We start from the raw sequence: 52,002 nt of genomic DNA, 5'->3' as shown, positions 1-52,002 counted from the left end.
CCCGGAGAGTGCTCTCCGGGTGGGCCGCCGCCGTGTGAGGAGCGGGTGGCTCAGGTGCTGGTGCCGCTCAGGTGCTGGTGCCTCCGGTGCCACCGGTGGCGCCGCCGGGGAGCCCGCCGCCCGGGAGGGACGGCAGCTTGCCCTTGAAGTCGGCGATGCCATTGACGATGGTGTCCATCAGGCCGACGTCCGGCGCCTTGTCGGCGATGTCGAAACCGAAGTGCACGGAGATCAGCGACTTGCCGTCGGTGGACGGGAAGACCACCGTCTGCACGTAGCCGTTGTTGCCCTTGGGCGCGTCGACCTTCCAGCGGACCAGGTAGCCGTCCTGGCCGTTGACCTTGACCGCCTCGGACTTCAGCTCCTGGTGCCCGGTGATGGCGCCGTACGAGTCCTTGGCCGCCTTCTCGATGTCGGCCTTGGCGGCCGCCTGGGCGTCGGTGCCGCCGCCGTCGATCCGGCCGGTGGTCACCCCGCCGAGGCTGCACAAGCCGTTGCCGTCCGGACACTGGTACGAGCCGACGACGACCGAGGCGTAGCCGTCGTTGGTGTAGCCGCCCTGCCAGCCGGAGGGGACGGGCAGGGTGAGCCCGTTCACCAGGTCGATCGCGTTGCCGGCGCCGGGCCTGGCCTTGCCGCTGCCGCCGTTCCCGTTCCCGCCGCTCCCGCCGTTTCCACCGGGCCCGCCGTTGCCACCGGTCCCGTTGCTGCCGTCGCCGCTACCGCCGTTGTTGTTCCCGCCGTTACCGTTGTTGCCGTTCCCGTTCCCGCCGTTCCCGTTCCCGCCGTTCCCGCTGCCGCCGTTCCCGTTGCCGCCGAGGCCCGGGAAGCCGTTCCAGGGGCCGTTCTCGCCGTTCGGCACGGCCTGCCGGGCGCTGCGCTGCGGGCGGTTGTCGCTCTGGCCGTCCATCGCCAGGAAGGTGATCCCGGAGCCGGTGCCCAGGCCGAGCAGCGCCGCGACGGTGGCGGCGATCATCATCGGGGACGGCCGGCGCCGGGGCTTGCGCGGCGGCGGTGCCTCGGAGCCGTAGGCGGTGCCGAAGGGCGGCGGCTCCGGGTAGCGGACGGTCGGCCCGCTGTCCAGCACCTCGCCCTGCAGCACCGTGGGGTCGCCGGCCGGCCCCGGCCCCGGAGCCCCGGTCGCCGGGGGCACCGGCTCCGGGGCGTCCGAGGGTGCGGGCCGGGTGCTGGCCGTCCAACCCCTGCCGTCCCACCAGCGCTGCGGCCTCGGGTCGCCGCCGGTGTCCTTCGGGTCCGGGTACCACCCGGCGGGAATCTGCTCGCTCACAACAGAGAATCTAAAGGCACGCGGATAAGCGCGAAATCAGCGCGGCCTCGAATTCCGGTGGTTTTCGATGAGATTACGGTGAGAAGGGGCGCGACGGGCACTCTCAGGACCGTCGGGCACGCCCAGGGCTACAGCGGGGTCACGTAGGCGCCCGAGATGCCGCCGTCCACCAGGAACTCGCTCGCCGTGATGAAGGACGAGTCGTCGCTCGCCAGGAAGGCCACCGCGGCGGCGATCTCCTCGGCCCGGGCGAACCGGCCCAGCGGGATGTGCACCAGTCGGCGGGCCGCCCGCTCCGGGTCCGTGGCGAACAGCTCCCGCAGCAGCGGGGTGTCCACCGGCCCCGGCGACAGCGCGTTCACCCGGATCCCCTCCCGGGCGAACTGCACGCCCAGTTCCCGGGACATCGCCAGCACCCCGCCCTTGGAGGCGGTGTACGAGATCTGCGAGGTGGCCGCGCCCATCCGGGCCACGAAGCTGGCCGTGTTGATGATCGAGCCCCGCCCGTGCCGCCGCATGTACGGCAGCGCGGCCTTGCAGCACAGGTACACCGAGGTCAGGTTGACCTCCTGGACCTTGCGCCAGGCGTCCAGGCCGGTGGTCAGGATCGAGTCGTCCTCCGGCGGCGAGATGCCCGCGTTGTTGAACGCGACGTCCACGCTCCCGTACGTCTCGTACGCCTCGTCGAACAGCGCCTCGACCATGTACGGGTCGGTGACGTCGGTGTGCACGAACAGGCCGCCGACCTCCTTGGCGGCCGCCCGCCCGGACTGCTCGTCCAGGTCCGCGCAGACCACCTTCGCGCCCTCCGAGGCGAGCCGGCGGGCGGCCGCCAGGCCGATCCCGCTGCCGGCCCCGGTGATCACGGCGATGCGGCCGACCAGGCGGCGGCACACCGGGGCGTCGTTCTCCGTCATCGGCTGCTACTCCTCGCTGTGGATGAAGACGTTCTTGGTCTCGGTGAAGTGGCGCAGCGCGTCCGGCCCCAGCTCCCGGCCGACCCCGGACTCGCCGTAGCCGCCGAACGGCGTCCAGTACCGCACCGAGGAGTGCGAGTTGACCGACAGGTTGCCCGCCGCGACGCCGCGGGCCAGCCGCAGCGCCCGGCCGAGGTCCCTGGTCCAGATCGAGCCGGACAGGCCGTAGCGGGTGCCGTTGGCCAGCCGCAGCGCGTCCGCCTCGTCGGTGAACGGCAGGACGGCGGCGACCGGGCCGAAGATCTCCTCGGTGACGGCCGGCACCTCCGGGTCGGCCGGCGCGATCACCGTCGGCGGGTACCAGTAGCCGGGCCCGTCCGGCACCGCGCCGCGGGCCAGCACCGGCAGGTCCGGGGTGACGTAGGAGGCGACCCGGCGCACCTGGGCGGCCGAGATCAGCGGGCCCAGCCGGGTCTCCGGGTCCGCCGGGTCGCCGGTGCGCAGCGCCTCGACGGCGGGCAGCAGCAGCGCCAGGAAGTCGTCGTACGCCTCGCGTTGGACCAGGATCCGGCTGCGGGCGCAGCAGTCCTGGCCGCTGTTGTCGGCGAAGGACATCGGGTCCGCGGCGCGGGCCAGGTCGGCGTCGGCGAAGACGATGCTGGGGCTCTTGCCGCCCAGCTCCAGGGTGACCCGCTTGGCCCGGGCCGCGCAGCGGGCGGACACCTCCTTGCCGACCACGGTCGAGCCGGTGAAGACGATCTTGCGGACCGCCGGGTGGTCCACCAGGGCCCGGCCGGTCGTCGTGCCCGGGCCCGGCAGCACCTGGAACAGGCCCTCCGGCAGCCCTGCCGCCAGGGCGAGTTCGGCCAGCCGCAGCGCGGTGAGCGGGGTCGCCTCGGCGGGCTTGAGCAGGACGGCGTTGCCCGCCGCCAGGGCCGGCGCGAAGCCCCAGGCGGCGATCGGCATCGGGAAGTTCCACGGCGCGATCACCCCGACCACGCCGACCGGCTCGTGGAAGGTCACGTCCAGGCCGCCGGCCACCGGGATCTGGCGGCCGGTCAGGCGTTCCACTCCCCCGGCCGCGTACTCCAGCAGGTCCCGGACGTTGCCGGCCTCCCAGCGGGCGTTGCCCACGGTGTGGCCGGCCTCGCGCACCTCCAGTGCGGCCAGTTCCGGAACGTGCACCTCGACCTGGTCGGCGAACCGGCGCAGCAGCCGGGCCCGTTCGCCCGGTGCCAGCGCCGCCCAGGCCGGCTGGGCCTTCGACGCGCGCTGGACCGCCGCGTCCACCTGCCCCGCGGTGGTGTCCGGGACGGTGGCGAGCACCTCGCCGGTGGCGGGATTGCGGACGGTGCTGACGGTGGGGTCGGTGGGGTCGGTCATCGGCCTCACATCCGTTCGAAGGATCGGTAGCGCTCCCAGTCGGTGACGGTGCCGTCGAAGGCGCACTGCTCCACCCGGGCCATGTTCAGGTAGTGCTCGACCACGTCGTCGCCGAAGGCCACCCGGGCCAGCTCGCTGTCGCCCCACAACTCCGCGGCCTCGCGCAGCGAACCGGGCACCCGGGCGTACTCCTCGACGGCGTAGGCGTTGCCCAGGCACGGCGCCGGCAGCTCCAGTTTCCGCTGCAGCCCGTGCAGGCCGGCCGCGATCATCCCGGCCACCGCCAGGTACGGGTTGACGTCCCCGCCCGGCACCCGGTTCTCCATCCGCAGGCCCTGGCCGTGGCCGACCACCCGGTAGGCGCAGGTCCGGTTGTCCCGGCCCCAGGCCACCGCCGTCGGGGCGAACGAGCCCTGGCGGTAGCGCTTGTAGGAGTTGATGTTCGGCGCGTACAGCAGGCTGAACTCGCGCAGCGCCGTCAGCTGGCCGGCCAGGAAGTGCCGCATGGTGTCGGTCATCCGGCCGTCCCGGTCGGCGAAGGCCGGCGCGCCCACCGCGTCCCGCAGCGACAGGTGGATGTGGCAGCTGTTGCCCTCGCGCTCGTTGTACTTGGCCATGAAGGTCAGCGCGCACCCCTGCTGCGCGGCGATCTCCTTCGCGCCCGTCTTGTAGACGCTGTGCTGGTCGCAGGTGGTCAGCGCGTCCGCGTAGCGGAAGGCGATCTCGTGCTGGCCGAGGTTGCACTCGCCCTTGGCCGACTCCACCACCAGCCCGGCGCCCGCCATCTCGTTGCGGATCCGGGACAGCAGCGGCTCGACCCGGGCGGTGCCCAGCATCGAGTAGTCCACGTTGTACAGGTTCGCCGGCGTCAGGCCGCGGTAACCGCCCAGCCAGGCCTGCTCGTAGGTGTCCCGGAACACCAGGAACTCCAGCTCGGTCCCGATGTCGGCCGCCAGCCCGTACTCCGCCAGGCGCGCGATCTGGCGGCGCAGCAGTTGGCGGGGGGCCGCGTCCACCGGGTGGCCGCCGTGCCGGGCCAGGTCCGCGGTCACCTGCGCGGTGCCCGGCTGCCAGGGGGTCAGCCGCAGGGTGCCGAGGTCGGGGCGCATCGCGAAGTCGCCGTAGCCGGTGGCCCAGGAGGAGAAGGCGTAGCCGTCGACGGTGTTCAGGTCGACGTCCACGGCGAGCAGGTAGTCGCAGGCCTCGGCGCCGTGCTCGACCACCTCGTCCAGGAAGAAGCGGGCGGCGAAGCGCTTGCCCTGCAGGCGCCCCTGCATGTCCGTGAACGCCAGCGCCACGGTGTGGACCTCGCCGGTGTCCACCAGCGTGCGCAGTTCGTCCAGGGTCAGCGGCGCCCGGGGCGGCACGCCCGCGGCGGCGTTCTCGGGCATGACGGAACCCTCCACGATCACTCTTCGAGTTCAAGCGGTCACAGCGAACCGTACGGCCTGCGGCGGACGGCGCGGAAGAGGGCGGACAGGTGTGGCGCGCCGACATGCGTGGTTGACGGGGGATCAGGCGGTGCGGGGGGAGAATGCCCGCCATGGATCGCAGGCCTTTCATCGGCGTCAGCACCTACCTGGTCGACGCGAGTTGGAGCAACTGGCAGGGCCGCCGGGTGGCCCTGGTGCCCGAGCGGTACACCGCATACGTCCAGGAGTCCGGCGGGATCGCGGTGCTGCTCCCGCCCGACTCCCCCGACCGCGCACCCGAGGTGCTCGCCCGGCTCGACGCCCTCGTCATCGCGGGCGGGCCCGACATCGACCCCGCCTACTACGGTCAGCCCGCCCACCCGCGCACCGAGGTCGACTCCCCCGAACGGGACCGGTGGGAGTCGGCCCTGCTGCGGGCGGCCCTGGCGGCCGGGATGCCGCTGCTGGGGATCTGCCGGGGCATGCAGGTGCTCAACGTCGTCTGCGGCGGGACCCTCGTCCAGCACCTGCCGGACGTCGTGCCGGTGGACGTCCACGGCGGCGCGGACGGCGGCTACGGGACACACCTGGTGCGGCCGGTGCCGGGGACGCTGCTCGGCGGGCTGCTCCCGGAGAGCGAGGTGGAGGTGCCGACCTTCCACCACCAGGCCGTCGACCGGGTCGGGGCGGGCCTGCGGGTCTCGGCCCACGCGCCGGACGGGACGGTCGAGGCGGTCGAGGGCCCGGGGTTCGCCCTGGGCGTGCAGTGGCACCCGGAGCAGGGGGAGGACCTGCGGGTGATGCGGGCCCTGGTGCGGGCGGCCACCGCGGCGCAGTTGGACACCGCGCTGATCGGGTAGCCGGGGCCCGCCCGCCCGGGCGGAACGGACCGCTCAACGGCAACGACAACGGTCACCAGTACAGCCTTTGGATCTTTGTCCGTTCTGCGGTTCACTTCGGGTGCAGGGCGATCGCGCCCCTCCCCTCCCCACCCGTGCGTCCAGAGAGGACTTCGATGGCCGGGCACGAGCATTCCCACACTGATCATGCGCATGACCACAAGCACGCGCACGACCACGGCGGACACCGGCACGGCGGACTCGGCGGCCACGGCGGCCACTCGCACGGTGTCGCCGCCGACGCCGACCGCCGCTGGCTGCTCAGCGCCCTCACACTCATCGTCGTCTTCATGGCCGGCGAGGTCGTCGTCGGCTTCGCCGCGAAGTCACTGGCCCTGATCTCCGACGCGGCGCACATGCTCACCGACGCCGCCTCGATCGTCCTCGCGCTGGTCGCGATGCGCCTCGCCGCCCGCCCGGCCCGCGGCGGCTACACGTACGGCCTCAAGCGCGCCGAGATCCTGTCCGCCCAGGCCAACGGCGTCACCCTGCTGGTGCTGTCCGCCTGGCTGGGCTACGAGGCCGTCACCCGGCTGTTCGAACCGCCGGAGGTCGCCGGCTCGCTGGTGCTGGTCACCGCGCTGATCGGGATCGTCGTCAACCTGGCCGCCGCCTGGTGCATGTCGAAGGCCAACCGCAGCTCGCTCAACGTCGAGGGCGCCTTCCAGCACGTGCTCACCGACCTGTACGCGTTCATCGCCACCGCCGTCGCCGGCGCCGTCATGCTGACCACCGGCTTCGTCCGGGCCGACGCGATCGCCTCGCTGGTCGTGGTCGCGCTGATGCTCAAGGCCGGCATCGGCCTGGTCCGCGACTCCGGGCGGATCTTCCTGGAGGCCGCCCCGGCCGGCATCGACCCGGACGCGGTGGCCGACCGGATGGTCGCCCAGCCGCTGGTCGAGGAGATCCACGACCTGCACATCTGGGAGATCACCTCCAACCAGCCCGCCCTGTCCGCACACATCCTCGTCACCCCCGGCGGCGACTGCCACGCCGTCCGGCGCGAGCTCCAGCGCGGACTGGCCGACGAGTACGGCATCACCCACAGCACGCTCCAGGTCGACCACGTCGGCGAAGACGCGGCCGGCGCCCTGCTCCAGATCGCCGCCCCCGGCGAACAGTCCACCGAACACTGCGCCGACGCGCACGGCCCGGTCCACCGCGCCGGCCCGCACGAGCACTGAAGCCGCCCTCCTGTCGTCGCGGTGCGGCATGATCTGACACGTGACCGCACCGCGACTGATGCTCCTCGACTCCGCCAGCCTGTACTTCCGGGCCTACTACGGCGTGCCGGACACCCTGCGCTCCCCGCAGGGCGAACCGGTCAACGCCGTCCGCGGCCTGCTGGACTTCATCGCCCGGCTGGTCCACGACCACCGCCCCGACCAGCTCGTCGCCTGCATGGACGCCGACTGGCGCCCGCAGTGGCGGGTGGACCTCCTCCCCTCGTACAAGACCCACCGGGTCGCCGAGGCGGCCCAGGACGGCGAGGAGGAGGTGCCGGACACGCTGGCCCCGCAGGTCCCGGTGATCGAACAGGTGCTGGACGCGCTCGGCATCGCCCGCGTCGGCTCCCCCGGCTACGAGGCCGACGACGTGATCGGCACCCTCACCGCCCGCGCCCAGGGGCCCGTACAGATCGTCACCGGCGACCGCGACCTGTTCCAACTGGTCGACGACGCCCGCGAGATCACCGTGCTCTACCCGGTCAAGGGCATGGGCAACCTGCAGATCACCGACGACGCGCTGCTCCTGGAGAAGTACGGCGTGCGCGGCGCCCAGTACGCCGACATGGCCGCCCTGCGCGGGGACCCGAGCGACGGCCTGCCCGGCGTCAAGGGCATCGGCGAGAAGACCGCCGCCCAACTCATCAACGAGTACGGCGACCTCACCACCATCCGCGCCGCCGCCCTCGACCTCTCCTCCAAGCTCACCCCCGCCCGCCGCCGCAACCTCGTCGAAGGCGCCGCCTACCTCGACGTCGCCCCCACCGTCGTCCGCGTCGCCCCCGACGCCCCCCTCCCCGCCTTCGACCCGGCCCTCCCCCACGAGCCGCTCGACCCGATGACCCTCGAAGACCTCGCCACCCGCTGGGGCCTCGGCACCTCCCTGGACCGCCTCCTGGAGTCCCTCGCCACCCGCTGAGCACCACACAGTGGGGCCTTTCCGCCGCCCCAGGAGAATATTCGCGAATCGGCACTCCCCTCGGGCCGGTCCCCGGGCATCCTGATTCAGCCTGACCGACGGCGAGGGGAGCGGCTGTGAGCCGACGACTGCGGTACATCGGAAGCACCTCAGGGAGCGACGGATGCCCGACGCTCTACGAGGACGTCGAAACCGGGGAGGTGCTGGTGCAGGGCGATGTCGTGACCGACCCCGACGAGATCACCCAACTCCGCAACATCAAGCCCGGCGAAGGGTTCGTGATCGTGCCCCGCGCGCTGCTCGCCGACTTCGCGCCGCGCGACGTGGACCGGGAACGCGTGCTGATCAGCTACGACAAGTTCGAGAACATGTTCAGGACCCTCCAGCACACGGCCTTCCGGCTGGAGACCCGCCGCCGGTATCGCTCCGACGAGCAGACCGAAACCTACCGCCGGTTCGCTGCCGGGCTGGCGCCCGGATGGGACCTGGACGACCCCTGGTGCCGCTCGCGCCGCGAACAGGCGGCCCTGGGCAAGCGGTTCGAGCGGGTGCGGATCATGGACAACCCGCCCACCCTGGGGCAGCGGTACCTGCTCGACAACGCCGAACGGAACAACGCCGTCGGCGAGGACACCCGGTACCTCTGGCGGGCCGACGCCGAACGCCTGGGTCTTCCGCAGGAGGACGCCTGGCTGTTCGACTCGCGCGTCATCGCCCTGCTGCACTTCGACGCCGACGACGACCTGACCGACATCGAACTGATCACCGACCCGGTGCAGGTGGCCCGCGCCTGCCAGGTACGGGACGCTGCCTGGCACTTCGCCACGCCGAGCCGCGAATTCGGCGCTGAGGTACCGTCCGCCATGTGAGCACCGACTTCCAACAAGCACGAATCGCCCTCGGTCTGCGGCTCCGTGAGCTGCGCACCGAGGGCGGTCTCACAGGCAGGCAACTGGCCGACCGTCTGGGCTGGACGCAATCCAAGGTCAGCAAGCTGGAGACCGGCCGACAGACGGCCACCCACGAGGACCTCAAGGCCTGGGCCGAGGGCGTCGGACAACCCCACACAGCGCCCGAACTGTCGGCCAGGCTACGGGCCTTCGAGTCGGGGACCCGCACCTGGCGACGGCAGTTGGCCGCCGGACACAAACCGGTGCAGGACACGCTGACCGCCGAGCACGAGCGTTCACGCGTCATGCGCGCGTGGCAGAATTCCATGATCGTCGGCATGCTCCAGACGGCCGACTACGCCCGGCACATCTTCAGCGCGTACGTCAGCCTCCACCAGTCGCCGCGCGATGTAGAGGACGCCGTTCGAGCCCGCGTCCAGCGACAGGAAAGCCTGTACCGGCCAGGCAAGCGATACCACATCGTCATGTGGGAATCCGCACTACGCGCCCTGGTGTGCCCACCGGCCGTGCTAGCCGCGCAACTTGACCGACTCAACGGTGTGGTCGGACTGGATACCGTCTCCTTGGGCATCGTGCCGTTCGAAGCCTCACTCGGGTTGCCTCCTGCCAACGGATTTTGGATTCACGACGAACGGCTTGTCATCGTCGAGGACTGGCACGCGGAGCTGTGGTTGGACCAGCCCGACAACGTATCGCTGTACCTGCGTGTGTGGGAGACGCTGGCCGGCGCGGCCGTCTACGGACCGGACGCCCACCGCATCATCACGCGGTGCCGCAGAGCACTCGGTTCTACCTGAGAATTCCCACGCACCCCAGCTGCCGGAGCTGGAATATTCGAGAATCATGCTCCCGCCGGCGAATCTCGGCCGCTTAACGTCCTGCCGATGGCTCCGATCGGCACGGGAGTTGAGCGATGATCACGAACTCGCAGCGGTTGGCGGCTGGTCCACACCTCGGTGTGAGCGTCGATACCGACCAGCAGCACTGGAAGGCGGTCGGCGATGTCCTTGCGTGAAATCGCTCTACGCGAGCCCGGCCGACCCACCGTTGATGCAGACAAGTGCCCGTCCTGCCAGTGGTTCGACGCCATGGAGCGGGAGGCCTGCAAAGCTCCGGAGAGCGTGGACCGCTCCAAGCTGACGAACGCGCGGGTCCTGCGCCTACGGCACGAGGCATCCGGAGAGTGCCTGAACCCGGATGGTGCCGGGTGCTGAGTGACGCCCCGGGAATCGTCGTCAGCGAACGGGGCTGACGGCCCGGGCGTGCGCGACCAACCCCCCGTACCGCTGACGCAGGGCGGGCCCGAGACCCCCACAGCCGGCCGTTCGGAGTCCGGCCGGTTGCGGGTGCACCACCGCGCGGGGACGGATTCCCCGCAAACGTCGAACAGGAAGGCAGCGCCATGAGCGACCTGTACGAGATCGACATCCCGGTCGGATCCGCCACCCACAAAGCCTGCGGTGGGAACCAGGGCGGGGGCGACGACGGCGAGTCGTGCATGACCCTCCGCGAAGTGCCCGGCGTGGCCGGCGGCCTCTGGATCATGGGCGACACCAAGGCCCCCAACCGGGAGCTCCGCTTCACCACGGCGGAGTTGGGCGCGGCGGGCATCGACCCGGCCCGCTTCACCACCACCGCCGCCTGACGCACACCGAACAGGCGGGCCCCGCTCCCAACGCAACTGGGAACGGGGCCCGCTCCTCATCATGGCAGGGCGCTCATGGATCACTGGAACAGGCCCGGCCTGCACTGGCATTGCTACGCCTGGGCAGGCAACAAACGACCGGACGACTCCGAACGACGACCCGCCACAGGGCAGAACGGCGTGAGACCCGAGTGGTCGAGCCCCCTTCCGCCGTTGGAGGTCATGCACTGGCTCGCCAAGTCGACGGCACAGATCAAGCTCACGACGAACGACCCGGCCGAGGCGCTGGAGTGGCTGGGCCAGCAACTCGCCGACTCCCCGGCGCTGGAGACCGACCTTGACCCGACGACCCGGCTGGAACGAGCCCGGACCTCGCTCGACACGTTCCCACACGACGTGGTGTGGACGTACTGGACCCCAGGCCAGCAACTCCGAGCGGTCTCGGCCGTGTCGTGCCCCCGAACCTTCAACCCGACCGACGAGACACCCCCACCGTGCCCGTTGCAGCGCCGCTGACCACAAGAACCCGACTGCCAGCTCCGCAATGGTCGAGCCGATTCCCCCTGCCGAGAGTTCGGGGCGAACGAAATGCGCGACTGGCACATCCCGCACGGCCTACTCCCCGACTCGGTCTGGCGGGTGATGCCGTTCTTCGAGGTCCTCGAAGAACGGCATCGGGCCCTGTGACCTCTGCGTGGGTTTCCGCCGTTGCCGACCCGCTTCAGACAATCGAGGCTGGCGAATTCGACCGCCACGCGCAGTGGGTCCGCCAGGGCGTGAAGCCTTCCGGGAACATCCCGCAGTACCCCGCCGAGGTGCTCACCAGCTGGCTGAACCGGGATGTCGCCCTGGCGACGACGGGGCTCGGGAACGAGCAACCGGACTTGTGTGACTGGGGTTTGGATACGCTGAAGGCCCTGGCGGCTCTCGGACAGATCGACGTTGACGTGGAACGCAGACAGCTCCTCCGCACGCTCACGTACTCGCTCGGGACGCTGAGCATCCCGCCCGACAACTGGTGGGAGCAGATGGCCCGAACGGAGAGTCGCGGCATCACACAACGCCGTGCCGGTCAGGCCGATGTGGATGCCGTCCGGGACGTGGCAAGGCTGTTCTCCCAGCTCGACCAGCGCCGTGGCGGCGGGCACGGGCGCACGGCGGTCGCGCAGTACCTCCTCACAGACGTCGGAGAGTTCCTCCAAGGAACCTTCTCCTCCGACCTGATTCGGCGGGACATGTTCTCCGCAGCATCCGAACTCGCCTACCTGGCCGGGTGGACGGCGTTCGACAACGGCGAGCACCCCGCCGCCCAGCACTACTACACCGTCGCCGTGAAACTGGCGGCCGAGGCCGACGACCCCGCGATGGCCGGGCACATTCTGCGCGCCATGGCTCACCAAGCGGTCGACCTCCGGAAACCGCACCATGCCGTCAGGGTCGCCGAGGCATCGATGGCCGACGACCGGTACCGGCTCGCCGGCCCTCGCGAACGGTCCCTGCTCGGCGTCGTCCACGCACGGGCCCTGGCCTCTGCGAGGCGCACTGCTGAGGCGAACGCCGCGCTGCTCCAGGCCGAACGCGATCTGTCGGCAGCCTCGCCCGGTGACGACGAACCACCCCGGGTGTTCTTCTTCGGCGAGGCTTCCTTGGCGCACGAGACCGCGTCGGTGCTACGCGACCTAGGCGACCTGGAAGGTGCAGCAAGGGAGTTCGAGCGCAGCGTCGCGACCCGTAAGGCTTCCACGTTCACCAGGACCCACGCGGTCACCCTCGGCCACCTGGGCCTCGTGAAGGCCGGGCAGCACTCCATCGAGGAAGCCTGCACCATCTGGTCCCAGTCGCTCGACGCCATGCAGACCGTCCGCTCCGCCCGCACCCGCGAGGTCGCTCTACAAATTCGCAGTGCGCTTTCGCCCTATCGCGGACGGAAGGTGCAGCACATCGACGCCGTCGACAGGCGCGCCGCCGACTATCTGGCAGCCACCATCTGACCCGCCGTTCTGGCGCGGTCCGTTCACAGGAGGGGAAACACGTGGGTGACGTCTTCAGCGTGGAAGCACTCGGTCATGTTGTGGGAGGTCGTACGGAACCGACCGACGACCACTGGGGAGGGACCCGCGCCATCATCCGGCTGGACGGCGACAGGTTTCCGCCCGACGCGACGAAGGGACTGGAGGAGTTCTCCCACCTCGACGTGATCTTCCGGTTCCACAGGACCGACCCGACCGATCTGAACTTCGGTGCCCGCCGCCCCCGGGACAACCCGGACTGGCCCGAGGTCGGCGTGTTCGGCCACCGGAACATGCGGCGCATCAACTGGCTCGGGTCCTCCCGCTGCCGCCTCCTCAAGGTCGACGGCCTGGACCTGCACGTCGAGGACCTGGACGCCATCGACGGCACCCCGGTCCTCGAAGTGAAGCCCTGGTTCGAGGAGTTCGGACCGCGCGGAGAAGTGCGCCAGCCCGCGTGGACCACGGAGATGCTCCGCGACTACTTCGCCCCGGCGCCTGCCGCGCCCTGACCATCGGTATCGCCTCGCCCGTTTCGGCTGCCCCTTCTCCACGAGAAGTCGACCTGATCGACTTCTCGTGCAGCCGCTCACAATTCCGGTGCCGCTCCGGCCCGCCGAGGCCGCACGGGGGTGGGGGGTAGGAAGCCACCGGATACGCCAGGGGCCCGCACGTTCGGGGTGAACGGGCGGGCCCCTGGCGTTCGGCGGTCAGCCCACCGAGGAGTAGGCGATGATGCCGCGGCGCAGGCCGTCGACGGCCTTGCGGGCCGTCCGGCGCAGTTCGGCGTCCTCGCCGGCCGCGTCCTGGATCTGGCCGAGGACGTCGATCAGTTGCTTGGTCCAGCGGACGAAGTCGCCGGCCGGCATGTCGGCGTCGCGCAACACCTGGTCCAGGCTGTGGCCGAGGGCCCAGCGGTGGGCGGCCCAGGCGAAGCCGAGGTCGGGCTCGCGCTGGCCGACGCCCTCGGCGGTGTTGATCCGGTGCTGCTCCTCCAGGGCGTCCAGGTGGCCCCAGATCCGGACCATCTGGCCGAGCGCCTCCTTGGCCCCGCCCTCCGGCACCCGGGGGGCGGTGGCGTCGTCGGACTGGCGCGCCTCGTAGACCAACGCCGAGGCGCAGGCGGCGAGTTCGGCGGCGTCCAGGCCGCTCCAGACGCCTTCGCGGATGCACTCGGAGGCGAGCAGGTCGAGTTCGCCGTAGAGCCGGCCGAGGCGCTTGCCGTCGTCGGTGACGGTGTCGCCGCTCAGGTAGCCGAGGTCGGTGAGCAGCCCGCAGACGCGGTCGAAGGTGCGGGCGATGGTGTGGGTGCGGGAGCGCATCCGGCGTTCCAGCGCCTCGGTGTCGCGGTGCAGGCGGTGGTAGCGCTCGGCCCAGCGGGCGTGGTCCTCGCGCTCGTCGCAGCCGTGGCAGGGGTGCTGGCGCAGTTCGGTGCGCAGCCGGGTGATCTCCTGGTCGTCGGCGGCGGCCGCGCGGCCCCGGCGGAACCGCTCGGGTTCGAGGTGGCCGGCCTTGGTGCGCAGCGCGGAGGCGAGGTCCCGGCGGGACTGCGGGCTGCGCGGGTTGAAGGACTTGGGGATGCGCACCCGCTCGACGGCGGCGACCGGGTACGGGAAGTCGATCATGGCGAGCCGCTTGACCTGCCGCTCGGCGGTGAGCACCACCGGGCGGGGCCCGTCCTGGAAGTCGGGGTGGCGGCCGACCCGGCCGTTGCGGCTGACCGGCGGCAGGCCCGGGTCGAGGACCAGTGCGAGGCCGGCGAACTTGCCGGTGGGGACGTGGATGACGTCACCCGGCTTGAGCTGCTCGATCGACTCGACGGCGGCCGCGCGGCGCTGGCCGCTGCCCTCGCGGGCGAGTTCGTTCTCCCGGTCCTTGAGTCGGCGGCGCAGGTCCATGTACGCATCGAAGTCGCCGAGGTGGCAGGTCATCGACTCGCGGTAGCCCTCCAGCCCCTCTTCGTTGCGCTGGACCTGGCGGGCGATGCCGACCACCGAGCGGTCGGCCTGGAACTGGGCGAAGGAGGTTTCCAGCAGTTCACGCGAGCGGTGCCGGCCGAACTGGGAGACCAGGTTGACGGCCATGTTGTAGGACGGCCGGAACGAGGACTTGAGCGGGTAGGTGCGGGTGCCGGCCAGGCCGGCCAGCGCCTCCGGGTCGAGGCCGCGCTGCCAGAGCACCACGGCGTGGCCCTCGACGTCGATGCCCCGGCGCCCGGCCCGGCCGGTGAGCTGGGTGTACTCGCCGGGGGTGATGTCGGCGTGGGTCTCGCCGTTCCACTTGACCAGCTTCTCCATGACCACCGAGCGGGCGGGCATGTTGATGCCGAGCGCCAGGGTCTCGGTCGCGAAGACGGCCTTGACCAGGCCCTTCACGAACAGCTCCTCGACCACCTCCTTGAACCGCGGCAGCATCCCGGCGTGGTGGGCGGCGATGCCGCGCTCCAGCCCGTCCAGCCACTCGAAGTAGCCGAGGACGTGCAGGTCCTCGTCGGGGATGTCGGCGCAGCGCTCCTCGACGAAGGCCCGGACGACGGCGCGGTCGGCGTCCTTGTTGAGCCGCAGGCCGGAGCTGAGGCACTGCTGGACGGCGGCCTCGCAGCCGGCCCGGCTGAAGATGAAGGTGATCGCGGGCAGCAGGCCCTCGGCGTCGAGCCGGTCGATGACGTCCACCCGGCCCGGCGTCCAGACCCGGCCGGGGCGCCCGTTGGGCATGCTGCGGCCCCGGCCGCGGCCGAACCGGTCGCGCGGGTTGCGGTCCAGCTCGGAGCGGGCGAGCCGGACCAGCTCGGGGTTGACGGCCTTGCCGGGGTTGCGCGGGCCGTCCTTGGGGCGGCCGTCCCGGTCGGGGTTGGCGAACAGGTCGTACATCCGGTTGCCGGCCATCACGTGCTGCCACAGCGGCACGGGCCTGGTCTCGGAGACGATCACCCGGGTGCCGCCGCGCACGGTGTCCAGCCAGTCGCCGAACTCCTCGGCGTTGGAGACGGTCGCGGAGAGCGAGACGAGGGTGACCGACTCGGGGAGGTGGATGATGACCTCCTCCCAGACGGCGCCGCGGAAGCGGTCGGCGAGGTAGTGCACCTCGTCCATGACGACGTAGCCGAGGCCGTCGAGGGTGCTGGAGCCCGCGTAGAGCATGTTGCGCAGCACCTCGGTGGTCATGACCACCACGGGGGCGTCGCCGTTGACGGTGTTGTCGCCGGTGAGCAGGCCGACCTTGGCGGCGCCGTAGCGCTTGACCAGGTCGCCGTACTTCTGGTTGGACAGCGCCTTGATGGGCGTGGTGTAGAAGCACTTGCGGCCGCCCAGGAGGGCCAGGTGCACGGCGAACTCGCCGACGATGGTCTTGCCCGAGCCGGTGGGCGCGGCGACCAGGACGCCCGAGCCGGCCTCCAGCGCCTCGCAGGCCTCCAGCTGGAAGTCGTCCAGCGGGAAGTCGTACAGCTGCTGGAAGCCGTGGAGCGCGGTCGCCTGCTCCTTGGCCCGGCGGCGGCTGGCCGCGTACGCCTCGGCGGGGCTGAGCTCCTGGTCGTCGTGGGGCTGGGGCTCAGGGGTGTTCATCGCCGTCCGGGTGTGGTTGGTGTGATCTCGCATCTCAGCGAGAGGTTACCCGGCGGCACTGACATCGATAGCACCGTTTTTCCGTGCGACTTTCCGTAGGGCTTCCGTACGGCTTTCCCCGCGGCTTCCCTGCGTCGGGATCGGCCGCAGGATCGGCCGCGGGATCATTCCGGGATCGCTTCCCTCTCACATCCATAGTTGCAAACATCTTCAAGTGATCAGAGTCCGACCAGCTTCGGACGTCTCCGGTCATCCTCGGTGGACGGCCGCCGGTCTCCCTACCGTCGTTGCCACGGCGGAGCCACCGCCACCAACTCACGGGAGGACACCGACGATGGCGAACCTGGAGACGTCCCTCAAAGAGGCCATGGGGATCGACGGCGCGATCGGCGTCGCCCTGGTCGACTACGGCAGCGGCATGGCGCTCGGCAGCCTCGGCGACGGCGGCGAACTGGACCTCAACGTCGCCGCCGCCGGGAACACCGACGTGGTCCGCGCCAAGATGCGGGCGATGGAGATGCTCAACCTGCACGACAACGAGATCGAGGACATCCTGATCAGCCTCACCAACCAGTACCACCTGGTCCGACCGATCACCACGCCCACCGGGCGCGGCCTCTTCCTCTTCCTGGCGCTCAACCGCGGCCGCTCCAACCTCGCGATGGCCCGCCACCAGCTCAAGCGGATCGAACTCTCGCTGGAGATCTGAGCGGACCGACCCCAGGGAAGGGGGGACTCGTGGCGGTAGCGCTCTACCAGGCCAAGGCCGAGTTCTTCCGGATGCTCGGCCATCCCGTCCGGATCCGGGTGCTGGAACTGCTCCAGGCCGGACCGACGCCCGTCCGCGGGCTGCTCGCCGAGCTGGAGGTCGAACCCTCCAGCCTCTCCCAGCAGCTCGCGGTACTGCGCCGGTCCGGCATCGTCACCGCCACCCGGGAGGGCAGCACGGTGGTGTACGCGCTGGCCGGCGGCGACGTCGCCGACCTGCTGCGAGCGGCCCGGCGGATCCTCACCGGGCTGCTCGCCGACCAGAACCTGCTGCTCGCCGAGCTGCGGGCCAGCTCCGAACGGGCCGGCTCCGAGCGAGCCGGATCCGACCGAGGCAGCTCCGAGCGGGCCGGCCCGGAGTAGCCGCGTGCGGACCGGGAACCGCCCGGAGCCGGCCCGGAATAACCGCGCGCGCAGGCCGGCCCCCGCGCGCCGGTCAGCCCTTCAGCAGGTCGGCCAGCCCGTCCGCCAGCCGCTCGTACTCCCGCGGCCGGTTGTACAGCTGCGCGCTGACCCGCAGCACCCCGCCGCCGGCCCACGGCCGGATCGCGATCCGGGTGCCGAGCCGCTGCCACACCTCGTCCCGCAGCGGTTTCACGTCCTGCTCCGCCTCGACGCACCCGGCCGGCAGCCGGACGGAGCGCATCCAGACCCCGGGCGTCGCGGGCAGCGGCGACAGGCCGGCCCGCTCGGCGAGCACCCGCTGGCCGTACCCGGCGAGTGCGGCGTTGTGCGCGGTCACCGCCTCGGGGCCGAGCTCGCGCAGCAGCTCGAAGCCGGCCGGGGCGGCGAGCCAGCCCGTGTAGTCGCAGGTGCCGCGCCATTCGACGTTCCACGGGAAGCCCCGGTCGTGCTCCCAGGAGAAGGTCAGCGGGCGCACCCGGTCCACCCACTCCGGGCGGACGGCGAGCACGCCGGTGCCGCGCGGGGCGAAGGCCCACTTGTGCAGGTTGCCGAACCAGAAGTCGGCGTTCGGGTCGGCCGGGGCGGGCAGCATGCCGGGGGCGTGGGCGCCGTCCACGACGGTGGTCACGCCGCGTTCGCGCAGGTCGGCGAGCAGGCCCGGGCCTGCGATCAGGCGGGCGGTGGGCGAGGTGATCTGGTCCAGCACCGCGACGGTGACGCGCTCGTCGACGGCGGCGAGCACCGCCTCCCGGACGGCCTGCTCGTCGGGGGTGTCCAGCGGCAGTTCGACCTCGACCACCTCGGCGCCGGTCTCGGCGGCCCGGCGCTCGGCGGCCCGGGTGACCACGCCGTAACCGTGGTCGGTGACCAGGATCCGGTCGCCGGGCGCGAACGGGATGGTGTCCAGGGCGATCGCGACCGCCTCGGTGACGTTGGAGACCAGGGCGAGCCGGTCCGGGTCGACGGCCAGGTCGGCGGCGATCCTGGTGCGCGCCGCGCCGACCCGGGCAGGCAGGTCGGCGAAGAAGCCGTCCGGGTCCAGCTCGTGTTCGGCGCGCAGCCGCTGCTGCGCGCGCTGCACGGGGACGGGCACCGCGCCGTACGAACCGTGGTTCAGGTGCGCCGCGTCCGGCGAGATGCCGAACAGCCCGTCGGCCGCGGGCAGCGGGGCCGGGGGTTCGACGGTCCACAGGTCCTCGATCACGGCATCCTCCCCATTGTGGTGTGTGACATTTCACATGACAGGGTACTGGTCGGGTGGCGCGCTCCGATACGACGATCGGGCCGTGACCATCACCGACCCCTTCCTGTCGCTCAGCGCCCGCACCGGCCGGTTCACCTTCGGTGCGCCGCGCGCGTTCACCCTCGCCGAGGACGGTACCCGGCTGCTGCTGCTCCGCTCGACCGGTTCCGAGGATCCGGTCGACCGCCTGCACCTGCTCGACGCCGCCACCGGCGAGGAACGACTGGTCGCCGACCCGGCCGTCCTCGCCCCCGGGCGCACCGGCCGCCGCGACGACCTGCCCGCCGTCGAACGACGGCTGCGCGAACGCACCCGCCTGGTCGCCGCCGGCATCGGCACGTACGCGGCCACCGCCGACCTCGCGACCGCCGTCCTCGTCCTCGACGGCCGGCTGTTCCGGATCGACACCGCCACCGGCGCCGGCACCGAACTGCCCGTCGCCGGGCCCGCGTTCGACCCCCGGCCGGACGCCGCCGGCGAACGCGTCGCCTACGTCGCCGACGACGCCCTGTACGCCACCCCCGACCTCGAACCGCTCTCCCCCGCCGACGGCGCCCGCTGGGGCGTCGCCGAGTTCGCCGCCGCCGAGGAGCTCGGCCGCTCCCGCGGCCACTGGTGGCGCCCCGACGGCGGCGCGCTGCTGGCCGCCCGGGTGGACGAATCCGCCCTCCCCCGGCGCTACTTCGCCGACCCCGCCCACCCCGGCGAGCCCGCCGAGGACTTCGCCTACCCGCAGGCCGGCGGCCCCAACGCGGACGTCCAGCTCTGGGTCCTCGGCCTCGACCGCAGCCGGGTACGGCTCCGCTGGGACGCCGCCGCGTTCCCGTACCTCTGCGCCGCCACCTGGGCCTCCGACCAGGAACTGCTGCTCACCGTCGCCGACCGGCTCCAGCAGCACATCCTGCTGCTGACCGCCGACCCGGCCACCGGAGAGACCCGCGAACTCTCCCGCACCACCGACGAGTTCTGGGTCGACGACCTGCCCGGCACCCCCGCCCGGCTGGCCGACGGCCGGCTGCTCACCGCCCACGACACCCCGCAGGCCCGCGGCCTCGCCCTGGACGGCAAGCCGCTGGACACCACCGGGCTCCAGATCCGCCGGGTGGTCGGGCACCTGGACGGCCGGCTGCTCTGCGAGACCGGCCAGGGCGACCCGGCCGACCAGTACGTCCACCTGGTCGACCCGGACGGCGGCACACCCGAACCCGTCACCACCGGCCCCGGCGTGCACTCCGCACTCGCCGCCGGCCGCACCCTGCTGCTCACCACCGCCGACGCCGACGGCATCCGGCGCCGACTGCTGCGCGACGGCTCGCTCGACGCCTCGCCCGACGGCCCCACACTGCCGCTCACCGACCTGAGCGCCGCCCTGCCCTACCGGGTGCGGCCACGGCTCGCCCGGGTCACCGAACTCGGCCTGCCCACCGCCGTGGTGTACCCGCGCAACCACGTCCCCGGCCGCCGGCTGCCGGTGCTGCTGGACGTCTACGGCGGGCCCGGCTTCCAGGCCGTGGCGGCCGAGCCGCGCCGCTGGCAGCTCCGCCAGTGGTGGGCCGACCAGGGCTTCGCCGTCGTCACCACCGACAACCGCGGCACCCCGTTCGTCTCGCCGGAGTTCACCCGGGCGATCTTCCGCCGCTTCTCCCAGGTGGCGCTGGACGACCAGGTGAACGCCCTGCAGGCACTCGCAGGGCAGCACCACGACCTCGACCTCGGCCGGGTCGGCGTGCGCGGCTGGTCGTACGGCGGGTACTTCGCGGCGCTCGCCGTGCTGCGCCGCCCGGACGTCTTCCACGCCGCCTGCGCGGGCGCCCCGCCCACCGACTTCCGGCACTACGACACCGCGTACACCGAGCGCTACCTCGCGCTGCCGCAGGACAACCCGGAGGGCTACGCCGACGACTGCCTGGTCACCGACGCGCCCGGGCTGACCCGGCCGCTGCTGCTGATCCACGGGCTGGCCGACGACAACGTCCACCCCTCGCACACCCTGCTGCTCTCCGAGGCACTCACCAAGGCCGGCCGCCCGCACAGCGTGCTGCCGCTGCCGGGCGTCACCCACATGACCCCGGGCGGGGTGAACGAGCAGGTCACCCAGGCCGAACTCGCCTTCCTGCGGGCGTCCTTGGGCTGAGCCGCCGGATTCGCGGGCAGGGGCGTCGCACCGGTGGTGCGGCGCCCTTCGCCTTGCCCGCACCTCTTCCACGTGACCCGTGACATGTGAAATATTACCTGCGCTTCACCGAACGATTACTCCACCCCCAAACCCCATCCCCCGGAAAGGACCGGTCAGTTGCGCAGACTGTCCGCCGCTCTTGCGGCCGCGCTCACCACGAGCGCGATAGCCGCCACCCTGCTGGGCACCCCCGCCCAGGCCGCTCCCCCTGCCCCCGCCACGATCGCCGCGGCCGAACGCGGCACCGAGGCAGGCGGCGCCGAAGCCCCGCCCGCACCGCTCGCCCCCCAGGAGCGCGAGCGCCAGGCGCTCCGCACCAAGGCCCTGGAACAGCTCAACCAGGGCGCCGTCGCCAAGACCGCCGGCAAGCGGGCCCCCGCCAAGGTGAAGGTCGGCAACGACTACGTCCAACTGGCGCACCAGCGCACGGACAAGGTCTTCGTGATCCTCGCCCAGTTCGGCGACGAGGTCGACAACACCACCCAGTACAACGGCCAGCCCCGCTACGGCGGCACCCCCGGCCCGCGCCACGACCAGATCCCCAAGCCGGGCAAGGGCGACAACCACACGCTGTGGGAGCCGGACTTCAGCCGCGACTACTACCAGAAGATGTTCTTCGACGACACGCCCGGCACCGTGTCCATGCGCAACTACTACCGCACCCAGTCCTCCGGCCGCTACGACGTCCAGGGCACCGTCAGCGACTGGGTCACCGTCCCGTACAACGAGGCCCGCTACGGCAGCAACAAGGGCCCGCAGGGCTCCGGCGCCTGGACCCAGGGCCAGGAGTTCATCCGGGACGCCGTCAAGGCCTGGTACGACGGCGAGATCGCCAAGGGCCGCAGCGTGGCCGACATCAAGGCGCAGCTCGCCCAGTACGACGTCTACGACCGCTACGACCACACCAAGACCGGCGAGTTCAACCAGCCCGACGGCTACCTCGACAACGTCATCGTGGTGCACGCCGGCGTCGACGAGACCTGGGGCGGCGGCGCCCAGGGGGCCGACGCGCTGTGGGCGCACCGCAGTTGGACCTTCCCCGACGCGACCGGCCGGACCGGCCCGGAGGGCAACAAGATCGGCGGCGCGCCGGTCGGCGACACCGGCCTCTACGTCTACGACTACGTCCAGGCCGGCGAGAACAGCGGCGTCGGCCTGTTCGCCCACGAGTACGGCCACAACCTCGGCCTGCCCGACCTGTACAGCACCAACGGCGGCGACAACAGCGTCAACTTCTGGTCGCTGATGTCCTCCGGCTCCTACCTCGGCAAGGGGCCGAACACCACCGGCGGCTACCCCGGCGACCTCGACGCCTGGAGCAAGCTCCAGTTCGGCTGGCTCGACTACGACGAGGCGCAGGCCGCCACCCGCTCCAGCCACGCCCTCGGGGTGAGCGGCTACAACACCGACCAGGCCCAGGCGCTGCTCGTCCACCTGCCGGACAGCACCACCAGCACCGACCTCGCCGACCCGTACGAGGGCGCCAGGCAGTGGTGGAGCGACACCGGCGACAACCTCGACAACTCCCTCAGCCGGGACGTCGACCTGCGCACCGCCACCGGCCCGGCCGCCCTGGACGCCGCCGCCTGGTACGACACCGAGCAGGACTACGACTTCCTCACCGTCGAGGCCTCCACCGACCAGGGCAAGCACTGGACGGCCCTGGGCGGCACCGTCGACGGCGCGCCGATCGGCAACACCAGCGCAAACACTCCGGGGCTCAGCGGCAGTTCGGGCACCTACCGGAAGCTGCACCTCCCGCTGGACGGCTACCTCGGCCAGCAGGTCCGGCTGCGCTTCCACGCCACCTCCGACGGCAACACCCACGGCCGGGGCGTGCTCGTCGACGCCGTGAAGATCACCGCCGGCGGCACCGAGCTCTTCGCCGACGGCGCCGAGAACGGCGCCAACGGCTGGACCGCCACCGGCTTCACCGTCATCACCGGCCGCACCGCCGTCAAGCAGCACCCGCGCGCCTACCTCGCCGAGAACCGCCGCTACACCGGCTACGGCGCGTTCCTGAAGACCGGCCCGTACAACTTCGGGTACAGCGGCGTCGCGGGCAAGGCCGACGTCGTCGACACCTACCCGTACCAGGAGGGCGTCCTGCTCTGGCTGTGGGACACCGCGTACGGCGACAACAACACCAAGGACCACCCCGGCGGCGGGCTGATCCTGCCGATCGACGCCCACCCGGCGGCGGTCCGCTTCGCCGACGGCACCCTGGTCAACGGACGGGCGCAGACCTACGACGCGCCGTTCTCGCTCAGGCCGACCACGGCGTTCACCCTGCACAAGGGCGGCGTCGCGGTGCGGATCCCGTCCGAGCCGGCCGTCCCGGTCTTCAACGACCACACCGGCACGTACACCGACCCGGCCCTCCCGCAGCTCGCGGTGAAGGTGCCGGACACCAACACCAGGATCGAGGTCGTCCGGGAGTCCCAGGGCGGGCGGATCACCACCGTCCGGGTCGGCCCGGCCTCGTAGGAACCCACAGCAAAGGCCCTGGGCCCCCCTCCGACGGAAAGGGGCCCGGGGCCGGCTCATGGGTCTCGCCACACCCGGAGAACGGTTCACGCCGACCTCCGACGAGGCCGTTCGGCACCGACTCCAGTGGGTAACTGTCCTGCTCAGAAAGGGCAGTAACGCTCTGCGCAGCGACTGGTACGACCACGTCCGGTACGCTGGATCTTCAACAGGACTTGAAGTCAAGAAGTCAAGAAGTCGAGGAGTCGAGGAGCAGGCATGGACACCGGACCGGTCGACCTGCTGAGCGTCGGCGAGGTGGCCCGGCGGGCCGGGATCGCCACCTCGGCGGTGCGCTTCTACGAGGACCAGGGGCTGATCTCCTCCGAGCGGTCGCCAGGCAACCAGCGCCGCTACCGGCGGCACGTGCTGCGCCGGATCTCGCTCATCCTGGTCGCCAAACGGCTGGGCATCCCGCTCTCCGAGGTGGCCGAGGTGTTCACCGGGCTCCCCGAGGACCGGATGCCGGGCAAGCACGACTGGGACCGCATCTCGCGGCGCTGGGCCGAACAACTGCGTGCCCGGCGGGCCGAGTTGGAGCGACTGGAGGAGGAGCTGACCGGCTGCATCGGCTGCGGCTGCGTATCACTGCGCCGCTGCCGGGTGCTCAACCCCGGGGACGAACTGGCCGCCGAGGGGCCCGGCCCGCGCCGGCTGCTGCCGGGCACGGCGGGCGAGGCGGGCGGGCCGTCCGGACCGTGAAGACGGCCGGGCCATGAAAACGGCCGGGCCCTGAGAACGACCGAACCGTGAACACGGTCGGACCATGAGAACGGCCTGACCGTGAACACGGTGGAACCCGGTCGGACGCGGCCCTCGTGAGGTTCCCCGCCGCGCCCGACCGGGCGTCTGCGGCGAGGGATCGCGTCCCTCGCCCGTTGGGTGCCGTACCGCCCGGCGTGGGGGCAACTGGGCGGTACGGCGGCTCTGGTCAGCCGGCCTCAGCCGGCTCATGAAGGCCCTCGAAGGCCAGCGAAGGCCCCCGAAGGCCTCCGGGAATCAGGCCTCCGGGAAGTGGCAGGCCGCCTCCCGGCCGCCCGGCCCGGCGATCCGCAGCAGCGGACGGTCCGTGCGACAGATCTCCTGCGCCTTGGGGCAGCGCGGGTGGAAGGTGCAGCCGGACGGCGGGTTCGCCGGGCTCGGCGGGTCGCCGAGCAGCACGATCCGCTCCCGCGCGCGCTCCGCCGCCGGGTCGGGCAGCGGGACGGCGGACAGCAGCGCCCTGGTGTACGGGTGCGCCGGGCTGCCGTACACCTCGGCCTTGTCGCCGATCTCGACGATCCGCCCGAGGTACATCACCGCGACCCGGTCGCAGACCCGCTTGACCACCGAGAGGTCGTGCGCGATGAACACGTACGCCAGGCCGAGCTCCTGCTGGAGCCGCTCCATCAGGTTGACCACCTGGGCCTGGATGGAGACGTCGAGCGCGGAGACCGGCTCGTCGGCGATGACCAGCTTCGGCGAGGTTGCGAGCGAGCGGGCGATGCCGATGCGCTGCGCCTGGCCGCCGGAGAACTCGTGCGGGTAGCGGTCGATCTGCTCGGGGATCAGCCCGACCAGTTCCATCAGCTCGCCGGCCCGCCGGCGCGCGTCGGCCGCGCCGAACCCCTGGAGCAGCAGCGGCTCGGAGATGATCCGGGCCACCGTCTGCCGGGGGTTGAGCGAGGAGTACGGGTCCTGGAAGACCATCTGCAGGTGCCGCCGGTGCGGTCGCAGCCGGGCCTGGGAGAGCCCGCCGATCTCGGTGCCGTCGAAGGTGACGGTGCCGGAGGTCGGGTCGAGCAGGCGGACGATCATCCGCCCGGTGGTGGACTTGCCGCAGCCGGACTCGCCGACCAGGCCGAGCGTCTCGCCCTTGCCGACGTCGAAGCTGACGCCGTCGACGGCCCGGACCGGGGCGCCGGGGCGGCCGGTGCGCCCTCGTCGACCGGGGAAGGTCTTCACCAAGTCCCTCACGGACAGCAGGGTTTCGGTCATGGCCGGGCTCCTTCCGGCACCAGTGGCAGGTGGCAGGCGGCCTGGTGGCCGGGGGCGAGCGGGCCGAGCTCTGGTCGTTCGGCCAGGCAGCGGGCGTGTTCCTCGGCGGTGGCGGCGTCGGTGCGGGCGCAGCGCGGGGCGAAGGAGCAGCCGGGGGCGGGGGCGATCAGCGACGGCGGGCTGCCGGGGATGGCCCGCAGCGGGGCGTCGTCGGTGTCGTCCAGGCGCGGCAGCGAGTCCAGCAGGCCGCGGGTGTACGGGTGCCCGGGGGCGGCGAACAGCCGGTCCACCGAGGCCTGTTCGGCGGCCCGGCCGCCGTACATGACCAGCACCTCGTGGGCGACCCGGGCGACCACGCCGAGGTCGTGGGTGATCATGACGACGCCGAGGCCGCGCTCCTGCTGGATGCGGGCGATCAGGTCGAGGATCTGCGCCTGGACGGTGACGTCGAGGGCCGTGGTGGGTTCGTCGGCGATCAGCAGTTCGGGCTCGCAGGCGAGGGCCATGGCGATCATGACGCGCTGGCGCATGCCGCCGGAGAACTGGTGCGGGTACTCGTCGACCCGCCGGGCCGGCTCCGGGATGCCGACCTCGGCCAGCATTTCGAGCGCCCGCGCGCGGCCCGCCCTGCGGTTGGCCTTGAAGTGCACCCGGTAGTGCTCGGCGATCTGCTCGCCGACGGTGTAGAAGGGGTGCAGGCTGGACAGCGGGTCCTGGAAGATCATCGCGATCCGGCGGCCCCGGACGGCGCCCAACGCCCGTTCACCGAGCCCGTTGAGCTCCATCCCGTCGAGCCGGATCGAGCCGGTGACGGCGGCGCCGCGGTGCAGGCCCATGACGGCGAGCGAGGTGACGGACTTGCCGCTGCCGGACTCGCCGACCAGGCCGAGGGTCCGCCCGGCCTCGACGGCGAAGGAGATGCCGTCCACCGCCCGGACGACGCCCCGGGGCGTGTCGAAGGAGACCCTGAGGTCGTCGACCTCCAACAGAGTCATCAGTACCTCACTCTCGGGTCGACGTACGCGTAGAGCAGGTCGACCAGCAGGTTCGCGGCGACGATGAAGGAGGCCGCGAGCAGGGTGACGCCGAGGATGACGGGCTGGTCGGAGCGGACCAGCGCGTCGTAGAACAGCCGCCCGACGCCGGGCAGGCCGAAGATGGACTCGGTGATGACGGCGCCGGCCAGCAGGCCGCCGAGGTCCATGCCGAAGATGGTGAGGATCGGCGTCATCCCGGAGCGCAGCCCGTGCTTGACGGCGACGGTGCCGGGCGGCAGGCCCTTGGCCCGGGCGGTGCGGATGTACGGCTCGGCCATCGCCTCGATCATCGAGTTGCGGCTCTGCCGGGCGTACATGGCCGCGTACAGCAGGGCCAGGGCGATCCACGGCAGCAGCAGGTTGGAGGCCCAGGCGACCGGGTCGTCGGTGAACGCGTGGTACGCGGGGTACGGCAGCAGGCCGGCCGTCCGGACGACGCCCCAGATCAGCATGATCGAGGTGAAGTAGACCGGCAGCGACGCGGCGCCGACCGACGCCACCATCAGCGTCCGGTCGGTGAGCCCGCCCTTGCGCAGCGCCGAGGTGACGCCGGCGCCCAGGCCGAGGACCAGCCAGAGCACGGCCGCGCCGATGGCGAGCGAGACGGAGACCGGCAGGCGGTCGGTGAGCAGGTCCCAGACCGGCAGCGAGTACTCGTAGGAGTAGCCGAGGCAGGGGAAGCCGCAGTGGGTGGCGCTGGCGCCGCTGCCGTAGTCGCGCCCGGCGACGATGCCGGTGAGGTAGGTGGCGAACTGCTCCCAGACCGGCTTGTCCAGGCCCATCGCCGCCTTGACCTCGGCGACCCGTTCGGGGCTGCAGGTCTTGCCGCAGGCGGCCACCGCCGGGTCGGAGGGCAGCAGGTAGAAGATGGTGAAGGTGATCGCGCAGACGGCCAGCAGGATGCCGGCAGCGGCGAGCAGTCGGCGCCCGAGGTAGAGGATCACGGCCGGCCTCCTCGGGGGTCGGGGGAGAGGATCACGACCGGCCTCCTCGGGGGTCGAGGATGTCGCGCAGCGCGTCGCCGAGCAGGGTGAAGGCGAGCACGGCGAGGAACAGGAAGACCGTCGGGATCAGGAAGTACGTCGGGTCGGTCTCGTAGTGGACGATGCTCTCGGCGATCATCTGGCCCCAGGACGGGGTCGGCGGGCGCACGCCCACGCCGAGGTAGCTGAGCGCGGCCTCGGTGGCGATCATGCCGGGGACGAGCAGCGTGGTGTAGGCGATGATCGGCCCGGAGACGTTCGGCAGGATCTCCCGGGTGAGGATCCGCCAGGAGCGGGCGCCGCCGACCTTGGCCGCGTCGACGTACTCGCGGTGCTTGAGCGAGAGGGTCTGGCCGCGGACCACGCGGGCGATGCCGGGCCAGCCGAACAGGCCGATCACCAGGGTCATCAGCAGGATCCGGTTGACGTCCTTGGCCACCGACATCATCGAGATCATGAAGATCAGGGACGGGAAGGACATGGTGAGGTCCATCAGCCGGGAGAGCACGGCGTCGGTGCGGCCGCCGAAGTAGCCGGCGGCGATGCCGGTCAGGGTGCCGGCGACCACGACCAGCACGGTGGCGGTGAACGCGATCAGCAGCGAGGTCTGGCCGCCGTGCAGGACCCGGGCGAACAGGTCGCGCCCGGTCGCGGGTTCGACGCCCAGCCAGTGCCGGGTGCCGATCCCGCCGAAGTCGCCGATCGGCAGGCCGCCGAGGTAAGGGTCGATCGCGCGTTTGTCGAACTCGTCGGGGGTCCAGCCGCCGAGCGCGCTCAGCGGTCCGGCCAGGGCGGTCAGCAGGATCAGCAGGGCGACCGTGACCAGGCCGAAGCGGGCCGAGCCCCTGGCCCACAGCTGGTCCCAGACCAGCCGCCACGGCCCGCGGCCGGCGGCCTTCGCGGGGCCCGCCGCCGCGACCGGCGCGGCGGCGGGCTCAGTGCGTGTGCTCATCGCGGACGGCCCCTCAGCCCTTGCTCTTCGAGGGGTCCTTGAGGCCGATGGTGGCGAAGTCCCACTGGCCGGTCCAGACCGGGTGGCCGAAGGCGCCGGCCACGTTGGTGCCGGCCAGCAGCGGGCGGCGCAGCCAGAGCAGCGGCACGGTGGGCGCCTTCTTCAGCAGGTCGTCACTGAGCTGCATCCAGGCCTTGTTGGCCTCGGTGACGTCGCCCATCGCGTTGATCTGGTCGATCCGGTCCGAGGTGGCCTGGTCGCGGAACTGCTCGACGTTGCCCTGGTTGCCCTTCTCCTTGATGGTGCGGCCGTCGAAGACCTGGGGCAGGAAGGTGGCACCCGACGGGTAGTCCGGGCACCAGCCGAGGATGGCGAGGTCGGGCGCGTTCTTGGTGTCGCCGATGGTGTCGTAGTAGACCGACGGGTCGGCGGTGGTGATGGTGACCTGGATGCCGACCTTGGCCAGCGACTGCTGGAGCGCCTCGGCCCGGGTCTTGTCACCGGAGGAGACGGTCAGCGAGACCTTGAGGTCGGTCTTGCCGGCGTCCTTGAGCAGTTGCTTGGCCTTCTCCGGGTCGCCGGTCGGGGCGATCTTCAGGGTGTCCTGCTTGGTGCCGCCGGTCAGCGCGGGCGGCAGGTAGGAGGTGGCCACGTCGGCCGTCGCCGGGCCGCCGAACGCCGTGACCTGGGCGTCCCGGTCCACCGCGTACATCAGGGCCTCGCGCACCTTGGGGTCGTCGAACGGCGCCTTGGAGGTGTTGGGGTAGAGCATGTCGGTGCAGCCCTGCTGCTCGGCGATCAGCCGGGATTTCACGTCCGGCTTGGGCAGCACCTTGGAGATGGACTCCGGGCGCAGCGTCGCCCACTCGATCGTGGAGGCGTCCTCGCCCTCGCTCGCGATGATCCGGTCGTCGATCTGACCGGCCTTGAGCCCCTCGACGACGACGATCCTGTCCGGGTAGGCCTTGCGGACGGGGTCGGTGGACTGGTCCCAGTTGGTGTTGCGGACCAGCGTCAGCTGCTTGCCGCGGTCGTAGGTCTCGATCTTGTACGGGCCGGAGGAGAACGGGCGCAGGTCGTACTGGGTGCCCTTGTCCTGGGCTTGCGGCACCGGGGCGAAGGTCGGCAGCGTCGCGGTGGAGGAGAACTCGGCGACCGGGCGCTTCAGGTGGAAGACGACGGTCTTCTCGTCCGGGGTCTCGATGCTGGCCAGGTGCTCGCCGTTCAGCGGGCCCTTGTAGTTCTCGCCGCCGGCCAGGTACTGCTGGGCGTAGTCGGGGCCGCCGGTGAGGTCCGGGGCGAAGGAGCGCTCGACGTTGTACTTGACGTCGGCGGACTTGATCGGCGTCCCGTCCTCGTACTTGACGCCGTCCTTGAGGGTGAAGGTCCAGGTCTTCCCGCCGTCGGAGGAGCGGCCGAGGTCGGTGGCGAGGTCGGGGACGAGCTCGCTGCCGGCGGCGCCCGGCTCGGCCTTGAAGGTGACCAGGGTGCGGTAGAGCAGCCGGATGCCGAAGTCCATGTTCGGCATGGTCCAGTTGCGGGCCGGGTCGAGGTGGGCGAAGTCCTGGTTGGACAGGACGGTGAGGGTGCCGCCCTTGACCGGGGTGCCGCCGACGATCGAACCGGACGCCGCCCCCGGGCCCTTGGTGCTGCCCGCCGCCGCGTCGGCGCCGCTGTCGCTCTTGTCGTTCTTGCAGGCCCCGAGGCCGAGGGTGAGGGTCGCCGCGAGGGCCGCCGCGAGGGCGGCGTGGGTGCGCCTGGTCATGTGCAACTCCGCTGTGGGGGGCCTGCCGTGAAGCCCGTGGTCCGCCCCGGGAGGTGATCCGGGACCCGACCGGGAGGCGACCTTCGAGGTCTGGCCGCTCCGCGGTGTGACCCGTAACATAGTAATGTGAAATTGCACTGCACAAGAGGTGACGCCTCCCGTTACCGAGCTGTGTCCGGGCCACACCACCCCCACCCCTCCTAGGAGTTCACCGGTGACCCACCGCCAGACCGGCCTCAACACCGGGAGCCACGACCTCCCCGTCTCCCCCGCCCTCGACGCCTTCATGGGCACCCGCTGGGCCGCCACCCCCCTCCCCGCCGACCAGCGCGCCCCCGGCCACGACCGCCTCCCCGGCCGCCACGCCCGCCTCTCCGCCGCCTTCCCCGGCGAACGGCTGATCGTCCCCGCCGGCCGGCTCAAGGTCCGCTGCAACGACCTCGACCACCGCTTCCGCCCGCACAGCGCCTACGCCTGGCTCACCGGCCTCACCGGCGAGGACCAGGCCGACCACGTCCTCGTCCTCGAACCGACCGGCCCCCACGGCCACGAGCCGGTCCTGTACCTGCGCCCCCGCTCCCCCCGCGGGGGGCACGCCAACGGCGCCGAGTTCTACCGCGACCGCCGCTACGGCGAGTTCTGGGTCGGCCGCCGCCCCGACCTCGCCGAAGCCGCCGCGCTCACCGGACTGCGCACCGAACACCTCGACGACCTCGACAAACTCCTCACCGGCCCCCAGCCGCCCACCCGCGTCCTCGCCGGCACCGACCCCCTCGTCGACGAAAGCACCGGACGCCCCGGCGCCCACACCGCACGGGACGGCGAACTCGACGCCGTCCTCGCCGAGTTGCGCCTGGTCAAGGACACCTGGGAGATCGACCAGCTACAACTCGCCGTCGACCACACCGTCACCGGCTTCCAGGACGTCGTCCGCGCCCTGCCCACCGCCCTGCGCCACCCCCGCGGCGAACGCTGGATCGAGGGCGTCTTCGACCTGCGCGCCCGCGCCGAGGGCAACGGCACCAGCTACACCACCATCGCCGCCTCCGGCGCCCACGCCTGCGTCCTGCACTGGATCCGCAACGACGGCGCCCTCGACCCGAACTCCCTGCTCCTGCTGGACGCCGGCGTCGAAACCGACACCCTCTACGCCGCCGACATCACCCGCACCCTCCCGCTCAGCGGCACCTTCACCCCCATCCAACGGCAGGCCTACGACCTCGTCCTCGCCGCCCAGAGCGCCGGCATCGCCGCGCTACGACCCGGCGCCCGCTTCCGCGACTTCCACAACGCCGCCATGCGGGTCATCGCCGAAGGCCTCGCCGACTGGGGCGTCCTGCGCATCCCCGCCGAACAGTCCCTCGCCGAGGACAACGGCCTCCACCGCCGCTACACCCTCTGCGGCAGCGGCCACATGCTCGGCCTCGACTACCACGACTGCGCCAGGGCCCGCGCCGACCGCTACCTCGACGGCACCCTGGAAGCCGGCATGGTCCTCACCGTCGAACCCGGCCTCTACCTCCAGCCCGACGACGAAACCCTCCCCCTCGAACTCCGCGGCCTCGGCATCCGCATCGAGGACGACCTCGTCATCACCCCCGACGGCGCCCACCTCATGTCCCACGCCCTCCCCCGCACCGCCCCCGCCATCGAATCCTGGATGGCGAGCCTGCTGGATTGAACCGTGCGAACCGGGCGGACGATCAAGCCACCTTGATCGTCCGCTCCCCCTGCCGAACGGCCACCTCGACCTCCCCGCCGATCGCGGCGGCGTACGCCCGCAGGTTGTCCAGGCTGTCCACCTGCCCGTGCTCGATCTGCGACACCCGCGCCTGGCTCACGCCCATCAGCGCGGCCACCTCCTTCTGCGTCAGCCCGGCCCCCTTCCGCAGCTCAGCCAGCTCGTACCCACGGATCCGCGCCAGCGTCTCCTGCCGGATCCGCGCCCGCTCAGCCTCCGCCTCCGGCGTCGCCAACGCGGGGTTGAGACGCTGCGCCTCGGCCCACACCTCGGTCCAACTACGGCCTTTCATGCGCGCGCTCCCTCGTCCTTCTCGTTGACGTACTGCTCATAGCGGGCCTCTGCCAGCGGGATGTTGACGTCGTACCACCGGGACCACTCCCCGTTCTTGTCGCCGGCGACCAGGATGATCGCCTCCCGCTCGGCGTCGAAGACGAAGAGCATCCGAATCTCGGACTGCCCGGCCGAGCCGGGCCTGAGTTCCTTGAGGTTGTGCAGTTTGCTCCCCTGGATCCTGTCGACCATCGGGCGCCTGAGCAGCGGCCCTCTCCGGGCGAGCAGCGTGACCGCATCAGCAATCTGGTTGGCGGTGTCCGGATCCTTGACGCAGATGTCCAGGAACCAGTCGTTCACCGGACCAACGAGTGTGATCTCCCACATGGGGCAAAATTAAGTTGTCCCTTATACGTTACCGCGCGTTTTCCGGCCTAATCCACCCTTGCGAGGGACGACACGCCCCGACCGCGCGCGCCGGGCGCACTACCCCCGCGCGGAGCGCCACAGCTCCGCGATCAGGTCCGCCGCCGGGCCCGTGCGGGTCTTCCGGTGGGCGGTGCCGGCCCAGAGGTGCATGGACCGGAGGTCGGCGCGGCGGGTCGCGGCGGCGCGCAGCGGCTGGGTGAGGTGATGCACCTCGGGGTAGGCGGGCGGGGCGTACGGGCCGTGGCGGTCGATGAAGGCGTTGCGCAGACCGCGGGCCGGGCGGCCGGTGAAGGCCCTGGTGACGGCCGTCTCCGGGAGTTCGGTGAGCGCCGCCCGGTGCGCGGCCGAGGTGCCGGACTCGTCGGCGCGCAGCAGGGCCGTCCCCAGCTGCACCGCCGCCGCCCCGGCCCGCAGCGCCGCCGCCACCGCCGGTCCGTCGCCCAGCCCGCCGGCCGCGATCAGCGGCAGCGCCGTCACCGCCCGGACGGCGGGCAGCAGCTCCAGCAGCGGGGCGTCGCCGGGCTCGTCCCCGATCCGGTGGGTGGCGCGGTGCCCGCCGGCCTCCGGGCCCTGCACGCACAGCGCGTCCATCCCGACCGCCTCCGCCGCCCGCGCCTCCGCGGGCGTGGTGACGGTGCCGACCTGGAACGACCCGGCCGCGCGGACCGCCGCCGCCTCCTGCGGCGTCGGCAGGCCGAAGGTGTACGAGACCACCGGGACCGGGTCCGCCAGCAGCACGGCGAGCTTGGCCTCCCAGTCGTCCCGGTCCGGCCCGATCTCCTCGGGCAGCACCACGCCCCACCGCTCGGCCTCGGGCCGCAGCCGCTCCCGGTAGGTGGCGACGGCCGCCGGATCGCCGGGCGGGGCCGGGACGAACAGGTTCACGCCGAACGGCCCACCGGTCAACTCCCTGACCAGCGCGACCTGTTCGGCCATCGCGGCGGCGCTCCGGTACCCGGCGGCGAGGAACCCCAGCCCGCCGGCCCGGTTCACCGCCGCCACCAGTTCCGGGGTGGACGCCCCGCCCGCCATCGGCGCGCCGATCACCGGCACGGAAAGTTCATCGAGACGGACGGCCATCGGGGTCCTCCACTCCGGGATACGGTTCGGACCCGGCCCACCCTACGCTCAGCGGATCAGCCCCCGCCCGCGCGCCGCCCGCACCGCCGCCGTCCGCGAGTCCACCGCCAACTTGGTGTAGACGTGCACCAGATGGGACTTCACCGTGGCCTGGCTCAGGTGCAGCCGCTGGCTGATCTGCTGGTTGGTCAGCCCGTCCGCGACCAGCCCCAGCACCTCGGTCTCCCGCACGCTGAGCGCCGCCGACGGCGTCCGCATCCGTTCCAGCAGCCGGTCGGCGACGCTCGGCGCCAGCGCCGAGCGGCCCGCGGCGGCCGCCCGGACGGCCTGGGCCAGTTCCTCCGGCGGGGCGTCCTTGAGCAGGTAGCCGGTGGCGCCGGCCTCCAGCGCGGGCAGGGTGTCGGCGTCGGTTTCGTAGGTGGTGACGACGAGGACCCGGGGCGCGCCCGGCCGGGCGGTGATCGCGGCGGTCGCCTGGGCGCCGTTCATGGCCGAGCCGGGCCCGAACTGGAGGTCCATCAGCACCACGTCGATCCCGCCCGCCGCGGCCAGTTCGACGGCCCGTTCGGCGGTCGCGGCCTCGGCGGCGATGGTGAAGTCCGGCTCGCCCTCCAGGACGGCCCGCAGCCCGGCCCGTACCACCGGGTGGTCGTCCGCCAGCAGCAGCCGGATCACCGCGCCGCTCCCGCGCCCGCCGTCACTGTGCTCGTTCACGCCCCGGCCTCCCTCGTTCCGCCCGTTCACGCCCCGCCCGCCTTCGCCCCGCCCGTCGTCACTCCGCCCGTTCACTCCCCGCCCTCCGTCACCGGCAGCTGCACCGCGAGCGCCGTGCCCCCGCCGGGCGCCGACTCCACCGTGAAGGTGCCGCCGAGCGCCCGCGCCCGGGCCCGCATCGACGGCAGCCCGAACCCGCCGTCCCCTCCGCTGCGCCCGGCGACCGCCACCGGGTCGAATCCGGCCCCGTCGTCGAACACGTCCAGCGCCACCTCGCCCTCCATGTAGCTGAGCGTCACCTCGGCGTGCGAGGCGTGCGCGTGCCGGACGGTGTTGCCGAGCGCGGACTGCGCGATCCGCAGCAGCGCGACCTCCTGCGGCACCGGCAGCCGTACCGGGTCCCCGGAGACGTGCAGTTTCACCGGCAGGCCGCTGTGCGCCGCCGTGGTGGCGCACAGCCGTTCCAGCGCGACCGGCAGCGGGTCGCCGTCGAGCGCGGGCGGGGTGAGCGCGCGGACGAACCGCCGGGCCTCGTCCAGGTTGTCCTGGGCGGCCTGCCGGGCCTGCTCGACGTACCCGGAGGCGGCCTCGGTGCGTTCCGGCAGGGCCCGCTGGGCGGCCCGCAGCAGCAGCTGGATGGAGCTGAGGCTCTGCGCGAGGGTGTCGTGGATCTCCCGGGCGAGGCGCTCGCGTTCGGCGAGCACCCCGGCGGTGTGGTGGGCGGCCGCGGCGTCGGCGCGGGCGGCGGTGAGTTCGTCGATCAGCCGGCGGCGCTCCTCGCTCTCCCGGTACAGCGCCTGGTAGCCGAGCACGGTGGCGGTGGCGACGGCCGCGCCGAGCGCGGGTCCGATCGCGGCGGGCAGGCTGAAGGTGTGCTGGTGCCAGGACCAGGCGGCGATGGCGGTGGCGGCGGTCAGCCCGACAGCGGCGAGGCCGCCGCGCCGCCCGAGCAGGTGCAGTTCCAGGAAGTACAGCGGGAACGCCAGCCACACCCCGTCCTGGGTGGCGATCAGCACGCCCACCCAGGTGACGCCGAGCAGCGCCAGCCACAGCGCGGCGGCCCGGCGCGAGCGGCGGACGGCGGCCAGCCGGGGGCCGACGGCGTACACGGCGGCCATCGCGGTGGCCGCGGCGGCGACGGGCAGCGGGTCGCCGTCCCGGCCGACGGCGGCGCGGGCGACGGCCAGGGCGAGCAGGCCCGCCACGAGCAGGTGCAGGCAGACCTGGAGGACGCGGGCGACGGGGGTGGTGCGGGATCGTTCGGTCGCCATCCGTCCAGCCTAGGTTCCGGACCGGGCCCCGGCATCAATCAAAAGGTTGAACTCCGCTTCTGCCCTTTGATGCCGAGGATGCAATCCGCAGTGCGATGCCCGCGGGACCCCTTCTCCGGGACGGTGGAAGCGTCGGAAGCACTCGTTCAGCAGGAAGGCCCACCGTGTTCGTCGCCTGGAGGGATCTGGGGTTCGCCAAGGGGCGGTTCGCCCTGATGGGGACCGTCATCGTGCTGATCACCGTACTGGTCGGTCTGCTGTCCGGACTGACCGCCGGACTCGGCCGGCAGAACATCTCCGCGATCACCGGCCTGCCCGCCGACCACCTGGTGTTCGGTGAGCCCGCCGACGGACAGAAGCTCTCCTTCACCGACTCCCAGGTCACCCCCGAGCAGTGGCAGGCCTGGTCGGCCGAGCCGGGCGTCACCTCCGCCCAGCCCCTGGGCATCACCACCACCAAGGCCGCCGCCGGCACCCGCACCACCGCGCTGTCCGCCTTCGGCGTCCCGGACGGCTCCGCGCTGGCCCCGCAGGGCGCCCGGATCGCCCCCGGCCAGGCTGTCCTGTCGAAGACCACCGCCAAGAACCTGGGCGACCTCGCCCCCGGCGCCGACCTCACCCTGGCCGGCCACCGCCTCCGGGTCGCGGCCGTCTACGGCGACGCCGCGTACAGCCACACCCCGGTGATCTGGACCAGCCTCACCGACTGGCAGCAGGCCGCCCCCGGCGGCGCCGGCCACGCGACCGTCATCGCGCTCACCACCGCCAAGGGCGCCGACCTGCACGGCGCCGACGCCCGCCACGGCACCGAGACCCGCACCCGCGACGACGCCCTCGCCGCGATCGGCTCCTACACCTCCGAGAACGGCTCGCTCCAACTGATGCGCGGCTTCCTGTTCGCCATCTCGGCCCTGGTGATCGGCGCCTTCTTCACCGTCTGGACGATCCAGCGCAGCGGCGACGTCGCGGTACTCAAGGCCCTCGGCGCCTCCACCCGCTACCTGCTGCGCGACGCCCTCGGCCAGGCCGTCCTGCTGCTGGTGCTCGGCACCGCCGCCGGCACCGCACTCGCCCTGGGCGCCGGCGCGCTGATCGGCTCCGCCGTCCCCTTCGTCCTCGACGCCCCGACCCTGCTGCTGCCCGCCGCCGTCATGATCGCGCTCGGCGCGGTCGGCGCCGCCCTGTCCATCCGCCGGATCACCTCCGTCGACCCGCTGACCGCCCTGGGGAGTGCCCGATGAGCCTGACCCTCGACCACATCACCCTCACCTACCCGGACGGCGACGGCCGGCTCACGGCGCTGGACGACGTGTCGCTGACCGTCCCCAAGGGCTCGATCACGGCCGTCGTCGGCCCGTCCGGCTCCGGCAAGTCCAGCCTGCTGGCGGTCGCCGCCACCCTGATCACCCCGGACACCGGCCAGGTCGTGGTGGACGGCACCGACACCACCGGCCTCGGCCGCGCCGAACTGACCGCGCTGCGCCGCACCCGGATCGGCATCGTCTTCCAGCAGGCCAACCTGCTGCCCTCACTCACCGCCGTCGAACAGCTCCAGGTGATGGCCCACCTGGACGGCCGCTCCCCGCGCACCGCCCTCCCCCGGGCCCTGGACCTGCTGGGCGCCGTCGGCCTGCGCGACCAGGCCGCCCGCCGCCCGCACCAGCTCTCCGGCGGTCAGCGCCAGCGCGTCAACATCGCCCGCGCGCTGATGAACGACCCCACCGTCCTGCTGATCGACGAACCCACCAGCGCCCTCGACCACGAACGCGGCGCCGCCGTCCTCGACCTCATCACCGACCTCACCCACCGCCGCGCCACCGCCACCGTCCTGGTCACCCACGACCGCACCCACCTGACGGCCGTCGACCAGATCGCCGAAGTCCACGACGGCCGCCTGACAGTGCCGGCAGCGGCCTGAGCTACTTCTTCGCCGCCAGCACGTCGTCCACCGACAGCGTCACCGACGCCCCGATCGACTCCGGCAGGGTGAACGACTGCCCCGGATGGTGGACGGCGTGCACGCGGTACTCGCCCTCCTGTGGGTCAGTGAGCACCATGACCCGCTGGTTCGTCCGGTCCACGATCACGTAGACGGGTACTCCAGCGGCGGCATAGACGAAGGGCTTCCGCTTCAGGTCGTCGCTGATGTTGGACGACGTGACCTCCAACACGAGCCGGAAGACCGCCGGGTCGTAACAGTTGTACTCGATCAAGTGGTCATCGATGTCGGCATCGACGATCGCCAGGTCGGGAACGGCGTAGTCCGACGGCCCATCCGGCAGCCAGATGCCAACGCCCTGAATGACGTCGACCTCATCCCCGTCGAGGCCGGCGGCGAACAGCGCACGCATGAGGCGACTCAGCGACTTGCCGTGCGAAGCATTCGGAGGCGGCGTCACGGTGATCTGGCTCCCGACGATCTCGACCCGGTGCCCGGCGAACTGGTTGGAGATCAGCTCGGCGACTTCGAGCAGCGTCGGCTGCTCGATGGGCTCTTCCACTGCTGCGGCGGACATGGATTTCCTCCTGGCTGCCGATGTCGAGAACATCATCGTAGGGCGCGAACACATTCCGCCGCCCGATCCCCAGTCTTCACCCGAACGGGCGGTTTAGCCCCGGCTGCCCCTACCGCGCCCGCAGCTTCAGCGCCGGGCGGGCCTCCTCCGCCGCCTCGTCCTGCCCCGCCCACAGCGAGCGGACGTGGCTGAGGTGGCGGGTCATGCAGGCCTCGGCCGCCTCGGCGTCGCCGGCCAGCATGAGGTCGAGCAGTTCCAGGTGCTCCTCCGCCGAGGAGGTCAGCTCGCCGCGCTCGTCGAGCCGGTTGAGGCCGTACAGCCGCGAGCGCTTCCGCAGGTCGCTGACGACGTCGACCAGCCGGGCGTTGCCGGCCAGCCCCAGCAGGTCCAGGTGGAACTGCCGGTCGGCCTCCAGGTACCCGATGAGGTCGTGCTTGCGCGCGGCCGCGACGATCTCCTCGGCCTGCGGGCGCAGCCGCTCCAGCTGCTCCTTGGTCGCCGTGCGCGTCACCCGGCCGACGGTGGGGACCTCGATCAGGGCGCGGATCTCGGTGTAGTCGTCGAGGTCACGCTCGGTGAGCTCGGTGACCCGGAAGCCCTTGTTGCGGACGGCCTCGACGAGGCCTTCGCGGGCGAGGTCGAGCATGGCCTCGCGGACGGGGGTGGCGGAGACGCCGAAGTCGGCGGCGAGCGCGGGTGCGGAGTAGACGACGCCGGGGCGCAGTTCGCCGGAGATCAGGGCCGCCCGGAGCGCGTGGGCGACCTGGTCGCGAAGCCGCTCCTGTACGGAGATCAGGGTGCGGGGTTTGAGGTCGGCCATGGTGTTCCTCCGGGTGGGTGCAGAACACCAGCGTACAATGTCACGTTACGTTGAGTGCGCAACATTTCGCGATTCGGACACCCACCCGGACAGCCGGCCCCGCCCCCTCGGCGGCTGAGCGCCCCTGGCAGCCGGGAGCGCCCGGCGCCTACCCCCGCCGGTACACCTCCGCCGCGACCGCCAGGTCCTCCCACGCCATGCCGACGCTCTTGAAGAACCGCGGCCGCCCCGCCGGCACCAGCGCGTCGCCGCGCACCAGCTCGGCCAGGTTCCACAGCTGCCGGCCGGCCACCCCCGCCATGATCAGGTCGCCGGCCTCGCGCGCCGCCACCGTCCGCGCCTCCACGTACAGTTCGGCCCGCCCGACCAGCACCTCGTCCACCTCCCGCGCGTCGGGCTCGTGCGAGCCGACGGCCGCGACGGCGGCGTGCTCGGGCACCAGGGCGCCGTCGAACAGCGGCGTGCGCGCGGTGGTGCAGCAGACCACCAGGTCCGCTTCGGCGACGGCCTCCGGCCCGCCGACCCCGGCCGCCAGCCCGAGGCCGCGCCCGTACGCGGCGAGGGCCCCGGCCCGTCCGGCGTCCCGCGCCACCACGGTGAGCCTGGTCAGCGGCCGGACGGCCAGCAGCGCGTCCAGGTGCCCGTACGCCTGCGGCCCGGAGCCGAACAGCACCAGGTGTTCGGCGTCCGGCGCGGCCAGCCGGCGCAGCGCGACGGCGGTGACGGCGGGTGTGCGCAGCGCGGTGAGCGCGGCGCCGTCGAGCAGGGCGAGCGGCTGCAGGGTGGGCCCGTCGAGCAGCAGGTAGCTGCCGGTGATCCGGGGCAGGCCCCGGCCGGGGTTGGCGGGCGCGACCCCGGCGATCTTCACCCCGGCGTACGGGCCGGCGGCGGCCGGCATCATCAGCAGTTCGCCGGCCGGGACGGGGACGGCCGAGCGGGCCGGTGCCGGCTCCGGGTCGAACCCGTCGAGCAGCACCCGCTCGATCGCCGCCACCGCGGCCGCGGGCCCGACCCCGCCAACGCCCGGCACGGCGTACTGGAGCGGCTCAGCCGCCGTACCGGGCGGCACAAGAGGCGGCACATGAGACGACGCATGAGGCGGCGCAGCAGGGTCCGCAGGCGGATTCGCAGGAGCGGTCACAGCAGGAACCCCGCCCCCAGGTCGTCGTCCGGTTCCAGGACGAACGCGTGCTCGCCGGTACGGTGGGCGCTGCCGGTCACCTCGGTGACGACGCCGCCGTCCAGCGGGTCGCCGCCGGGCAGGACGCGGCCGGTGAAGACCGTCCCGATGACGGACTCGTGCCGCAGTTCCTCCCCCGGCGCGAGCCGGCCCTCGGCGGCGAGGACGGCGAGCCGGGCGGAGGTCCCGGAGCCGCAGGGCGAGCGGTCGATCTGCCCGTCCGCGAAGACGGTGACGTTCCGTTGGTTCAACACGCCGTCCTCCGAGACGAGTTCGTCGAACAGGATGACCCCGTACACGCCCGACAGCAGCGGGTCGCTCGGGTGCGCCACCGCCGCCGCGCCGGCCAGCAGCTCCCTGATCTCCCGCCCGGCGGCGGTGAGTTCGGGCAGCTGCGCGGGCTCGACCGCGAGGCCGAGGGCGGCCGCCGGCACGGAGGCGTAGCAGGCGCCCGCGTGCGCCACCGCGACCTCCACGGTGCCCCGCGAAGTGGCCAGCGGCAACTTCAGGGCGGCGACCCGGGTGGGCACGTTGCGGAAGGTGACGCCGGTGGTCCGCCCGCCGGCCCGGTGCACCAGCGCGGTGACCCGGCCGGACGGCACGTCGATCCGCACCCGGGCCACGCCGTCGGCGGGGGCCGCGACCCGCCCGGAGTCCACCGCCCAGGCGCCGAGCGCGATGGTGCCGTGCCCGCAGGCCGTCGAGTAGCCGTCCTTGTGCCAGAACAGCACCCCGAAGTGCGCCTCGTCGTCGTCCGGCGGCACCAGGAACCCGCCGTACATCCCGGCGTGGCCGCGCGGTTCGCGGCTGAGCAGCTGCCGGGCGTCGTCCAGCGCGCTCGGCCGGGGCGCGGTCGCGCTGCCGCCGGCGCCGAGTGCGATGGCCCGCCGTTCGGCGACGCTGTCGCCGGGGATCGCGGGCACGCCGTCCAGCACGATCCGGAACGGCTCACCGGCCGCGTGGTAGTCGACGGTGCGGACGAGCATCAGGCGCCCCCGCCCGGCAGCAGGCTGACCGTGCGGCTGACGGTGTAGAAGTCCAGCGCCGCCTGGCCCTGTTCGCGCTCGCCGTGGGCGGCGCCCTTGGCGCCGCCGAACGGCAGGTGGAAGTCGACGCCGCTGGACGGCGCGTTGACCCGGATCATGCCCGCGTCCAGCCGGTCGGCGGCGGCGAGCGCCACGTCCAGGCTGCGGGTGTGCACGGAGGTGGAGAGGCTGTGCGGGGTGTCGTTGGCGAGCGCGATCGCCTCGTCGAGGTCGGCGGCGGCGTGCAGCAGCGCGATCGGTCCGAAGAACTCCTCGCGGGCCAGCGGGTGTTCGGCCGGCACGTCGGTGAGCAGGGCCGGTTCGAGGTACCAGCCGTCCCGCTCGGGTGCCCGGCCGCCGGTGAGCAGGGTGGCCCCGGCGGCGACGGCCGAGTCGACGGCGGCCGTCAGCCGGTCCCGGGCGGCGGCGTTGATGACCGGCCCGCAGGCCGTGTCGTCGACCAGTTCCAGCGCCTTGACCAGGGCGTCGCGCAGCGGCTCGTACGCGGCGCCGACCGCGATCACCCGGCTGGTGGCGGTGCACTTCTGCCCCGCGTACCCGGCAATGGCGGCGGCGAGGTGGGCGGCGGCCTGCGCGAGGTCGGCGTCCGGCAGCACCAGCGCGGCGTTCAGCCCGCCGAGTTCGGCCTGCACCGGGACGCCGCGCTCGGTGGCGGCCCGCACCACGGCCCGGCCGACGCCGGTCGAGCCGGTGAAGGAGACCACGTCGGCCGTGTCGACCAGCGCCGCGCCTTCCTCGGCGCCGCCCGGCAGCACGGTGAACACGTCCTCCGGCAGCCCGGCCCCGGCGGCCAGTTCGGCCAGCCGCAGCGCGCAGGCGGTCGCCTCGGGCGCCGGCTTGAGCACTGCGGTGTTGCCGACCGCCAGCGCCGGCGCGGCCTTCCAGGTGGGGATCGCCAGCGGGAAGTTCCACGGCGCGATCAGCCCGGCGACGCCGTACGGGCGGCGCCGGGTGAGCAGCAGCCCGGGCCCGGCGGCGGTCTCGTGCACCGCCCCGGACGGCGCGAACGGCGCCTGCGCGTAGTAGCGCCAGATCGCCGCGGTGCGGGCGACTTCGCCGCGTGCCTCGGCGAGCGGCTTGCCGACCTCGCGCACGATCAGCCCGGCCAGTTCGTCCGCGTGCGCCTCGACCGCTTCGGCGATCCGGCCGAGCGCCGCCGACCGGGCGCCCGCGCCGGCCGCGAGCCAGCCGGGCTGGGCGGCCCGGGCCCGGGCGACGGCGGCCCGGACGGCTTCGGCGCCGGGTTCCTCGACGGCGACGACGAGGTCCGCGGGGTCGGCGGGGTTGTACGAGGTGATGGTCACGACCAGCAGCCCTTCGAAGGTGGTTCAGCGGACGTCTGAGCGGGCCCCTCCCCCGAGGCCGGCTCCTCTTTCAAACGGCTTCAAACAGCTTCAGACAGCTCTACAGCAGGAACCCGGCCGGGAACGGGTCACGCGGGTCGAGGAAGTACTGGGCGGTGCCGGTGACCCAGGCCCGCCCGGTGACGGTGGGCACCACGGCTGGCCGCCCGGCCACCTCGGTCTCCTCGACCAGGCGCCCGATGAAGGTCGTCCCGATGAAGGAGTCGTTGCGGAAGTCGCGCCCCAGCGGCAGTTCGCCGCGTGCGTGCAGCTGCGCCATCCGGGCCGAGGTGCCGGTGCCGCAGGGCGAGCGGTCGAACCAGCCGGGGTGGATGGCCATCGCGTGCCGGGAGTGTTCGGCGGTGGAGCCGGGGGCGAGCAGCTGGACGTGGTGGCAGCCGTGGATGGACGGGTCCTCCGGGTGCACCGGGCGGTCGGGGCTCGCGTTGATGGCGGCCATCAGGGCCAGTCCGGCCTCCAGGATGTCCTGCTTGCGCTCGCGCTCGAAGGGCAGCCCGAACTCGGCGAGCGGCAGGATGGCGTAGAAGTTGCCGCCGTACGCCAGGTCGTAGCCGATCGTGCCGTACCCGGGCACCTCGATCTTGGCGTCCAGCGCGGCCGAGTAGGACGGCACGTTGCGGATGGTCACCGCGGTGGCGGCGCCGTCCTCGACCCGCACCTCGGCGATCACCAGTCCGGCGGGCGTGTCCAGCCGCACCGTGGTGACCGGCTCGACCACCGGCACCATGCCGGTCTCGACCAGCACGGTGGCGACGCCGATGGTGCCGTGGCCGCACATCGGCAGCAGGCCGGAGACCTCGATGTAGAGCACGCCGAAGTCGGCGTCGGGCCGGGTCGGCGGCTGGAGGATGGCGCCGCTCATCGCGGCGTGGCCGCGCGGCTCGTACATCAGCAGGGTGCGGAAGTGGTCCAGGTGCTGCTGGAAGTGCACCCGGCGCTCGGCCATGGTGGCGCCGGGGATGACGCCGAAGCCGCCGGTGATGACCCGGGTCGGCATGCCCTCGGTGTGCGAGTCGACGGCGTGGAACACGTGACGGCTGCGCATGGCTCTGACGACTCCCGTCGGAGTGGGCGTACGGAGGTGGTGACCGTACGCCGGATCGGGTGGGTGGGGCCGGGCCGGCTGCCCCCTCAGCCGGCCCTGGTGACGAAGTCTCCCGGTTAGGCCAGGCCCTCGGCCAGCGCCTTCTCGGTGGCCGCGCGAACGGCCGCCTCGATGTCCGGGGTCAGCGGCTGGCGCGGCGGGCGGACGGGGCCGCCGGGGCGCCCGGCGATGTCCATGGACAGCTTGATGGCCTGGACGAACTCGGTCTTGGAGTCCCAGCGCAGCAGCGAGTGCAGCGACTTGTACAGCGGCAGCGCGGTGTCCAGCTCGTGCGCCACGGCGGCCCGGTACAGCGCGACGCTGGCCTCCGGCAGGGCGTTCGGGTAGCCGGCGATCCAGCCGACCGCGCCGGCCAGCGCCAGTTCCAGCAGCACGTCGTCGGCGCCGATCAGCAGGTCCAGCCCGGGGGCCAGTTCGGCGATCTCGTAGGCCCGGCGGACGTCGCCGCTGAACTCCTTGACCGCGACGATCGAGCCCTCGCCGTGCAGTTGGGCGAGCAGCGCGGGGACGAGGTCGACCTTGGTGTCGATCGGGTTGTTGTACGCGACGACGGGCAGTCCGGCCTTGGCCACGTCGGCGTAGTGCGCCCGGACGGACGCGTGGTCGGCCCGGAAGGCGTTCGGCGGCAGCAGGAGCACGGAGCCGGCGCCTGCCTCGGCGGCCTGCTCGGCCCAGCGGCGGGACTCGGCGCTGCCGTAGGCGGCCACGCCGGGCATCACCCGGGAGCCGTCGCCGGCCGCCTCGACGGCCACCTCGACGACGCGGGCGCGCTCCTCGGCGGTGAGCGTCTGGTACTCGCCCAGCGAGCCGTTGGGGACGACGCCGTCGCAGCCGGACTCGATCAGCCAGCGGACGTGCTCGGCGTACGCGTCGTAGTCGACGGAGAGGTCCGGGCGCAGCGGGATCGTGGTGGCGACCATGATGCCGCGCCAGGGCCGGGCGGTGTCGTGTGGGGTGTTGGACACGATGAGCTCCTTGGTGAGGTGTGACATTTTATTAGAGGAGATGGGCCGGAGACAAGAGTCCCCGGCCCGCATGTTCGACGGACCTTAGGCCGTGTCGCCGTCCTCGCCGGCTGGCCCGGCCGCCAGCTGCGACAGCGGCACCGGGCAGGCCAGCGGCCGCCGGTCCGGCCCCGGCTCACCCGAGCCGGCCAGGCAGGCCACGGCCGGACCGCACATCCGGCCCTGGCACCAGCCCATCCCGGCCCGGGTGAGCAGCTTGACGGTGCGCGGATCGCCCGCACCCAGCTCGTCCACGGCCTCCCGGATCGCCGAGACCGGCACCTCCTCGCACCGGCAGACGTCGGTGTCCGGGCGCAGCCAGCCGGTCCAGCCGGGGCCGGGCCGGTGGGCCGCGGCCATCAGGTCGGCGAAGTTCCGCAGCCGGGCCCGGCGGCGCAGCAGTGCGGGCTTCGGCAGCCGGTCGGCCACGGCGTGCGCGGCCAGTTCGCCCTCCACGATCGCGAGGTCCGCGCCGCCGACGCCGTTGGTCTCCCCCGCCGACCAGAGGCCGGGCACGGTGGTGCGCAGCCGGGCGTCGACCTGGAGCCCGGCTGCGCCGTCCGGGGCGGTCCTGGTGGCCGCGCCCAGTTCGGTGGCCAGGTCGATCTGCGGCAGCAGCCCGTGGCCCACGGCGACGGCGTCGCAGGCGATCCGGCGTTCGGTGCCGGACACCGGCCGCCAGTCGGCGTCCAGCCGGGCCACCGTGACGGCGGTGACCCGCTCGGTCCCGTGCGCCTCGACGACGGCACTGCGCGGGCGCAGCCGCACGCCGTGCCGCAGCAGCGTGCTCCCGTGGCCGGCGCCCTCGACGAGCTTGGCGGGGACGGCCGCCAAGGCGCCGGGGCGCCGGGCGTAGCCGAGGTAGTCGGTGGCCTCGACGACCGCGGGCACCTCGGCCCCGGCGGTGACCAGCGAGGACGCCGCCGCGAGCAGCAGCGGCCCGCTGCCGGCCACCACGATCCGCCGTCCGGGCAGCACCAGCCCGGCCTTCAGCATCGCCTGGGCGCCGCCCGCAGTGACCACCCCGGGCAGGGTCCAGCCGGGGAACGGCAGCTGGCGCTCGTACGCACCGGTGGCGAGCAGCACGGACGCGGCCGTGACGGTGGCCCGGTCGGTGGCCTCCGGTCCGCGCGTGACGTGCACGGCGAAGCCGTCGCCGGTCCGCTCCAGCGCCCACACCTGGTGGCCGCCGAGGAAGCGGACCCGCCCGGCCCGCTCGTGCGCGGCGAGCCGGTCGGCCAGTCCGGTATAGACGGACCAGCCGTGGTGGAGCCGGTCCGGGCGGGCGGCGCCGAGGCCGGGCGCGGGGTGCCGGTAGTACTGCCCGCCGGTGCTGCGGCCGGCGTCCAGCAGGACGCAGCGCAGCCCGAGGTCGGCGGCGGTCACGGCGGCCGCGAGCCCGGCCGGGCCGGCGCCGATCACCGCGAGGTCGGGGCGTCGGGCCGCTTCGGCGGCGGTCCGGTCAGACGGCGAGGTCGGCACGGCCGTTGCCCTCCTGGGTGGTGACGGTGGTGCCGGGTTCGGCGGGGAGCAGGCAGGTGCGCTGGTTGGGGCGGCCGTCGACGGTGGCCAGGCAGTCGAAGCAGGCGCCGATGCCGCAGAACACCCCGCGCGGCCGGCCGCCGACCCGGGTGGTGCGCCAGGCGAGCACGCCGTCGGCCCAGAGCGCGGCGGCGATCGACTGTCCGGGCAGGGCCGGGACGGGTCGGCCGTCGAACTCGATGTGGTGGGCGGGGCCGGGTTCGGCCCGGACCAGGTCGGCGGGGGTGCGGCGCATCGGCGGCTTCTCCGTTCCGGGGTTGGTCGACGAACGAGGGCGATCGACAGAGCGAGGCAGTCGGCAGGCAGGCAGCAGTCCCGGGCTCAGGCCCCGGCGTCCGCCGGGAAGCGGTCCGGGCGGAACGGCGCGAGGTCCAGTTCCGGCTGCTTGCCGGTCAGCTGCTCGCTGATCAGCAGGCCGGTCGCCGGGGCCAGCCCGATGCCGGCGCCCTCGTGCCCGCAGGCGTGGTAGAGCCCGGGCGCCCTGGGGTCCTCGCCGATGGCCGGCAGGTGGTCCGGCAGGTACGGGCGGAAGCCCCGGTAGGTGCGCATCACGGTGACGTCCGCGAGCACCGGGAAGAGCGCCGCGGCCTGGGCGGCGAGCCGCCGCAGCACCTCCTGGGAGAGGGTGCGGTCGAAGCCGACCCGTTCGCGGCTGGCGCCGATCAGCACGGGCCCGCCGGGGGTGCCCTCGACCACGGCGGAGGTCTGCAGCCCGGCCGAGCCGCTGGCGACGTCGGCGACGTAGTCGGCGGCGTAGACCTTGTGCCGGACGATCCGCGGCAGCGGCTCGGTGACCAGGACGAAGCCGCGGCGGGGCATCACCGGCAGGTGCACCCCGGCCAGCCGGGCCAGTTCGCCGCCCCAGGTGCCGGTCGCGTTGACGACGGCGGGGGCGTCGAGGCGGCGGCGGTCGGTGCGTACTCCGCGCACGGCGCCGTCCGGCCCCCGGTGCACGGCGGTCACGGTCTCGCCGGTGATCAGCTCGGCACCCATCCGGCGGGCCTCGCGCAGCAGGTGGGCGGCGGCGAGGGCGGGCTGGACCTGGGCGTCCTGCGGGTAGTGGAAGCCGCCGGCGAGGCCGGGGGCGAGGTGCGGCTCCAGCTCGTGCAGCCGCTCGGCGGGGATCTCCTCGGCGGTGACGCCGGCGGCGGCCTGGCCGACGGCGAAGGCCCGCAGGGCGTCCTGCCCGGCCGGGGTGGAGGCGATCACCACGCCGCCCTTGGGCTCGTACTCGACGGCCGCGCCGAGGTGTTCGGCGAGGTCGTGCCAGAGCCGGGTGCTGAGCAGGGCGAGGTCGAGTTCGGGCCCGGGCTCCTTGTCGGAGACCAGCAGGTTGCCCTCGCCGGCGCCGGTGGTGCCGCCGGCCACCGGTCCGCGGTCGACGACGGCGACGGTGAGCCCGGCGCGGGCCGCGTAGTAGGCGCAGGCGGCGCCGACCACGCCGGCGCCGACCACGACGACATCCAGGGGAGGTCTCTGGGTCTTGAGCACTTCAGTAATATGTCACATGCCATCCACCCTGCCAAGACCACCCGCCGAATCCCGCACCAGGCCGGAGCAGCACAAAAGCCCCGGCCCACCGGGCCGGAGCAGCGCAAAGGCCCCGGCCCACCGCGTCGTGCGGCGGGCCGGGGCCTCAGGGTGCGCTACCGGCTCAGGTGATGTCGTCGATCTGCTCGTGACGGGCGGCCGGCACCGGGGCGCCCGCCGTCGGCGCGGCCGAGGCCTGGACCATCTCCGTACCGGCCACCGGCTGCACCGAGAGGTCCAGCTCCGAGGCCTCCTCGTCGCTCAGCCCGGCGTCGGGGTTGCGGCGCTCCTTGCGCCTGTCGTTGAAGATCGCGATGCCCACCGCGAGGAAGTAGAACGCCCAGATCGGCGCGGCCAGCGTGAGCATGCTCACCGGATCGGCGCTCGGGGTGGCGAAGGCGGCGAAGACCGTGATGCCCATGACCATGCCGCGCCACCAGCCGAGCAGCCGCTTGCCGGTGACCATGCCGACCATGTTCATCATCACCAGCAGCAGCGGGAACTCGAAGGCCAGGCCGAAGACCAGCACCATCCGGGTGGCGATGTCGAGGTAGTCCTCAGGCGGCAGGATCGGCGTGGTCTTGTCCGGGGTGAACGAGATCAGCACGTCGACGGTGGTCGGCAGCACCAGGATGGCGCAGCCCACACCGGCCAGGAAGAGCGGCGCCCCGCACAGCATGAAGATGACGGCGTACTTCTTCTCGTGCCGGTGCAGACCGGGTGCCACGAAGGCCCAGACCTGGTAGAGCCAGATCGGCACGGTCGCGACCACACCGGCCGTCAGCGACACCTTGAGCATCCAGGTGAAACCGGCGGTCAGACCGATGTTGGAGACCTGGGCGCACTTGCCCTTGAACTGGTTGGCGGTCTCCGGTGTGCAGCGCGGCAGCGGCTCCAGCAGGAAGTTCTCGATCTGCCTGTGGTAGATCGCCGCCACGATGGTGATCACCACGATCGCCAGGACCGACTTGACCACGCGGTTGCGCAGTTCCCGCAGGTGGTCGGTGAGGGCCATCCGCCCCTCAGGATCCTTGGACGCCTTCGACGCCTTGGAGAGCTTGCTCAACCCCGGTCCTCAACTCGTGCGTCGAGGCCCGCCGGTCGACGGGCCTCCGTGGTCGCGTTCGTCACGTGCGCCGCGCTCAGCGCGGGCGGTCGCCGTCGGCCGCGGACGGCCCGGCGGCGGGCTCGGCCACCGGGCGGGCGGTGCCCGAGGCGCCCGGAGCGGCCTGGATGGTCCTGGCCGCGGTCGTCGCCGAACCGCCGTCGACCCGGGGTGCCGGAGGCGGCGTCGCGGCGGCGTCCTCCTCGGCGCCGTCCGAGCGCATGGCCTTGGTTTCGCTCTTCAGGATCCGCATCGACTGCCCGAGCGAGCGAGCCAGGTCGGGCAGCCGCTTGGCGCCGAACAGCAGGACGGCGAAAATCACGACCACCACGATCGCGGTCATCGAGATGCGCATTGCGCGACCAACCTTCACTCATGGCGACCCGTCGGGCCCCCCGCCGCGGATGGTAACCGCTGCGGATGACGCCACGACGACGGCCGCCCGAACAGGACAGCGGCCCCGGTTCGCAGTTCAGGAGCCATCTGCAGGAGCCATCTGAGAGCGTAACCCGCCCCCGCCTCCCCGCAGCAGCCCCCGTACCACCGACGGCCCTCCTGTGCTACCGAACAGGCGCTACCGAACGGGAACAACCGGACGGCCACCACCGGACGGCCTCACCCGGCGGGCACCACCCGAGGGGTGCCACCGGACGGCCCTACCGCCCCGGTACGGCCTCCGCCAGCTCCCCCGCCGCCTCGGCCAGCGCCCGCGAGGCCGCGTCCACACCCTTGGCCAGCGCCCGCACGTCCAGCCAGAGCCGGATCGCGAGCACCCCGAGGACCAGCAGGCCCGCGGTGGCGAGCAGGACGGCGGCGACGAGCATCCAGGACATGCGCCCCACCCTATCGGGCCCGGCCCCCCGGCCCGGTCCGCGGGAGAGCGCCCGCTACCCCTCGGCCGGGACGAGCCGCATGGTGCGGACCCCGGCCCCGACGAGCGCCGCGACGATCTTCTCCCCGGCCGGCTTGCGCACCGCCGCCCCGCAGAGCGGGCAGCCGAAGCTGTAGTGCGCCTGGGCCGGGGTGCGACCGAGGGTCAGCCGGAACTCCTCCGCCGGGAGCTCGACCTTCTCCCGGCACTCGGAGCAGTACACCTTGAATCTGGTCCCGGGCTCCACCGATCAGACCCGCCCCTCCCCGTCGGCAACGGTCTGCTCCCCGTACGCGGCCAGCGCCTCCAGGGCGGCCGCACGGGCCTGCCCGGCCAGCCCGGGCGGCGAGACGATCCGGCCGTCCCGGCCCAGCCGCAGCGCCAGCGGGCGCAGCTGGGAGGGGTCGGCGCTGCGCAGGGTGATCCGCAGCCCGCCGTCGGGCAGTTCCTCGGCCCGGTCGTGGGTGTAGTACTCGGCCACCCAGCGCCCGCCGGAGGAGACCTCGACGACCACCTCGGGGTCGTCCGCGGACGGGTTGACCAGCCCGCCGCTCAGATCGCGCGGCTCGCGTCGCGGCGGGTCGGCGGGGACGTCCAGCACCCGGATCTCGGCGACCCGGTCCAGCCGGAACATCCGGTGGTCCTCGGAGGTACGGCACCAGGCCTCGAGGTAGGTGTGGCCCTCGGTGAGCAGCCGGATCGGGTCGACCTCGCGCTCGGTCATCCCGCCGCGCCCGTGCGAGTAGTAACGCAGCCACAGGCGGCGCCCCTCGCTGAGCGCGCGGTCGATGTCGGCGAACACGTGGCCCTCCGCCTCGAAGGTCACGCCGACCCGGGCGCTGCCGGCGGCGCTCTCGCCCGCCGCGTTCTCGATCTTGACGACGGCCCGGGTGAGCGCCTCCCGGTCGCCGGCCCGCAGGCCGGGCAGCCCGGCCACCGCGCGGGCGGCGACCAGCAGCGCGGTGGCCTCGTCGGCGGCGAGGCGCAGCGGCTGGGCCACGTCGTCGACGTTGTGCCACCAGATCCGCTCGCCGTCGGTGTCGATGTCGAGCAGGTCGCCGCCGCGGAAGCTGGTGCCGCACATCGGCAGCACGTTGAGGTCCCCGATCAGCTCGCGCTCGGAGATCCCGAACGCGCGGGCCACCTCGGCCACCTCGGCGCCGGGGCGCTCGCGCAGGTAGGTGACCAGCGACAGCATCCGCCGCGTCTGGTCGATCGCGTTGCTCACGCCTGAACCCCTCCGCTTCCGTTCACCACGTCCAGCCCGGCCACGGCCCGCAGCCGGTCGATCACGTCGGCCCGCAGCTCCTCGGGCCCGAGCACCAGCACGTCCGGCCCGAACTCGGCGAGGTCGGCGCCCAGCCCGTTGCCGTACGGGATCTCCAGCTCGTCCCAGCCGTCGTCCACCCGCGCGCTGCTCAGCGCCTTGGTGCGCAGCGGGAAGCCCGCTCCCCGGCGGACCCGGACGGTGGCGGTGGCGGTGGCGCCCTCGCCCGCGAACTTGGCGACGGTGGCGCGGACGTCGACGTGCTCGGGCACGGTGCCGAGGAAGGCGCCGACCTTGGCCCGGACCTTGCCGGTGATCCGGCTGAGCCGGAACACCCGGGCGTCGCCGCGGTCGCGGTCCCACCCGGCCAGGTACCAGTGCCCGCGCCAGCACTCCAGCGCCCACGGCTCGACGGTGCGCAGCTCGCCGACGGCGGCGCCGGCCTTGCGGTACTCGAAGCCGACCGGGCGGCGGTCCCGGGCGGCGGTGAGCAGCGGCTCGAACGCGGCCTCCCGGGCGGGGATGCGCGGCTCCAGGGCGGTCCGGCCCTCGGGCTCGGCGAACGGCACCCCGGCGGCGCGCAGCTTCTGCAGCGCGCCGCTGGCCGCGCCGGACATCTTGGCCTGCTGCCAGACCCGGGCGGCCAGGGTCAGCGCGGCCGCCTCCTCGGCGTCCAGCGCGATCTCGGGCAGCCGGTTGCGGTCGGCGCGGGCCAGGTAGCCGAGTTCGCCGTCCAGGGCGCTCTCGTCGACGTCGATCACCAGGCCGAGTTCGCGCAGGTCGTCCTTGTCCCGCTCGAACATCCGGTTGAAGGCGTCCTCGCTGCTGTTCTGCCAGGCCTCGCGGTACGCCTCGATGGATTCCCGCAGCTCCTTCTTGGAGAGCGGACGTCTGGTATTCATCAGGCACAGGGCGAGATTCATCAGCCGCTCTGCCTTGGCGATCGCCATCGCTGACCCTTCCGGTGTGTCGCGCGTGCGCGGGGTGCGCGGGGTGCGCCCGCCGGGAGGTCGTCACCCGGCGGGACCGACCGTACCGGTAGCGGTACGCAGTGCAAAAGCCGCCTCCGGAGACGACCGTGGGGCGAACCCCCTAGGGGGTGGGCCCACCGGGGGGGACGACTCAGACGCCCCTCAGGGC

The 52,002-nt window shown here is 72.9% G+C and carries 49 protein-coding genes; 17 read left to right on the top strand and 32 right to left on the bottom strand.

Features of this window, described 5'->3' with window-relative positions:
* Positions 1–67 precede the first annotated feature (67 nt).
* The 4 genes from ACFWPI_RS19650 to ACFWPI_RS19635 all read right to left on the bottom strand — a co-directional run bounded on the left by ACFWPI_RS19650 (position 68) and on the right by ACFWPI_RS19635 (position 4,979).
* Complete coding sequence (locus tag ACFWPI_RS19650; RefSeq protein WP_380376137.1) at positions 68–1,288, bottom strand: DUF2510 domain-containing protein; 1,221 nt, start codon at positions 1,286–1,288, stop codon at positions 68–70.
* 128 nt (positions 1,289–1,416) lie between these two features.
* Positions 1,417–2,205, bottom strand: coding sequence for a 3-oxoacyl-ACP reductase (locus ACFWPI_RS19645; protein WP_380376138.1), 789 nt, complete (start codon positions 2,203–2,205; stop codon positions 1,417–1,419).
* A 6-nt stretch (positions 2,206–2,211) separates the two neighbouring features.
* The gene (locus ACFWPI_RS19640) at positions 2,212–3,588 is read right to left on the bottom strand and encodes an aldehyde dehydrogenase family protein (protein WP_380376140.1); all 1,377 of its coding nucleotides are present in this window, start codon (positions 3,586–3,588) and stop codon (positions 2,212–2,214) included.
* Between the two features lie 5 nt (positions 3,589–3,593).
* Complete coding sequence (locus tag ACFWPI_RS19635; protein ID WP_363378760.1) at positions 3,594–4,979, bottom strand: glutamine synthetase family protein; 1,386 nt, start codon at positions 4,977–4,979, stop codon at positions 3,594–3,596.
* A gap of 152 nt (positions 4,980–5,131) precedes the next feature.
* Here ACFWPI_RS19635 and ACFWPI_RS19630 point away from each other — a divergent pair, with 152 nt between their 5' ends.
* The 9 genes from ACFWPI_RS19630 (at position 5,132) to ACFWPI_RS19590 (ending at position 13,121) form a co-directional block, all read left to right on the top strand.
* Positions 5,132–5,860 (top strand): gamma-glutamyl-gamma-aminobutyrate hydrolase family protein, encoded by a 729-nt coding sequence (locus ACFWPI_RS19630; protein WP_380376142.1) that lies wholly within the window; start codon positions 5,132–5,134, stop codon positions 5,858–5,860.
* 155 nt (positions 5,861–6,015) lie between these two features.
* Positions 6,016–7,083, top strand: coding sequence for a cation diffusion facilitator family transporter (locus ACFWPI_RS19625; protein ID WP_380376144.1), 1,068 nt, complete (start codon positions 6,016–6,018; stop codon positions 7,081–7,083).
* A gap of 58 nt (positions 7,084–7,141) precedes the next feature.
* Positions 7,142–8,044, top strand: coding sequence for a 5'-3' exonuclease H3TH domain-containing protein (locus tag ACFWPI_RS19620; protein ID WP_380376191.1), 903 nt, complete (start codon positions 7,142–7,144; stop codon positions 8,042–8,044).
* A gap of 116 nt (positions 8,045–8,160) precedes the next feature.
* Positions 8,161–8,913 carry a DUF6879 family protein gene (locus ACFWPI_RS19615; RefSeq protein ID WP_380376145.1) on the top strand — a complete coding sequence of 251 codons (753 nt, stop codon included), beginning with the start codon at positions 8,161–8,163 and terminating at the stop codon, positions 8,911–8,913.
* Entirely contained in the window at positions 8,910–9,752 is an 843-nt protein-coding gene (locus ACFWPI_RS19610; RefSeq protein WP_380376147.1) for a helix-turn-helix domain-containing protein, read from the top strand. Before ACFWPI_RS19615 ends, ACFWPI_RS19610 begins: the two co-directional genes overlap by 4 nt.
* Before the next feature lie 605 nt (positions 9,753–10,357).
* On the top strand, positions 10,358–10,600 hold the full coding sequence (locus ACFWPI_RS19605; RefSeq protein ID WP_380376148.1) for a DUF397 domain-containing protein: 243 nt from the start codon (positions 10,358–10,360) through the stop codon (positions 10,598–10,600).
* Positions 10,601–10,822: 222 nt separating this feature from the next.
* Positions 10,823–11,116, top strand: a complete 294-nt coding sequence (locus ACFWPI_RS19600; protein WP_380376150.1) for a hypothetical protein — start codon at positions 10,823–10,825, stop codon at positions 11,114–11,116.
* A 167-nt stretch (positions 11,117–11,283) separates the two neighbouring features.
* Positions 11,284–12,591: a Tat pathway signal protein gene (locus tag ACFWPI_RS19595; RefSeq protein ID WP_380376151.1), complete on the top strand. Its 1,308-nt coding sequence runs from the start codon at positions 11,284–11,286 to the stop codon at positions 12,589–12,591.
* Between the two features lie 80 nt (positions 12,592–12,671).
* Positions 12,672–13,121 carry a TrmO family methyltransferase gene (locus ACFWPI_RS19590; protein ID WP_380376152.1) on the top strand — a complete coding sequence of 150 codons (450 nt, stop codon included), beginning with the start codon at positions 12,672–12,674 and terminating at the stop codon, positions 13,119–13,121.
* A 198-nt stretch (positions 13,122–13,319) separates the two neighbouring features.
* Here ACFWPI_RS19590 and ACFWPI_RS19585 read toward each other — a convergent pair whose 3' ends face one another.
* Positions 13,320–16,172: an RNA helicase gene (locus ACFWPI_RS19585; RefSeq protein ID WP_063346881.1), complete on the bottom strand. Its 2,853-nt coding sequence runs from the start codon at positions 16,170–16,172 to the stop codon at positions 13,320–13,322.
* 334 nt (positions 16,173–16,506) lie between these two features.
* Between ACFWPI_RS19585 and ACFWPI_RS19580 the strand changes: the two genes are divergently transcribed.
* Both ACFWPI_RS19580 and ACFWPI_RS19575 read left to right on the top strand, forming a co-directional pair.
* Positions 16,507–16,881, top strand: a complete 375-nt coding sequence (locus tag ACFWPI_RS19580; protein WP_063346882.1) for a hypothetical protein — start codon at positions 16,507–16,509, stop codon at positions 16,879–16,881.
* Positions 16,882–16,910: 29 nt separating this feature from the next.
* Complete coding sequence (locus ACFWPI_RS19575; protein WP_063346883.1) at positions 16,911–17,303, top strand: helix-turn-helix transcriptional regulator; 393 nt, start codon at positions 16,911–16,913, stop codon at positions 17,301–17,303.
* 73 nt (positions 17,304–17,376) lie between these two features.
* On the opposite strand, the gene ACFWPI_RS19570 is transcribed toward ACFWPI_RS19575, so the two are convergent.
* On the bottom strand, positions 17,377–18,549 hold the full coding sequence (locus ACFWPI_RS19570; RefSeq protein ID WP_380376153.1) for an aminotransferase class V-fold PLP-dependent enzyme: 1,173 nt from the start codon (positions 18,547–18,549) through the stop codon (positions 17,377–17,379).
* An 82-nt stretch (positions 18,550–18,631) separates the two neighbouring features.
* Here ACFWPI_RS19570 and ACFWPI_RS19565 point away from each other — a divergent pair, with 82 nt between their 5' ends.
* From ACFWPI_RS19565 to soxR, 3 genes are all read left to right on the top strand, one after another.
* Positions 18,632–20,722, top strand: a complete 2,091-nt coding sequence (locus ACFWPI_RS19565; RefSeq protein WP_380376155.1) for a prolyl oligopeptidase family serine peptidase — start codon at positions 18,632–18,634, stop codon at positions 20,720–20,722.
* A gap of 159 nt (positions 20,723–20,881) precedes the next feature.
* Entirely contained in the window at positions 20,882–23,251 is a 2,370-nt protein-coding gene (locus ACFWPI_RS19560) for an immune inhibitor A domain-containing protein (protein WP_380376156.1), read from the top strand.
* Between the two features lie 258 nt (positions 23,252–23,509).
* Entirely contained in the window at positions 23,510–23,992 is a 483-nt protein-coding gene (soxR, locus tag ACFWPI_RS19555) for a redox-sensitive transcriptional activator SoxR (protein ID WP_063346885.1), read from the top strand.
* A 297-nt stretch (positions 23,993–24,289) separates the two neighbouring features.
* Here the strand turns inward: soxR and ACFWPI_RS19550 are convergent, their stop codons facing one another.
* Genes ACFWPI_RS19550 through ACFWPI_RS19530 form a run of 5 tightly spaced genes read right to left on the bottom strand, consistent with a single transcriptional unit; the run spans position 24,290 to position 30,004 of the window.
* On the bottom strand, positions 24,290–25,267 hold the full coding sequence (locus tag ACFWPI_RS19550) for an ABC transporter ATP-binding protein (RefSeq protein ID WP_380376158.1): 978 nt from the start codon (positions 25,265–25,267) through the stop codon (positions 24,290–24,292).
* Positions 25,264–26,262: an ABC transporter ATP-binding protein gene (locus tag ACFWPI_RS19545; protein WP_380376160.1), complete on the bottom strand. Its 999-nt coding sequence runs from the start codon at positions 26,260–26,262 to the stop codon at positions 25,264–25,266. The genes ACFWPI_RS19550 and ACFWPI_RS19545 overlap by 4 nt, the downstream gene beginning before the upstream one ends.
* Positions 26,262–27,248 carry an ABC transporter permease gene (locus ACFWPI_RS19540; protein WP_380376162.1) on the bottom strand — a complete coding sequence of 329 codons (987 nt, stop codon included), beginning with the start codon at positions 27,246–27,248 and terminating at the stop codon, positions 26,262–26,264. Before ACFWPI_RS19540 ends, ACFWPI_RS19545 begins: the two co-directional genes overlap by 1 nt.
* A 31-nt stretch (positions 27,249–27,279) precedes the next feature.
* Positions 27,280–28,239, bottom strand: a complete 960-nt coding sequence (locus tag ACFWPI_RS19535) for an ABC transporter permease (protein WP_380376163.1) — start codon at positions 28,237–28,239, stop codon at positions 27,280–27,282.
* A 13-nt stretch (positions 28,240–28,252) separates the two neighbouring features.
* On the bottom strand, positions 28,253–30,004 hold the full coding sequence (locus ACFWPI_RS19530; RefSeq protein ID WP_380376165.1) for an ABC transporter substrate-binding protein: 1,752 nt from the start codon (positions 30,002–30,004) through the stop codon (positions 28,253–28,255).
* Positions 30,005–30,218: 214 nt separating this feature from the next.
* Between ACFWPI_RS19530 and ACFWPI_RS19525 the strand changes: the two genes are divergently transcribed.
* A complete protein-coding gene (locus ACFWPI_RS19525; protein ID WP_380376166.1) occupies positions 30,219–31,685 on the top strand; it encodes an aminopeptidase P family protein in 1,467 nt (488 codons plus the stop codon).
* Between the two features lie 22 nt (positions 31,686–31,707).
* On the opposite strand, the gene ACFWPI_RS19520 is transcribed toward ACFWPI_RS19525, so the two are convergent.
* The 5 genes from ACFWPI_RS19520 to ACFWPI_RS19500 all read right to left on the bottom strand — a co-directional run bounded on the left by ACFWPI_RS19520 (position 31,708) and on the right by ACFWPI_RS19500 (position 35,512).
* The gene (locus ACFWPI_RS19520) at positions 31,708–32,037 is read right to left on the bottom strand and encodes an XRE family transcriptional regulator (protein WP_371516288.1); all 330 of its coding nucleotides are present in this window, start codon (positions 32,035–32,037) and stop codon (positions 31,708–31,710) included.
* On the bottom strand, positions 32,034–32,405 hold the full coding sequence (locus tag ACFWPI_RS19515) for a type II toxin-antitoxin system RelE/ParE family toxin (RefSeq protein ID WP_380376169.1): 372 nt from the start codon (positions 32,403–32,405) through the stop codon (positions 32,034–32,036). The genes ACFWPI_RS19520 and ACFWPI_RS19515 overlap by 4 nt, the downstream gene beginning before the upstream one ends.
* A 99-nt stretch (positions 32,406–32,504) precedes the next feature.
* Positions 32,505–33,527, bottom strand: a complete 1,023-nt coding sequence (locus ACFWPI_RS19510) for a nitronate monooxygenase (protein ID WP_380376171.1) — start codon at positions 33,525–33,527, stop codon at positions 32,505–32,507.
* 48 nt (positions 33,528–33,575) lie between these two features.
* Positions 33,576–34,241, bottom strand: coding sequence for a response regulator (locus tag ACFWPI_RS19505; protein ID WP_380376173.1), 666 nt, complete (start codon positions 34,239–34,241; stop codon positions 33,576–33,578).
* A 71-nt stretch (positions 34,242–34,312) separates the two neighbouring features.
* Positions 34,313–35,512, bottom strand: a complete 1,200-nt coding sequence (locus ACFWPI_RS19500; protein WP_380376174.1) for a sensor histidine kinase — start codon at positions 35,510–35,512, stop codon at positions 34,313–34,315.
* A 164-nt stretch (positions 35,513–35,676) separates the two neighbouring features.
* On the opposite strand from ACFWPI_RS19500, the gene ACFWPI_RS19495 reads away from it, so the two are divergent.
* Both ACFWPI_RS19495 and ACFWPI_RS19490 read left to right on the top strand, forming a co-directional pair.
* Entirely contained in the window at positions 35,677–36,753 is a 1,077-nt protein-coding gene (locus ACFWPI_RS19495; protein WP_380376176.1) for an ABC transporter permease, read from the top strand.
* Positions 36,750–37,430, top strand: coding sequence for an ABC transporter ATP-binding protein (locus ACFWPI_RS19490; protein WP_380376178.1), 681 nt, complete (start codon positions 36,750–36,752; stop codon positions 37,428–37,430). Before ACFWPI_RS19495 ends, ACFWPI_RS19490 begins: the two co-directional genes overlap by 4 nt.
* A gap of 1 nt (position 37,431) precedes the next feature.
* Here ACFWPI_RS19490 and ACFWPI_RS19485 read toward each other — a convergent pair whose 3' ends face one another.
* The 16 genes from ACFWPI_RS19485 to ACFWPI_RS19410 form a co-directional block, all read right to left on the bottom strand.
* Positions 37,432–38,028: a Uma2 family endonuclease gene (locus ACFWPI_RS19485; RefSeq protein ID WP_380345042.1), complete on the bottom strand. Its 597-nt coding sequence runs from the start codon at positions 38,026–38,028 to the stop codon at positions 37,432–37,434.
* Positions 38,029–38,137: 109 nt separating this feature from the next.
* On the bottom strand, positions 38,138–38,848 hold the full coding sequence (locus ACFWPI_RS19480) for a GntR family transcriptional regulator (RefSeq protein ID WP_063346897.1): 711 nt from the start codon (positions 38,846–38,848) through the stop codon (positions 38,138–38,140).
* Positions 38,849–38,996: 148 nt separating this feature from the next.
* Positions 38,997–39,878 carry an ornithine cyclodeaminase family protein gene (locus ACFWPI_RS19475; protein WP_380376182.1) on the bottom strand — a complete coding sequence of 294 codons (882 nt, stop codon included), beginning with the start codon at positions 39,876–39,878 and terminating at the stop codon, positions 38,997–38,999.
* A gap of 107 nt (positions 39,879–39,985) precedes the next feature.
* Entirely contained in the window at positions 39,986–41,014 is a 1,029-nt protein-coding gene (locus ACFWPI_RS19470; RefSeq protein WP_363377959.1) for a proline racemase family protein, read from the bottom strand.
* Positions 41,014–42,384, bottom strand: coding sequence for an aldehyde dehydrogenase (locus tag ACFWPI_RS19465; protein WP_244293592.1), 1,371 nt, complete (start codon positions 42,382–42,384; stop codon positions 41,014–41,016). The genes ACFWPI_RS19470 and ACFWPI_RS19465 overlap by 1 nt, the downstream gene beginning before the upstream one ends.
* 94 nt (positions 42,385–42,478) lie before the next feature.
* Positions 42,479–43,483 carry a proline racemase family protein gene (locus tag ACFWPI_RS19460; RefSeq protein ID WP_063346900.1) on the bottom strand — a complete coding sequence of 335 codons (1,005 nt, stop codon included), beginning with the start codon at positions 43,481–43,483 and terminating at the stop codon, positions 42,479–42,481.
* Between the two features lie 116 nt (positions 43,484–43,599).
* Entirely contained in the window at positions 43,600–44,463 is an 864-nt protein-coding gene (locus ACFWPI_RS19455; protein WP_380345070.1) for a dihydrodipicolinate synthase family protein, read from the bottom strand.
* Between the two features lie 129 nt (positions 44,464–44,592).
* On the bottom strand, positions 44,593–46,029 hold the full coding sequence (locus ACFWPI_RS19450; RefSeq protein ID WP_380424938.1) for an NAD(P)/FAD-dependent oxidoreductase: 1,437 nt from the start codon (positions 46,027–46,029) through the stop codon (positions 44,593–44,595).
* Positions 46,010–46,324, bottom strand: a complete 315-nt coding sequence (locus ACFWPI_RS19445; protein ID WP_063346903.1) for a (2Fe-2S)-binding protein — start codon at positions 46,322–46,324, stop codon at positions 46,010–46,012. The genes ACFWPI_RS19450 and ACFWPI_RS19445 overlap by 20 nt, the downstream gene beginning before the upstream one ends.
* 86 nt (positions 46,325–46,410) lie before the next feature.
* Positions 46,411–47,580 (bottom strand): NAD(P)/FAD-dependent oxidoreductase, encoded by a 1,170-nt coding sequence (locus ACFWPI_RS19440; protein WP_380376185.1) that lies wholly within the window; start codon positions 47,578–47,580, stop codon positions 46,411–46,413.
* Positions 47,581–47,743: 163 nt separating this feature from the next.
* The gene (tatC, locus tag ACFWPI_RS19435; protein WP_380345068.1) at positions 47,744–48,634 is read right to left on the bottom strand and encodes a twin-arginine translocase subunit TatC; all 891 of its coding nucleotides are present in this window, start codon (positions 48,632–48,634) and stop codon (positions 47,744–47,746) included.
* Positions 48,635–48,761: 127 nt separating this feature from the next.
* A complete protein-coding gene (gene tatA / locus ACFWPI_RS19430) occupies positions 48,762–49,079 on the bottom strand; it encodes a Sec-independent protein translocase subunit TatA (RefSeq protein ID WP_063346906.1) in 318 nt (105 codons plus the stop codon).
* A 301-nt stretch (positions 49,080–49,380) separates the two neighbouring features.
* The gene (locus tag ACFWPI_RS19425) at positions 49,381–49,557 is read right to left on the bottom strand and encodes a hypothetical protein (RefSeq protein WP_159398379.1); all 177 of its coding nucleotides are present in this window, start codon (positions 49,555–49,557) and stop codon (positions 49,381–49,383) included.
* A 54-nt stretch (positions 49,558–49,611) separates the two neighbouring features.
* Positions 49,612–49,842 (bottom strand): hypothetical protein, encoded by a 231-nt coding sequence (locus tag ACFWPI_RS19420; protein WP_063346907.1) that lies wholly within the window; start codon positions 49,840–49,842, stop codon positions 49,612–49,614.
* Between the two features lie 3 nt (positions 49,843–49,845).
* Positions 49,846–50,793: a WYL domain-containing protein gene (locus ACFWPI_RS19415; RefSeq protein WP_350878052.1), complete on the bottom strand. Its 948-nt coding sequence runs from the start codon at positions 50,791–50,793 to the stop codon at positions 49,846–49,848.
* A gap of 26 nt (positions 50,794–50,819) precedes the next feature.
* Entirely contained in the window at positions 50,820–51,812 is a 993-nt protein-coding gene (locus ACFWPI_RS19410) for a helix-turn-helix transcriptional regulator (RefSeq protein ID WP_380376189.1), read from the bottom strand.
* Positions 51,813–52,002: the final 190 nt, after the last annotated feature.

This window comes from Kitasatospora sp. NPDC058492, assembly GCF_042720685.1.
GTDB lineage: Bacteria > Actinomycetota > Actinomycetes > Streptomycetales > Streptomycetaceae > Kitasatospora.
This window is presented reverse-complemented; position numbering and strand designations above follow the sequence as displayed.

Coding starts and splice junctions, on each gene's coding strand:
- ACFWPI_RS19545 (WP_380376160.1), bottom strand. CDS start 26,262: ATGACTCTGTTGGAGGTCGACGACCTCAGGGTCTCCTTCGACACGCCC.
- ACFWPI_RS19620 (WP_380376191.1), top strand. CDS start 7,142: ATGCTCCTCGACTCCGCCAGCCTGTACTTCCGGGCCTACTACGGCGTG.
- tatC (WP_380345068.1), bottom strand. CDS start 48,634: ATGGCCCTCACCGACCACCTGCGGGAACTGCGCAACCGCGTGGTCAAG.
- ACFWPI_RS19500 (WP_380376174.1), bottom strand. CDS start 35,512: ATGGCGACCGAACGATCCCGCACCACCCCCGTCGCCCGCGTCCTCCAG.
- ACFWPI_RS19635 (WP_363378760.1), bottom strand. CDS start 4,979: ATGCCCGAGAACGCCGCCGCGGGCGTGCCGCCCCGGGCGCCGCTGACC.
- ACFWPI_RS19580 (WP_063346882.1), top strand. CDS start 16,507: ATGGCGAACCTGGAGACGTCCCTCAAAGAGGCCATGGGGATCGACGGC.
- ACFWPI_RS19510 (WP_380376171.1), bottom strand. CDS start 33,527: ATGGCCGTCCGTCTCGATGAACTTTCCGTGCCGGTGATCGGCGCGCCG.
- ACFWPI_RS19550 (WP_380376158.1), bottom strand. CDS start 25,267: ATGACCGAAACCCTGCTGTCCGTGAGGGACTTGGTGAAGACCTTCCCC.
- ACFWPI_RS19520 (WP_371516288.1), bottom strand. CDS start 32,037: ATGAAAGGCCGTAGTTGGACCGAGGTGTGGGCCGAGGCGCAGCGTCTC.
- ACFWPI_RS19585 (WP_063346881.1), bottom strand. CDS start 16,172: ATGAACACCCCTGAGCCCCAGCCCCACGACGACCAGGAGCTCAGCCCC.
- ACFWPI_RS19600 (WP_380376150.1), top strand. CDS start 10,823: ATGCACTGGCTCGCCAAGTCGACGGCACAGATCAAGCTCACGACGAAC.
- ACFWPI_RS19515 (WP_380376169.1), bottom strand. CDS start 32,405: ATGTGGGAGATCACACTCGTTGGTCCGGTGAACGACTGGTTCCTGGAC.
- ACFWPI_RS19410 (WP_380376189.1), bottom strand. CDS start 51,812: ATGGCGATCGCCAAGGCAGAGCGGCTGATGAATCTCGCCCTGTGCCTG.
- ACFWPI_RS19530 (WP_380376165.1), bottom strand. CDS start 30,004: ATGACCAGGCGCACCCACGCCGCCCTCGCGGCGGCCCTCGCGGCGACC.
- ACFWPI_RS19460 (WP_063346900.1), bottom strand. CDS start 43,483: ATGCGCAGCCGTCACGTGTTCCACGCCGTCGACTCGCACACCGAGGGC.
- tatA (WP_063346906.1), bottom strand. CDS start 49,079: ATGCGCATCTCGATGACCGCGATCGTGGTGGTCGTGATTTTCGCCGTC.
- ACFWPI_RS19480 (WP_063346897.1), bottom strand. CDS start 38,848: ATGGCCGACCTCAAACCCCGCACCCTGATCTCCGTACAGGAGCGGCTT.
- ACFWPI_RS19630 (WP_380376142.1), top strand. CDS start 5,132: ATGGATCGCAGGCCTTTCATCGGCGTCAGCACCTACCTGGTCGACGCG.
- ACFWPI_RS19535 (WP_380376163.1), bottom strand. CDS start 28,239: ATGAGCACACGCACTGAGCCCGCCGCCGCGCCGGTCGCGGCGGCGGGC.
- ACFWPI_RS19625 (WP_380376144.1), top strand. CDS start 6,016: ATGGCCGGGCACGAGCATTCCCACACTGATCATGCGCATGACCACAAG.
- ACFWPI_RS19640 (WP_380376140.1), bottom strand. CDS start 3,588: ATGACCGACCCCACCGACCCCACCGTCAGCACCGTCCGCAATCCCGCC.
- ACFWPI_RS19470 (WP_363377959.1), bottom strand. CDS start 41,014: ATGCTCGTCCGCACCGTCGACTACCACGCGGCCGGTGAGCCGTTCCGG.
- ACFWPI_RS19645 (WP_380376138.1), bottom strand. CDS start 2,205: ATGACGGAGAACGACGCCCCGGTGTGCCGCCGCCTGGTCGGCCGCATC.
- ACFWPI_RS19455 (WP_380345070.1), bottom strand. CDS start 44,463: ATGGTCGCCACCACGATCCCGCTGCGCCCGGACCTCTCCGTCGACTAC.
- soxR (WP_063346885.1), top strand. CDS start 23,510: ATGGACACCGGACCGGTCGACCTGCTGAGCGTCGGCGAGGTGGCCCGG.
- ACFWPI_RS19415 (WP_350878052.1), bottom strand. CDS start 50,793: ATGCTGTCGCTGGTCACCTACCTGCGCGAGCGCCCCGGCGCCGAGGTG.
- ACFWPI_RS19445 (WP_063346903.1), bottom strand. CDS start 46,324: ATGCGCCGCACCCCCGCCGACCTGGTCCGGGCCGAACCCGGCCCCGCC.
- ACFWPI_RS19485 (WP_380345042.1), bottom strand. CDS start 38,028: ATGTCCGCCGCAGCAGTGGAAGAGCCCATCGAGCAGCCGACGCTGCTC.
- ACFWPI_RS19605 (WP_380376148.1), top strand. CDS start 10,358: ATGAGCGACCTGTACGAGATCGACATCCCGGTCGGATCCGCCACCCAC.
- ACFWPI_RS19425 (WP_159398379.1), bottom strand. CDS start 49,557: ATGTCCTGGATGCTCGTCGCCGCCGTCCTGCTCGCCACCGCGGGCCTG.
- ACFWPI_RS19490 (WP_380376178.1), top strand. CDS start 36,750: ATGAGCCTGACCCTCGACCACATCACCCTCACCTACCCGGACGGCGAC.